Source organism: Pseudomonas sp. TMW22089 (genome assembly GCF_022496645.1).
In the GTDB taxonomy this organism is placed as follows: domain Bacteria; phylum Pseudomonadota; class Gammaproteobacteria; order Pseudomonadales; family Pseudomonadaceae; genus Aquipseudomonas; species Aquipseudomonas paraversuta.
The window spans coordinates 55,692-111,752 of the sequence record NZ_SCFG01000010.1 but is presented as its reverse complement, the minus strand read 5'-3'; the positions used below and the strand labels follow the sequence as shown (position 1 = coordinate 111,752).

Below are 56,061 nucleotides of genomic sequence, written 5' to 3'. Positions count from 1 at the left end.
TCCCAGGTCAAGGCCGCCTACATGGGCGACGATGCCATTGGCAGCGCGCTGAACGCCAAGCAAGCGCCTGTCGCCGGCAAAGACCCGGCCGAGCAAAAACTGCTGGATGACGCGGCCCTGATCGGCCACGCGATGCAACTGGCGTACCTCGGTGAAAAAACCAACAGTCAGGCGCCGCCAGTGTTCCAGGCTTGGATCACTGACCGCGACCTGATCAAGCAAAACATCCCCACCACCGATGTCCGGGTGTTACTGACCAAGTCACAGCTCAGCGATTTGAGCGACGTGATGAAGCAGATTCTGGATGCCGCCAACGAAGGCCTGATTTCGCCGACCGAGATGTTCGATCGCCTGCGTTCCGTCGCCGCGACCATGGGCGCCGATCCCAATCAGCTCAAGCAGAACGGCAACGCCAGGCTGGCGGACATGGGTGTGCTCGGTGAGTACCTCGAAGACCTGCCGTACCAGAGCGAAGTCCTCAACCTGGATGAAGAAACCTGGAAGAGCTGGGATGGTCTGGCCCAGGAGAAATTCATTCGTAACCTGAACACCAAGCTGCGCCACTACCAGCGTTACAACGCTGACGTGGACCGTTGGGTGGCCTTGGCCAAAGACAGCGATGCACGGGACAACGTGTACCCGGTGCCATTGGAAATGATGCCTTAACGGGACGCCCATGCTCGATATTCAGGACATGCTGGTGCGCCGTGGCAGCGGTGCGCAGGCCCATAGCGTGCGGTTGCCGGCCTTGCAGGTAAAGGCCGGCGAAATCCTCGCCATCACCGGCGAAAGCGGTTGTGGCAAAAGTACCCTGCTCGAAGCCATCGGCCTGCTGCTGATGCCCGTCGAGCTGGGGCGCTTCAGCCTTGGTCCGGCGCGTCATGAGCCAGGGGCCAAGGCACTGGATATAGCCCGCATGCTCGCGGCCAATGACCAGCCGGCGTTGTCGGCGGTGCGTTCGCGGCACCTGGGGTTCATCTTGCAAAGTGGCGGCTTGCTGCCGTTTTTGAGCGTGCGCGACAACATCACACTGCCCCGCCGCCTGCTCGGCATGCCGGTCGAGAGTGCGCAGGTCGAGCGTGCCGTGCAGGCGCTGCGGCTGGAGGGCTTGCTGGACAAGTTGCCCCAGGCCTTGTCCATCGGCGAACGCCAGCGCGTGGCGTGCGTGCGGGCTATCGCCCATGAGCCGCAGTTGCTGCTGGCCGATGAGCCCACCGCGGCACTTGATCCCCACAGCGCCAGGCGTTTGTTTGAATTGTTGCTGAGTCTGGTGAATGAGCTGGGCTTGAGCGCACTGGTGGTGTCCCATGACTGGGCGCTGGTGCGCGACTTTGGTTTGCCGCGTCTGGGTGCCATCAGCGGTCAGGGAGAAACACGCTTTGAAGCCATGGATTAGCCGCCTCGGCCTGCTCGGCAAGCTGGCGGTCGAAGACCTCTGGCATGACCGCAAAGTGTCCTTGTGCATCGCCGCGTCGCTGGTGGCGGTGATCGCACCGCTGTTGCTGCTGTTCGGGCTCAAGCATGGCGTAGTCAGCCAGTTGCAGAACGAACTGCTCAGCGACCCGCGCAACCTTGAAGTGAAAATGCTCAGTAGCGGCAATTACGACACCGCCTGGATCGAGGGTTTGCGCCAGCGACCTGAAGTCGGTTTCGCCATCGGCCAGACCCGTTCGCTGAATACGCAGGCCGACCTGCTGGTGGGCCTGCAGCGTTTTGTCGAAAACGCCGAAATTATCCCCAGCGCGGCGGCTGACCCGTTGCTGAACCTGCCCGATATCACGTTGAGTGCCAATCAGGTGATCCTCAGTGCCCGTGCCGCCCAACGTCTGCAAGCCGATGTCGGCGACAGCGTGCGGGTGCGGGTGAGCCGCCGTCTGGACGGCATCAATGAGCGCGGCGAGCTGAATCTGATCGTGGTCGCGGTGCTCGACGCCGCCCGCTTTGGCCGCGCCGCCGGTTTCGTTGCACCGCCTTTATTGCTCGAGCTGGAACGCTTTCGCGATGGCTATCAGGTCCCGGCGTTTGGCCTTGCTACCGGCAAACCGGTCGGCGACTTGCAGCCGCTGTATGCCCGCGCCCGGGTCTATGCCGGTGATATCGATAGCGTGGCGCCGCTGGAACGCTGGCTGAACCAGCAGAACATCGAGACATCGAGCCGCCTGGCCGATATCGACAACGTCAAAGCCATCAACCATGTACTGGGGCTGATCTTTGGCGTGATCGCCGGGGCCGCTCTGATTGGCTGCATCGCCTCGATGATCGGTGCGTTCCTGGCCAATATCGACCGCAAGCGCAAAAGCCTGGCGGTTCTGCGATTACTGGGCTTCAGCAGCCCGGCAGTGGCCGGGTTCGTGATCGCTCAGGCGTTGCTCTTAAGCCTGGCCGGCTATGTCGGCGGGCTGGCGTTTTATGGCGTGGGCAGCCTGCTGTTCGACCATCTGCTGGGCAGCAGTCAGGCCACCGGCACCTTTGTCTGCCACATCACTGTCTGGCACGGGCTGGCAGCCCTGCTGATCGCCCTGTTGGTCGCTGCACTGGTCGCCGTGATCGGCGCCCTGCGGGCCATCAGCATCCAACCTGCGGAGAGTCTGCGTGAGTTATAAATCTGTTGTTGCGCTCGCATTCCTGAGCCTTGGCTACTTGCCCGGCGCCTCGGCGGCGGCCTGGGACGAGAAATTCTACAACCCGGCCGCCGACGCCAGTGACGTCGTATTGCCCATGCCCTGCGACGGCTCGATGGTATTTCGCAAGGTGTTCATTCCCGTTACCGGCCCGCTGGACGACTACCCGATCAATATCGGTCAGGACAGCGCCGAATGGGGGTATGTGGAGCAGAAGCGCCCCGCGTTTATTTCCGGCAGTTTCACCGGCAGCAAAACCGATAAATCCCGTTATTACTTGATGGCCAAGTACGAGATGAGCCAGTTGCAGTATCAGGCTCTGACCGATGAAACCTGCCCGGTGCCGTCGAACAAGCTGCGCTTGCCGCAGGTGGCGATCAGTTGGGTACAAGCCATCGAAGTGGCCGACAAATACAACCTGTGGTTGCGTAAAAACGCTGCCGCCGCGCTGCCCAAGGAAGATGGTGCGCTGGGCTTTTTGCGCCTGCCGACCGAAACCGAATGGGAGTTCGCCGCCCGTGGCGGGCTGGAAGTGGGGGCCGCCGAATTCAGCGATACACGCTACCCGATGCCGGACGGCCTGAACGCTTATGAGTGGTTCGGCGGTGCGCAATCGTCCAACGGCAAGCTGCAACTGGGCGGGTTACAAAAACCCAACCCGCTGGGCCTGCACGACATGCTCGGTAACGCCGATGAAATGATGTTCGAGCCCTTTCGCCTGAATAAACTCGATCGGCAACACGGTCAGGCCGGCGGCTATGTGGTACGCGGCGGCAACTACCTGACGCCCCAGGCGGACGTGCGCACGTCCTTGCGCAAAGAGGAGCCTTACTACAACGCCGACGGCCAGGTTAAGAATAAAACCACCGGCCTGCGGCTGGTTCTGGTGTCGCCGACACTGACCTCGCGCGAGCGTGTGGGCAGCATCGAAAAGAGCTGGCAGAGCCTCGGCACGGGCGCTGTCCAGGGTGACACCGGGAAAGACCGCGGCGCGGTCCAGGAGCTGAACTCGCTGGCCTCCGCGGTGGAAGACAAGGCCCTCAAAGAAAAGCTCCAGGCCCTGGAAAACCAGCTGCGTGCCAGCAATCAGCAGCAGGAAGAAACCCGCGACCAGGCGATTCGCGCGAGCCTCAATCTGGGGGCGTTCCTGTGTACCAAAATGCTCGATGACGGCCAGTACCTGGACTTCCTGCAGAAAAATTACGCCCTCAATTGCGAGTCCGAAGACAAGGACCCGAGCTGCGACATGCGCAAAGGCAAGCTGGACGAACAGAAAGACCGTCTGCACAAACTCAGCCGTTATTACGCCAGCAGCCTGGTGGAGTCGGCGTCCTTGTACGGCCAGTCCCTGCTGGAACCGCAGGTGCCGGTGATGGAAGAAATCATCGGCCAGAACAAACAACTGCAAGAACTCAAACCTTACCTGCGCACTCACTGGGCGAATCAGAAGACCTATCTGCAAAAGCAGAGGATCGACACTGACGCCTGGTTGAAGAGCTGCAAATCGGTCACCCAATAAGCCCAATACCTGCTTCAACAAGGAGAAATACGATGATGCGCAGCCTGTGGTCCTCTTCCCGGTTACTGATCAGTTCTGTACTCACAGGCAGCCTGCTGTTGGGCGGTTGCGCCAGCACGGGCAGCAGCATGGTCGATCCGCGCCTGACCCAGAGCTCGGACGCCCAGTTCTTCAGCAAGTCGGGCTATCAGGCCTGCGCCATGGGGGTCGGTACCGGTGTATTGGCCTGTGTACTGGCCGATAGCGGCAATAAAACCGTGTGCATGATTGCTGCGGGTGTCACCGCATGTGGCGTGGCAATGGGCGCCAACTACTACCTGGATCAGCGTCGCAGCGAATACTCCAACACCAGCGAGCGTTTGCAGAAGTACAACAGCGATGTGCAGCTGGACACCCAAAAAGTAGTGTCGCGTACCGCGACGGCTCAGCAGGTGATCAAGGATGACCAGGCGCAGATCGCGCAGATCAAGCGCGACCTGGCCAGCAAGAAAATCGATCAGGCCCAGGCTAAAAAACAAATCGCCATGGTTGACGGCAACATTGCTCAGTTGCGCCAGGAGCTGGACAACATGCGGGTCAAGGTCAAGGGCTACAACGACGTGGTGCAAGCCGAGCGTGCCCAGGGCAATGCCCCGGAGCTCAAGCAAATCGACGCCAATATCTCGAAGATGAACGAGAAAGTCGCCAGCCTGCAAAAAGAAGTCGATGGCTTGTACAGCCAGCGCTCTGCAATCACTCTGGGTTGAGACGATGAACGCACGATTGATACTGGGTTTCGGTGTTTTGCTGGCGTTGTCCGGTTGCGCCACACAGCCGGGTGAATGTGATGCCGGCAACCGTGACGCCGGGCTGTTCACCAAAATGAACTGCGACGCCGGTGGCGGTTACAGCGAGCAGATTCGTCAAAACGAATTGGCGCTGGCCAAGTCGCAGCAGGAAAATGCGCTGTTCCATCAGGTCTACGAAAACATTGCCGCGCAACAGGCGGTGTCGCGCACCGACCTGCTGGGCCAGCAAAAGTCCCAGGCGGCATTGAACCAGTCGCTGAACCAGTTACTGGGTTCGCTCAAAGCCCGCAGTGGCAACAAGGCGCAGGTACAGCAGCAGATTGCCGGGCTTGAACAGCAGCTCCAGGCCGCCCGTGCCAAGCCGGCCAGCAGCGCTGATCCGGCGCTGGTGGCCGCCAGGCAGCAGGAGCTCAAGACGTTGCAGAAGAAGGTGAACCAGCTGCAATTCAGCCTCGGTTACGAATAACCCTGCATCCCCGTCCAGTCGGCGGCCAAGTGCCGCCGACCCTTTTTCAGGAAGCCACTGCATGCAGCGCATTACCCGGGATGAGCACGCCAGCTCCACAGAGCTGGATGTGCTGGAAGCGAAAATTGCGCTGATCCTCAAGCATTTCCCGCCGTCGGTGGCGAGTGTCTACGCGATCCCGCGCATCGGCAGCGGCAATGTGGTGGAGTGGTGGACGGAGCTGGGCGGCCAGCCTACGCGCTTCCACGAGTTGAACGAAGATCAGCAGGCGGCGTTGCTGGAACGCTATCGCCAGCGCCAGGAAACCCTGGGCTTGCTGGCCGATGAGCTGGTCGCGCGCGGCCAGGCCGAACAGGCCGCCAGCTTGCGTTCACTGATCCGCCCGCCGGACCTGAACAATCTGTACAGCGTCAACGGTGACCCGGTTGTGGTGCGTTGGGGGCTGCAGCCGCGGGCTGCGGTCGTGGCCCCGCCGCCGGCACCCGCGCCAGCCCCGCGTCCGGTGGTGCGCCGGGTAATAGTGTGGCGGGTCTGGCGCGGCTGGTTGTGGCTGCTTGCCGGGTTATTGGGGTTGGGGCTGTTGCTGTGGGCGTTGTGGCAGTGGCGTTTGCCACTGATGAACCTGTGGCCGGGCCAGAGCAGTTATGCCTGTCGGGCCAAGGTACCGGGTGGCGGGGAGCTGCCGCCGGAGTTTGTGGTGATTCTGGACACCTCGGGCTCGATGAACCTGAACATCGCCGCCACCAAGGCTGACGAAGACTGGTATTTCAAGACGCGCCCCCGACCGGCGGCTGACGACCCGCGCACAATCAGGATGTTCAGCCCACAAACCCGGCTGGACGTGGCCAAGGCCTCGTTGTCGGGAATGATCAATAACCTGCACCCGGACATTGATACGCGCTTGATGACCTTCGCCGGCTGTTCGCAACAACCGGATCACGGCGTTTTCAACGCGGCCCGGCGTGGGCAATTAATCGACGGGATTCAGCGTTTGAACGCCGACGACGGTACTCCCCTGGCGTCGAGCCTGAAAAAGGCCGCGCGCACGGTCAACGGCCGTGACCGCGATGCGGTGATTGTGATGTTTGTCGACGGTGACGATGGCTGTAACCAGAACGTGTGCAAGGTGGCACAGACCATTGCCACCGAACAGCCACGTCTGCGGGTCAACGTGGTCAATATTGGCGACAGCTCGCTGTCTGACTGCATCGCTGAAAATACCGGAGGCAGTATTTACTCCAGTCGCAACGCCAGCGATTTGGCCGATGCGTTGAAAGAGGCCACCGGCCCGGTGTCGGAATGTGAATGATCGCGGCGAGTCTGCCCGGCGTTTGACGCGCTGACGACCGGGGCTCGCAACACATTCCGTATCCATTGCGACCCTGCCCCGGGTCGTTGATTCGCGCAGGATGGACGCTTTGTGAACTCAAGGAGTGAGTCATGTCGCTGGCCATCGTTTACAGCCGAGCCAGAGTGGGCGTCGAGGCCCCGGCCGTTACGGTCGAAACGCATCTGGCCAACGGGTTGCCGGCACTGACCCTGGTCGGGCTGCCGGAAACCGCAGTCAAGGAGAGCAAGGACCGGGTACGCAGCGCGATTCTAAACTCCGGGTTTGAGTTTCCGGCCCGGCGTATCACCCTCAATCTGGCGCCTGCCGACCTGCCCAAGGACGGCGGGCGTTTTGACCTGGCCATTGCTCTCGGCATCCTGGCTGCCAGCGGGCAAATCCCCGCTGTATCCCTGGCCCAGGTCGAGTGTCTCGGTGAACTGGCCCTGTCGGGCGCCATCAGGTCGGTGCAGGGCGTATTGCCTGCCGCCCTGGCAGCCCGTGCTGCGGGCCGGGCTTTGCTGGTGCCGCTGGCCAATGCCGAGGAAGCCTGTCTGGCCTCCGGCCTGACGGTCATCGCGGTCGAACACTTGTTGCAGGCAGTGGCGCACTTCGCCGGCCGTACAGTGCTTGAACCTTACGGCGCCAGTGGCTTGCTGCGCGAGAGCATGCCTTATCCGGACTTGAGCGATGTACAGGGCCAGCTCTCGGCCAAGCGGGCGTTAGTGATTGCCGCTGCTGGCAGCCACAATTTGTTGTTCACCGGGCCGCCCGGCACGGGCAAAACCCTGCTGGCCAGCCGTCTACCGGGGTTATTGCCGCCCCTCAACGAGCAAGAGGCGCTGGAGGTGGCGGCCATTCAATCGGTGGCCAGTCATGTGCCCCTCAAGTGCTGGCCGCAGCGTCCGTTTCGCCAGCCGCACCATTCGGCTTCCGGCCCGGCGCTGGTTGGCGGCGGCTCAAAACCCCAGCCGGGCGAGATCACTTTGGCGCACCACGGGGTGTTGTTTCTGGATGAACTGCCCGAATTCGATCGCAAAGTGCTGGAGGTGCTCAGAGAACCGATGGAATCGGGATTTATCGTGATCGCCCGGGCCCGGGATCGAATGCGGTTTCCGGCCCGCTTCCAGCTGGTGGCGGCAATGAACCCCTGCCCCTGTGGCTATCTGGGAGAGCCCACGGGCCGTTGTCGCTGTACCCCGGAGCACATCCAGCGCTACCGCAACAAGCTGTCCGGGCCCTTGCTCGATCGCATCGACCTGCACCTGACCGTGGCCCGCGAAACCACCGCGCTCAACCCCGCTCTTGCCTGCGGCTTGACCACGGCCAGCGCCGCTGCGTCAGTGGCTGGTGCCCGTGAACGGCAGCTGCAGCGCCAGGGCTGTGCCAATGCTTTTCTGGACCTGCCCGGGGTGCGGAGCCAGTGCAGGCTCAGTGCTGTGGATAACACCTGGCTGGAGACGGCCTGCGAGCGCATGGGCCTGTCGCTGCGGGCCGCTCACCGGTTGTTGAAAGTTGCACGAACCCTGGCCGATCTGGAGCAAGTGGACGCTATAGAGCGCAAGCATCTGGCGGAGGCATTGCAGTACCGGCCGGTGAGCGGGTAACGGGCCTGACTCACGCCATGCGCCTGACCACCGGCAGTTCCATCGCGGCCACTTCGTGTTGCAAGAAATCACTCAGACGGCGCAAACGTTCGCCGCCGGGGCGGGTTTTGGGCCACACCAGATAGTAGTTTTCGCCGCTGGCCACGGCGGTTCTAAAGGGCAGGCTCAGACGATCCTGAGCAACGTCTTCGGCCACCATCAGCAGGTCGCCCATTGAGATGCCGTAGCCACGGGCGGCGGCGATCATGCCCAGCTCCAGGGTGTCGAATACCTGCCCGCCCTTGAGGGACACCTGGCCGCTCAGGCCCATGCAGTCGAGCCAGCGCCGCCAGTCGCGACGGTCAGGTGTGGGGTGCAGCAGTTCAGTGGCCGCCAGACGCCTGGCATCCCATGGCTGGTCGTCTTGCAGGTTGGGCGCGCCGACGGGAATCAGCATCTCCGGGAACAGCAATGTGGCCTCCCAGTCGGGCGGGAAGTGACCGTTGCTCAGCAGCACCGCGCAGTCGAAGGGTTCCTGATTGAAGTCCACATGGTCGATATCCATCCAGGCGCTGGTCAGTTGCACTTCATTGCCCGGCTGCAAATGGCGAAAGCGACTGAGGCGGGCCAGTAACCAGCGCATGGTCAGGGTCGAGGGGGCCTTCATGCGCAAGATGTCATCTTCGGCACGCAAGGTGGTACAGGCGCGCTCCAGGGCCGCAAAACCTTCGCGCACGCCCGGCAACAGCAAGCGGGCAGATTCGGTGAGTTGCAAGGTGCGGCCATTGCGCTGGAATAACCGGCAGGCGAAATGCGCTTCCAGGGTTTTGATATGGCGACTGACGGCGCTCTGGGTGATCGACAGCTCTTCGCCCGCCCGGGTAAATGAGCTGTGGCGGGCCGCGGCTTCAAAGGCGCGCAAGGCATAAAGCGGAGGAAGGCTACGTGACATGAGGATTATTCCTGGGCGCAACACTAAACAGTGGAAAATTACGGATCTATATATGAGTTTTAATCATGTCATGGATCGTTTTTATCCCTTTGCTTAAAACACTCAACGCGCCGAGAATCAAGCCCTTCAACGCACCTACAGAAATTTTACTGATGACCCTACAGCATCCCGTTCGTATCGAACTCCGGGCCCTTTTGCGGCTGGCCGGGCCGCTTATTGCCTCGCAGTTGGCTCATATGCTGATGGTGCTTACCGACACCCTGATGATGGCTCGTCTGAGCCCGGAGGCTTTGGCAGGCGGGAGCCTGGGGGCGGCCAGTTACTCATTCGTGTCGATTTTCTGCATCGGTGTGATTGCGGCGGTGGGCACCCTGGTGTCGATTCGTCAGGGGACAGGCGATATCGAAGGCGCGACCCGCCTGACCCAGGCCGGACTGTGGCTGGCCTGGGGCCTGGCCCTGGGCGGCGCGCTGATGCTGTGGAATATCAAACCGCTGCTGCTGTTGTTTGGCCAGACGCCTACCAACGTTGAAGCCGCGGGCCAGTTTTTGCTGCTGCTGCCCTTCGCCCTTCCCGGCTACATGACGTTCATGGCGTTGCGTGGTTTTACCAGCGCCATGGGGCGAGCGACGCCGGTGATGGTGATCAGTCTGATCGGCACCGTGGCCAACTTTCTGCTCAATTATGCGTTGATCACCGGTATGTTCGGCCTGCCCAAGCTGGGCTTGATGGGCATCGGCCTGGTCACGGCAATCGTGGCCACCTGTATGGCCGCAGGCTTGGCCTGGCATATTCATCGGCATCCGGCCTACGACGCGTATCCGATTCGCAATGGCCTGTCGCGGATTAATCTGACGTACCTGCGTGAACTGTGGCGCCTTGGCTTGCCGATTGGCGGCACCTACGCGGTGGAAGTCGGGTTGTTTGCCTTTGCAGCACTGTGCATGGGCACGATGGGCAGCACTCAACTGGCTGCGCATCAGATTGCGCTGCAGATTGTGTCGGCGGCGTTCATGGTTCCGGCCGGTTTGTCCTATGCAATTACCATGCGTATCGGTAAGCACTATGGCGGTGGCGATTTGCTCCGGGCGCGACTGGCCGGTCGGGTCGGGATCGGTTGCGGCGCGCTGATCATGCTTGGTTTTTCAGTGGTGTTCTGGTTCTGGCCGAGCCAGCTGATTGGTCTGTTTCTGGATTACAACGACCCGGCATTCCGCCCGGTGTTCGAGCTGGCTATCAGTTTGCTGGCGGTGGCGGCGTGGTTCGAGCTGTTCGATGGAGTGCAAACCATTGCCATGGGCGCTATCCGCGGGCTCAAGGATGCCCGGACCACGTTCCTGGTGGGGCTGTTCTGCTATTGGGCTATTGGTGCGCCGATGGCCTGGTTGCTGGCGTTCACCCTTGGCTGGGGCCCTACCGGGGTTTGGTGGGGGCTGGCATTGGGCCTGGCTTGCGCGTCGGTAAGCCTGACCCTGGCATTCGAATGGAAGATGCGGCGCATGTTAAAGCGTGAGCTCAAGGCAAGTTGAGTCTGCAGGAGCGAGTTCCTGGCTGGCGTATTGAACAGCTCGCTCCTGCAGGTGACGGCGACGGCTAGATAACCTGCGGTACCTTCTGCTGCTCGCCCAAGGTCAAAAACTCCACCAGGTCTGCCAGCGGCAGCGGTTTGCTGATGAAGTAGCCCTGCACCTGATCGCAGCCAAACCCCCGCAGCAAGGACAATTGCTCAGGGGTTTCGACGCCTTCGGCAACCACTTCCAGTTTCAGGTTGTGGGCCAGGTTGATCATGGCATGCACCAGCTTGCGGTTTTCTTCGCGGTCTTCCATGCCGCCGACGAAACTCTTGTCGATTTTGAGCAGCGCAATCGGCAGGCTGTTGAGATGCACGAACGATGAAAAACCGGTGCCGAAGTCGTCCAGCGAGAAGCGCACCCCCAGCCTTCCCAAGGCATCCATTGTCTGTTTGACCAGGTCACTGCGGCGCATGACAGCCGTTTCGGTCAGCTCGAATTCCAGCCACTGGGCTTCAACTGCGCGCTCGGTGATCAAGCGGCTGAGGGTCGAAAGCAACTGACTGTCCTGGAATTGGCGGAACGACAGGTTGACCGCCATGTGCAGCGCCGGCAGGCCAAGCTCGCGCAGGGTCTGCATATCGCGCAGGGCCCGGGAAATGACCCAGTAACCCAGCGGCACGATCAGCCCGCTCTGCTCGGCCAGTGGCACGAACTCGTTGGGCGCGAGCAAGCCGCGCTCGGCATGGCGCCAGCGTACCAGTGCCTCGAGCCCGACGATCTTGCCCGTGCCCAGATCCAGGCGCGGCTGGTAATGCAGTTCAAGTTCGTCACGGCGCAAGGCCCGGCGCAGCTCGCTTTCAAGGTCGGCCAGGCTTCTGGCATTGCGATTGATGCGTTCGTCGAACACATGAAAGGTGCAGCCCTGGGTGCTTTTGGCCTGCTGCATGGCAATGTGTGCGTGCCACATCAATGGGTCGGCCCCGGCGCTGGCCCGTGCATGGGCAATGCCAAGGCTGCAGCCGATCAGCAGGCTTTCACCGTCGATCCAGTAGGGCTCGGCCATGACTTCGGTGATGCGCTCGGCGATCCATTCGGCGCGCTCGGGGGCACGGCGGGTATCGATCAGCAGGGCGAATTCATCACTGCCCAGCCTGGCAAGCTGATCGCCGGCCTCGAGCTGGCTTTTGAGACGTGCGACTACTTGCAGGATCAGGCGGTCTCCCGCCTGATGCCCGAGGGCGTCGTTGGCGTGACGGAAATTGTCCAGGTCAAGGTGCCCGAGGGCGATGCCACGCCCGTCGCTTTCGGCCAGACGCACGGCCAGCAGGGTCTGGAAGCCCTGGCGGTTGGCAATGCCGGTCAGCGGGTCTTCTTCGGCCAGGCGCTGCAAGGTGTGTTCAAGCACTCCGCGCTCGCGCACATGGCGCAAACAGCGGCGCAGGACATCGGTGTTCAGGCTGGTACTGATTAACCAGTCGCTGACCCCCTGGGGAGGATCCACGGGTTCGCTGTCGAGCAACAGAACCGTGGGCATGCGACAGCGTCCCGGGGCGGGTTGCAGCGCCGGGGTGGTCAGAAGCAGTGCATTTCGATCGTGCTCGAACAGGTAGCTGACAGATTCCCAGTCCGGTGCGCACATCAGTACGACCTTGCTTCCCATGGGCGCCAGGCACTCGCGCACTAACGCTGCCCAAGATGGCTCTTCGGCCAGTAGCAGTAAACGCAAGGGTTCAACATGCTTGGACAAGCTAGCTCCCTAGACTCTGCATAATTCAGGCGATGGGCATTATGACGCGGCAATACTTAATGGTAAATGACACCGATTATCAATTACGCGCGGTCGGTGTATACCAAACGGTAGACTAAAACCCCCCGGTATCCTGCGGCAAACTAACAAAAGCGGCAAATTTAGATAGAGTGCCACGTCACACCGTCGCACGGAGGCAGCAATATCTGCTCAGCCTGTTAAAATGCCTGCCCTTTTTGCACACGACCCCTATTTTCGTCATGTCCCGACTCAATCCCCGGCAGCAAGAAGCCGTGAACTACGTCGGCGGCCCTCTTTTGGTGCTCGCCGGCGCAGGCTCCGGCAAAACCAGCGTGATTACCCGCAAAATCGCGCACCTGATTCAGAACTGCGGCATTCGTGCCCAGTACATCGTCGCCATGACGTTTACCAACAAAGCGGCGCGCGAGATGAAGGAGCGGGTGGGCACCCTGCTCAAGAAGGGCGAGGGTCGTGGCCTGACGGTGTGTACCTTCCACAATCTGGGGCTGAACATCATCCGCAAGGAGCATGCGCGGCTGGGCTACAAGCCCGGGTTCTCGATCTTTGACGAGGCCGACGTCAAAGCGCTGATGACCGATATCATGCAAAAGGAATACTCGGGCGACGACGGGGTCGACGAGATCAAGAATATGATCGGCTCGTGGAAAAACGATCTGATCCTGCCGCCCCAGGCCCTGGAAAACGCGCGCAATCCCAAGGAACAGACGGCGGCCATTGTCTACACCCACTACCAGCGCACGCTTAAAGCCTACAACGCGGTGGACTTTGACGATCTGATTCTGCTGCCGGTGAAGCTCTTCGAAGAGCACACCGACATTCGCGAAAAGTGGCAGAACAAGGTCCGCTACCTGCTGGTGGACGAGTATCAGGACACCAACGCCAGCCAGTATTTGCTGGTGAAATACCTGATCGGTACACGCAATCAGTTCACCGTTGTGGGCGACGATGACCAGTCGATCTATGCCTGGCGCGGTGCCCGCCCGGAAAACCTGATGTTGCTCAAGGACGACTATCCGTCCCTGAAAGTGGTGATGCTGGAGCAAAACTATCGCTCCACCAGCCGCATTCTGCGCTGCGCCAACGTGCTGATCTCCAACAATCCCCACGCGTTCGAGAAGCAACTGTGGAGTGAGATGGGCCATGGCGACGAAGTCCGGGTCATCCGCTGCCGCAACGAAGATGCCGAAGCCGAGCGCGTGGCTGTTGAAATTCTGACCCTGCACTTGCGCACCGATCGGCCTTACAGTGACTTTGCGATCCTGTATCGCGGCAACTATCAGGCAAAGCTGATCGAATTGAAGCTGCAACACCATCAGATCCCGTACCGCTTGTCGGGCGGGAACAGCTTCTTCGGGCGTCAGGAAGTGAAAGATCTGATGGCCTACTTTCGACTGATCGTGAACCCGGACGACGACAACGCCTTCCTGCGGGTGATCAACGTCCCGCGTCGCGAAATCGGTTCTACCACCCTCGAGAAGCTGGGCAACTACGCCACCGAGCGAAAAATCTCGATGTATGCGGCCACTGACGAGATAGGTCTGGGTGAGCATCTGGACCCCCGCTTTACCGACCGTCTGGCGCGGTTCAAGCGCTTTATGGACCGTGTGCGCGAGCAATGTTCGGGCGAAGATCCGATCGCGGCGCTGCGCAGCATGATCATGGACATCGACTACGAGAACTGGCTGCGCACCAACAGTTCCAGCGAAAAAGCTGCTGACTATCGTATGTCCAACGTCTGGTTCCTGGTCGAGGCGTTGAAAAACACCCTCGAAAAAGACGAAGACGGTGCCATGACGATCGAGGAAGCCATCGGCAAGCTGGTGTTGCGCGACATGCTCGAACGCCAGCAAGAAGAGGAAGATGGCGCCGAGGGCGTGCAAATGATGACGTTGCACGCCTCCAAAGGTCTGGAATTTCCCTACGTGTTCATCATGGGCATGGAAGAAGAGATCCTGCCGCACCGCTCCAGTATCGAAGCCGACACCATCGAAGAAGAGCGCCGGCTGGCCTATGTGGGCATTACCCGTGCACGTGAGACCCTGGCATTTACCTTTGCAGCGAAGCGCAAGCAGTACGGCGAAATCATCGATTGCGCACCGAGCCGCTTCCTGGATGAGTTGCCCCCGGACGATCTGGCCTGGGAAGGTAACGATGACACCCCCACCGAAGTGAAAGCGGTTCGCGGAAATACGGCATTGGCCGATATACGCGCCATGCTAAAACGCTAAAATTGACTATTTTTTACTCTACCTTCAGCGCATAAGCGCTATTTGAGGACGTTACGTTGGAAGCACTGCACAAGAAAATTCGCGAAGAAGGCATCGTGCTTTCCGATCAGGTTTTGAAGGTCGACGCCTTTTTGAACCATCAGATTGATCCGTACCTGATGAAGCAGATTGGCGATGAATTCGCGCGTTTGTTCAAGGATGCGGGCATCACCAAGATCGTTACCATCGAAGCATCGGGCATCGCCCCGGCGGTGATGACGGGCCTGAACCTGGGTGTACCGGTGATTTTCGCGCGTAAGCACCAGTCCCTGACCCTGACTGAAAACCTGCTGTCGGCCACGGTGTATTCGTTCACCAAGCAAACCGAAAGCACTGTGGCGATCTCTCCGCGTCACCTGACCAGCACCGATCGCGTGCTGGTGATCGACGATTTCCTGGCCAACGGCAAAGCTTCCCAGGCGCTGATTTCGATTATCAAGCAAGCGGGCGCAACGGTTGCCGGTCTGGGTATCGTGATCGAGAAGTCGTTCCAGGGCGGTCGTGCTGAACTGGACGCGCAGGGTTATCGCGTTGAATCGTTGGCACGGGTTAAATCCCTGGCTGACGGTAAAGTGACCTTTATCGACTGATACCGCTGCCCTCCCTGCAGGAGCACGCTCCTGCAGGTGACAGGTGTCAGATGCCGGTCTTTGCGGTCGCCTGCAAACCTGCCAGCAGCAGGCGCTGATACAGCTCTTCGCGCAGACCTTCGGGCTTTTCAAGCCCCATGCGCGAGAGGTGTTCGGGGAATGCTTGCGCTGCAGGTGCGTCCAGCGTGGCTTTGCCCAGTTCATAGATCTGCGTGAGTTTGAATTTGCTCTTGAGCCAGTTCAACGCCCGCAGCAGGTCTTGCTCCTGGGTGCTGAAATCGCTGCCCAGCGGGTACTCCGGGAATAAATGCGGGTGGCGCGCGGCAATCGATTGCAGGCGCTGCGGACTGTTGTCGGCAAATCGCGGATCGAGGCAAAAGTCCTTGGGCAATTTGCCGATTTGCTGTGCCTGTTCGATCAGTTCGGTCTGGAAGCGTGAATCGGTGATGGACAGCATCGCCTCGATCACATGACGATCGGTCTTGCCGCGCAGATCAGCGATGCCGTATTCGGTTATCACGATGTCGCGCAAATGCCGGGGAATGGTGCAGTGGCCATATTCCCAGACGATGTTGGAACTCACATCGCCTCCCGATTCGCGCCAGCTGCGCAGGATGATCACCGAGCGCGCGTCATGCAGCGCATGGCCCTGGGCCACAAAGTTGTATTGGCCGCCGACCCCGCTGAGTACGCGGCCGTCTTCCAGTTGATCGGCGACGGCGGCCCCGAGCAAGGTGGCGGTGAACGCGCTGTTCACAAAACGCGCATCGCGCCGCTGCAAGCGCTTCAGGTCTTCCTGGCCATACAGTTCGTTGATGTAGCTGATGGCGGTCATGTTGAATTCGCTGCGCCTGCTCAGTGGCAACTCCCTCAGGCGCTGGTAAAAGCTGGCCGGACCAAGGATGAAGCCGCCGTGTACGCTGATGCCATCGCGGTGCAGGCTTTCGTCCAGGGTGCCGGCATTGGCCTGCGTCTGACGCTCGACATCCGGGTACACCTTGCGCCGCACAATACCTGCGTCCGCCAACACCATCAGCCCGTGCACAAACATCTCGCTACAGCCATACAGGCCCCGGGCGAACGGTTCGACCCCGCCTTCGCGTTCAATCAGCGAGCGCCATGGGGTTATATCGATATCGCCGAGCAAGGCCCGGTAGCCGTCATTATCGCCCTGACGCGCGAGCAACGCGGCGCTCAGCGCATCGCCCATCGAACCAATGCCAATCTGTAGCGTGCCGCCATCACGCACCAGAGTGCTGGCGTGCAGGCCGATAAAATGGTCTTGCTGGCTCACCGGCATATTGGGGGTAGAAAACAGCGTGGTGTGCTCATCCTCGTCGATCAGCAGGTCAAAATCTTCGATGTCGAGCTCAGAGTCCCCGGGCATGTAGGGCAAGTCGCTGTGCACGTGGCCCAGTATCAGAATGGTTTCGCCCGCGGCGCGGCGTCTGGCGATCATGGGCAGTAAATCGAGGGTGACATCGGGGTTGCAGCTCAGGCTCAGGCGAGTGGCATCCAGGGGATCACGGGCGACCATCTGCGCCACCAGATTCAAGCCGTTGGCGTTGATATCGCGGGCGGCATGGCTGTAGTTGCTGCTGACGTAATCCTGTTGCGCCGCCGGGCTATTGAGCAGGCTGCCCGGCTGCATAAAGAACTGCTCGACGTGAATGTTGCCCGGCATGCTGTTGCGATGCAGGTCGGCGAGGTAATCCAGTTCGATATAGTCGCCAAACACCCGCTCCACAAAGGGCTCGAGAAAGCGGCGCTGCAAACCGTCACCCAAGGGCGGGCGACCAAGGCTCAAGGCGGTGTAAATCGTCAGCCGGCGCTCGGGCAGCAACTTGATGCGCCGATATAGCGCGTTAACGAACCGGTTGGCCTTGCCCAGACCCAGCGGCAAGCCGAGGTGAATATGCATCGGCAAACGTGCGAGCACATCATCGACTGCGCGCTCGATCGAACAGGACTGCACCATCTGACCCTCCAAGACCATCCGTGTATAGAGATGTGACAGAGAGTGACCGGTCTTGGTTGCAAAGAGCAAGGAGGATCAAGGGCGTGCCGGAGCAAATTTCAGGCACAAAAAAGCCGCCCATCAGCGGCTTTTCTGGTGAAGATCGGCTTACTTCAAGCCGGACATCTTCTCGATGGCGCCTTTCAGTTCTTCATCGGTACAGGTCATGCACGTGCCTTTTGGCGGCATGGCGTTGATCCCGGTGATGGCCTTGGCCAGGATGCCATCGAGGCCGCCCTGGTGATCGGCACGTTCTTTCCAGGCTGCGGTGTCACCGATTTTCGGTGCGCCCAGCAAACCTGTGCCGTGGCACGCGCTGCAATGCTTGGCAATGATGTCGTCCGGGCTTTGAGCACCGCCGCCACCAGCTGAAGCGACGACATCCATGCCTTTACATTCTTCGCCCTGAACACAGACTTTGCCTACAGGCTCGAGACGTTTTGCGATGTCATCGTTTGTTGCCGCTTGAGCGTTGACTGCCCAAAGGGCCAATACAGTTGCTGGTACGGCCAGCATTTTCATAATTAGGTTCACGCGTACACCCTCAATGGTGGCTATTCACGCCCACAACCACGGTTTCGCGGGCGGCAAAAGTATAACGGTTAGCCCGCCACTCTGAAACAACCCTAAAGACAAAGGGGGAATAGAGATGGCGAAATGCAGCTGCGGATGCCTCTGCCCATAAGCAGGGCGCCTCTTTTCTTAGAAATTCGCCGGGGTGGCTGCGCTGATTAGTCGCGCTGCGACATCGAACGGATTGCGAAAACGGTGCGGCTTGGAGCTTTCGAAATAGTAGCTGTCGCCGGCTTCGAGCACGAAGGTCTCAAGACCTACGGTCAACTCCAGACGGCCTTCCACCAGGATTCCGGTTTCTTCGCCTTCGTGGGTCAGCATTTCGTCCCCGGTATCGGCGCCCGGTGGATAGATTTCGTTAAGAAATGCGATGGCCCGACTCGGATGCGCCTTGCCGACCAGTTTCATGGTCACGGCACCATCTGAAATGTCGATCAATTCATTGGCTTTGTAGACAATTTGCGTCGGTTTTTCCTGAAGGATCTCTTCGGAAAAAAATTCGACCATGGACATTGGAATGCCACTCAGCACTTTTCTCAGGGAGCTTATTGAAGGGCTCACGCTGTTTTTTTCGATCATCGAAATAGTGCTGTTAGTGACGCCCGCACGCTTGGCGAGTTCACGCTGTGACAGGCCTTTAAGTTTGCGGATGGATTGCAGTCGTTCACCGACGTCCAATGCGGGAGCCTCCTAGGGGTCAGGTTCAGGTCGAGAAGCCGCCATCATGGCGATAGCGTTCAGTATTTACAACACTTCGACTTCAAACCTGTACACCCATTTTGCTCCGCACATTGGATACAACTCATCAGTTCCCGGAATAGAGGCGCGGGGCTCGTTTCAGGTTGCAAAAAATCTGGTAAGGAATGGTGTCAGCCTTGGCCGCCACCTCACTGGCGAGGATGGTTTTGCCCCACAACTCGACGGGTGAACCGAGGCCGGCTTGCGGCACATCCGTGAGATCAATGCACAGCATGTCCATCGACACCCGCCCCAGCAGCTGGCTGCGTACACCGGCCACCAGTACCGGGGTGCCGGTGGGCGCCTGACGCGGGTAGCCATCGGCATAACCCATGGCCACTACGCCGACGCGCATTGGTCGGGTGGTGATGAATCTGGCGCCGTAGCCCACCGGCTCGCCTGCCGGCAATTCGCGTACGCAAATGACTCTGGATTCCAGGCTCATCACTGGCTGCAGGCGGGAAGCTTGAGCCTGCGGCTCTTCAAACGGGGTTGCCCCGTACAGCATGAGCCCCGGACGGACCCAGTCACTCGGGGTGGTTGGCCAGCCAAGGATCGACGGCGAGTTGCGCAAGCTGACTTCGGCAGACAAGTCCGCACGGGCCGCCTGAAACACCGCCAGCTGTTCTTCACTGCGGCTGCAGTCCAGTTCATCGGCGCGGGCGAAGTGGCTCATGAGTACGATTTTTGCCACTTTGCCGCTGGCCTGCAGGCGTTGGTAGGCGGCTTTGTAATCATGCGGGTGCAAGCCGACGCGGTGCATGCCGCTGTCGAGTTTTAACCACACCTGAATCGGTCTGGCGAGGCGGGCCTGCTCGATCGCGTCGAGCTGCCACAGCGAATGCACCACGCACCAGAAGTCGTGCTCGACGATCAGCGGCAGTTCATCTGCTTCAAAAAAACCTTCAAGCAGCAGAACAGGGGCGCGAATGCCTGCCGCGCGCAGTTCCAGGGCTTCTTCGATACAGGCAACAGCAAAGCCGTCAGCTTCAGCCTCCAGGGCCTGGGCGCAACGAACGGCGCCATGGCCGTAGGCGTCGGCCTTGATCACGGCGAGGGCTTTGGCCCCCGTCACTTCACGGGCCAGTTGGTAGTTATGACGCAGGGCTTGAAGGTCGATCAGGGCACGGGCTGGGCGCATGGCGGCGGGCTTCTAACGGCTGTTGAATAAAAAACCGGCGCCAACCCGTGGCTTGACCACGGTGGCACCGCAAGAGGGACAGTTATGACATCAAGGGTGTTATGGCAGTGCCGCGATAACCGACAGTTCCACCAGAATTTCCGGTTCACACAGCTTGGCTTCGACCGTTGCGCGTGCAGGCTGTACGCCTTTAGGCAGCCACTCGTCCCAGACACTGTTCATGCCGGCAAAGTCGGCATCGATGTTCTTGAGGTAGATGGTGACCGACAGGATGTGGCTTTTGTCGGTGCCCGCCAGGTCCAGCAGGTGCTCGATATTTTTCAGGGTTTCGCGGGTTTGTTGCTCGACCCCGGCATACATGTCATTGCCGACTTGCCCTGACAGGTAAACAGTGCCGTTGTGAGCCACGATCTGGCTCATGCGTTCATTGGTGAGCTGGCGCTGGATTGCCATGTTTTGCAGTCTCCTGGTGGTTTCCGTAACGGGAAATATCAAGGCCTTCGGCGCTGATCTGTGGCGTCTTTTTGGCCATCACGTCAGCGAGGAAGCGACCGGAGCCGCAGGCCATGGTCCAGCCGAGTGTGCCATGACCGGTGTTCAGGAACAGGTTTTTAAATGGCGTCGGGCCCACGATCGGCGTGCCGTCCGGAGTGGTCGGGCGCAGGCCGGTCCAGAAACTTGCCTGGCTCAAATCACCGCCCCGAGGATAAAGATCATTGACGATCATCTCCAGGGTTTCACGCCGGCGTGGATTGAGCGACAGGTCAAAACCGGCTATCTCGGCCATGCCGCCGACACGGATACGGTTGTCGAAACGGGTGATGGCGACTTTGTAGGTCTCATCCAGAATGGTCGAGGTGGGGGCCATGGCCGGATCGGTGATCGGGATGGTCAGCGAGTAGCCTTTGAGCGGGTAAACCGGGGCCTTGATGCCCAGTGGCTTGAGCATTTGCGGTGAGTAGCTGCCCAGGGCCAGTACGTAGCGGTCAGCGGTTTCGAGCTTGCCGTCGATCATTACGCCATTGATGCGATCGCCCGCGAAGTCCAGGTGCTGGATATCCTGACCGAAGCGGAATTCGACACCCAGGTTTTTAGCCATTTCAGCCAGGCGGGTGGTGAACATCTGACAGTCACCTGTCTGGTCATTCGGCAGGCGCAGGGCGCCGGCCAGAATGTCAGTGACACCGGCCAGTGCCGGCTCAACCCGGGCGATACCCGCACGGTCGAGCAGCTCGTAAGGCACCCCGGACTCCTTGAGTACGGCGATATCTTTGGCTGCGCCGTCCAGTTGGGCCTGGGTGCGGAACAATTGAGTGGTACCGAGGTTGCGAGCCTCGTAGGCAATACCGGTTTCGGCGCGCAGTTCATCGAGGCAGTCGCGGCTGTACTCGGACAAACGCACCATGCGCTCCTTGTTCACGGCATAGCGGCTGGCGGTGCAGTTGCGCAGCATCTGCGCCATCCACAGGTACTGGTCGATATTGGTGGTGGCCTTGATCGCCAGGGGCGCGTGGCGCTCGAGCAGCCATTTGATCGCCTTGAGCGGAACGCCCGGCGCGGCCCATGGCGATGCATAGCCCGGGGATACCTGGCCGGCGTTGGCAAAGCTGGTTTCCATCGCAACGGCTGGCTGACGGTCTACGACGACTACATCGAAACCGGCTCGGGCCAGATAATAGGCGCTGGCAGTACCAATAACGCCGCCACCCAATACCATAACTCGCATATTTATTTCCCTCATCGCGGCCAGCCGCAGACGTTTATTGTTCAAAGCGAAGATGAGCGCAGTATAAGAAGCATTTGCCAGTGGATTTCACTGTATAAAAAGCTATATTTGGCGACAATTCTCGGCCAAAACGCTTTTTACAAAGGAGATTCTCCTATGCGTACAAATCATCAGACAAAGCGTGAACTGGACAAGATCGATCGCAACATTTTGCGCATCCTGCAGGCCGATGGCCGGATCTCGTTTACCGAGCTTGGAGAGAAGGTAGGGTTGTCGACCACGCCCTGTACCGAGCGGGTACGCAGGCTGGAACGCGAAGGGATCATCATGGGCTACAACGCCCGGCTCAACCCCCAGCATTTGCAGGGCAGTTTGCTGGTGTTCGTCGAAATCAGCCTCGACTACAAGTCAGGCGATACTTTTGAAGAATTCCGCCGTGCAGTGCTGAAATTGCCCCACGTACTGGAGTGTCATCTGGTGTCGGGTGACTTCGACTATCTGGTCAAGGCGCGGATCAGCGAGATGGCCTCGTACCGCAAACTGCTGGGCGATATCTTGCTCAAACTGCCCCACGTGCGTGAGTCCAAGAGCTATATCGTGATGGAAGAGGTGAAAGAGAGCCTGAATTTGCCGATCCCGGATTGACCCCCGGGGCTCTGCAGGAGCGAGCTTGCTCCTGCAGGGGCAGGAAGGTTCTAGACCAGCACCTGGCGGGTACTGGCGATGTATTCATGCACCAGCTTCTCCGCCGAAGGATGGATCATTTCCACCGGGCGGCGGCCATTAGGGCACGGCAAGGTCGGGGTGGTGCCAAACAGACGGCAGATCAGCGGGCGCTCTTCATACACAGTGCAGCCATTGGGGCCCAGGTGTACGCAGTTCAGCTCGTCCATGGCCGCCTCTTGTTCGGCAGCGGTCTTGCGTGGCAGGCGGGCCATTTCTTCAGATGAGGTGGTCACGGGCCCGCAGCAGTCATGGCAACCCGGAACGCATTCGAACGACGGGATCTGCTGCCTGAGAAAGCGGATTTTATGACTGTTACAGCTCATCTAAGGCTCACCGGATTTGAAAAGGCCGCAGAGTCTGCCCGAAAAGCCTCACTCTAGACAGGGCCGTCCGGCTGTTCTTGCCCCGCAGGAAGGGCCGGGCTTATGCTCCGTCAAATTTTTCTAACATGAATAATCAGGATTAATCACATGAGCGCCCCGGATCCGCGCAGCCAGCACACCGCTTCTTATTACGCCGCCAGCAGTCTGCCGCAGCCCGATCATCCGGTGCTGCAAGGTGAGCATGTGGCTGATGTGTGCGTGGTGGGCGGCGGCTTTTCCGGCCTGAACACGGCGCTGGAGCTGGCCGAGCGCGGCATGAGCGTGATTGTGCTCGAAGCGCACAAGATCGGCTGGGGCGCCAGCGGGCGCAATGGCGGGCAACTGATTCGCGGCGTCGGCCACGGGCTTGAGCAGTTTGAAGGGATCATCGGCAAGGACGGTGTGCGGCAAATGAAGTTGATGGGCCTGGAGGCGGTGGAAATCGTGCGCCAGCGGGTCGAACGCTACAACATTGCCTGCGACCTGACCTGGGGTTATTGCGACCTGGCCAACAAGCCTCGCGACCTGGAAGGTTTTGCCGAAGAGGCCGAAGAATTGCGCGGCTTGGGTTATCGCCACCAGACCCGTTTGCTGCAAGCCAACGAAGTGCACAGTGTGGTGGGTTCGGACCGTTATGTCGGAGGCCTGGTCGACATGGGCTCGGGTCATTTGCACCCGCTTAACCTGGCGCTGGGTGAAGCCGCTGTCGCGACGCAATTGGGCGTGAAGCTGTTCGAAAACAGCGCGGTAACCCGGATCGATTACGGCCCTGAAGTGCGGGTGCATACGGCTCAGGGATCGGTGCGGGCCAGGAGCCTGGTGCTGGGCTGCAATGCCTATCTCAAGGATCTCAACCCGCAACTCAGTGGCAAAGTACTGCCTGCGGGCAGTTACATCATTGCCACCGAGCCGTTGAGTGAAGCCCAGGCTCATGCTTTGTTGCCGCAGAACATGGCGGTATGCGATCAGCGTGTGGCGCTGGATTATTACCGGCTTTCGGCGGACCGGCGTTTGCTGTTCGGTGGTGCCTGCCATTACTCAGGCCGCGACCCGCAGGACATCGGCGCTTACATGCGGCCGAAAATGCTCGAAGTGTTCCCGCACCTGGCCAATGTAAAAATCGATTACCAGTGGGGCGGGATGATTGGTATTGGCGCCAACCGCTTGCCGCAGATCGGTCGTCTGCCGGATCAGCCCAACGTGTATTTCGCCCAGGCGTATTCAGGACATGGGGTGAACGCCACGCACTTGGCCGGCAAGCTGCTGGCCGAGGCCATCAGCGGCCAGCAAAGCCACGGTTTTGACCTGTTCGCCAAAGTCCCGCACATCACCTTTCCGGGCGGCAAGTACCTGCGTTCGCCGTTGCTGGCGCTGGGCATGTTGTGGCATCGGCTCAAAGAGCTGGGTTAACCCGCCCCCCCCTGCAGGCGCTCGCTGCTGCCAGTCAGGTCAAGAGCGCCAGAACGGTTTGCAGCCTTCGCGCAGGGCCAGCTCCGGGCTCAAACCCACGTCCCGCAGCTGCTGTGCATCCAGCTGGAGCAAGGCCCGGCGGGTGCGTGAGCGGTGACAGAACAGGCCCCAGCGGCTTAAAGCGGCAGGTGAACTGACGACCTGAAAAGATTCGTGCTCAGCCTGTAATTGCGGGCCGTGTAACGTCAGACGCACATCGCTTAAACCATTCATTCGCCAGCTCCTTTTGACTCGGTTGCTATGAGTCAGCATGATGGCCTTGCGTCAAAAACCATGACAGATTCAGCAAACTGTTTTTATATGCATACAGATTCGTCTTTTTAGAGCCTGAATCCTCGGTTTATAGCCCATCTGTACCGGTCAATCTTTCGAGAGCACCGCCATGACCCTATACGTCAACCTCGCCGACCTGCTCGGTACGCGCATCGAACAGGGCTTTTATCGCCCCGGCGACCGCTTGCCTTCAGTGCGTGCATTAAGCGCCGAACATGGTGTGAGCCTGAGTACGGTGCAGCAGGCGTATCGGTTGCTGGAGGACAATGGCCTGGCTTCGCCGCGCCCCAAGTCCGGATACTTTGTACCGATGGAGCGCCAGTTGCCGGCCTTGCCGGGCATGGGCAAGCCCGCTCAGCGGCCGGTGGAAATTTCCCAGTGGGAGCAGGTGCTGGAACTGGTGCGCTCGGTGCCGCAAAAGGATGTGATTCAACTGGGGCGCGGCATGCCCGACGTTACTGTGCCGACCATCAAGCCTTTGTTGCGCAGCCTGGCGCAAATCAGTCGCCGCCTGGACTTGCCCGGCCTGTATTACGACAACGTCTACGGGGTGCTGGCCCTGCGCGAGCAACTGGCGCGCCTGCTGCTCGACTCGGGCTGTCAGTTGAGCCCCGACGAGATAGTGATCACCACTGGCTGCCATGAAGCGCTGTCATGCAGTATTCGGGCGGTGTGTGAGCCGGGAGATATTGTGGCGGTCGATTCGCCGAGCTTTCACGGCGCCATGCAAACCCTCAAAGGGTTGGGCATGAAGGCGCTGGAGATACCCACCGACCCGCTGACCGGCATCAGCCTGGATGCGCTGGAGCTGGCGCTGGAGCAGTGGCCGATCAAGGCAATCCAGATCACCCCCAGTTGCAACAATCCGCTGGGCTACATCATGCCCGAGGCGCGCAAACGGGCCTTGGTGACCCTGGCCCAGCGCTTTGACGTGGCCATTATCGAAGACGATGTCTACGGTGAGCTGGCCTACACCTACCCTCGCCCGCGGACCATCAAGTCGTTCGACGATGACGGTCGGGTGCTGCTGTGCAGCTCGTTCTCCAAGACCCTGGCCCCGGGCCTGCGGGTAGGCTGGGTCGCGCCGGGCCGTTATCTGGAGCGGGTGCTGCACATGAAGTACATCTCCACCGGCTCCACCGCGCCGCAGCCGCAGCTGGCGGTTGCCGACTTTTTGAAAAACGGTCATTTCGAGCCGCACCTGCGCAAAATGCGCACCCAATATCAGCGCAATCGCGATTTGATGCTGGGCTGGATCAGCCGCTACTTTCCACCCGGTACCCGCGCCAGCCGGCCTCAGGGCAGTTTTATGCTGTGGCTTGAACTGCCCGAGGGGTTTGATAGCTTGCGCCTCAATCGCGCGCTGCTTGAGCAGGGGGTGCAGGTCGCGGTGGGCAGCATCTTTTCTGCCTCGGGCAAGTACCGTAATTGCTTGCGCATGAACTACGCTGCCAAGCCAACGCTGCAGATTGAAGAGGCCGTGCGCAAGGTCGGTGAAACGGCCAGCAAATTGTGGGCTCAGGCGGCCGGTCACGCGGACAGTTGAACGGGGCACCGTACGTTGAAATCACTCTGCATGTTGTTTTTCGCGCTGTTGCTGGGAGGTTGTAGCACCTTGGATGTACCTCGAGAGTCAAGTCAGGCTACCCCCGCGGTGGATTCATCCTTTGGCCGCTCGATCATGGCTCAGGCGGCGCCCTACCGGGGCCGCTCGGGGTTCCGTTTATTGCCCAACAGCGGCGAAGCCTTCCGGGCCCGGGCAGAGCTGATCCGCAATGCGCAGAGCAGTCTTGATCTGCAGTACTACATCGTCCACGACGGGCTGAGTACGCGGATGCTGGTTGATGAGCTGCTCAAGGCGGCAGATCGCGGGGTGAGGGTACGACTGCTGCTCGACGACACCGCCAGCGATGGCCTGGACGATATTCTGGCCACCCTGGCGGCCCATCCCAATATTCAGGTCCGCCTGTTCAATCCGCTGCAATTGGGACGTGGCACGGGGGTGACCCGGGCGATGGGCCGGCTATTCAATCTTTCGCGCCAGCACCGGCGCATGCACAACAAGCTGTGGCTGGCCGATAACAGTGCGGCGATTGTCGGCGGGCGGAATTTGGGCGATGAGTATTTCGATGCTCAGCCGGATCTGAATTTCACCGACATCGACCTGCTCGGAGTGGGGCCGGTGGCTGAGCAACTGGGGTACAGCTTCGATCAATACTGGAACAGTGCCCTGAGCCAGCCCATTGGTGATTTTGTTTCGGCACGGCTGTCCCGGTCGGAGCTGGCCAGGGCGCGGGAAAAACTCGAGGCGTCGCTCAAACTGGCACAACAACGCAACAACACGCTGTACCAGCAACTGGCTTCGTATGAAACCAGCCCGCAGCTGGATACCTGGCGCAAAGAGCTGATCTGGGCCTGGGGTCAGGCCTTGTGGGATGCACCGAGCAAGGTGCTGGCCAAGGACGAGCCGGATCCGCATTTGTTGCTGACCACGCAACTGGCGCCGGAACTGGCCGGGGTGAACAAAGAGCTGATTCTGGTCTCGGCCTACTTTGTGCCGGGTGAAACCGGGCTGGTGTACCTGACGGGCCGTGCGGATGCCGGGGTCGATGTACGTTTATTGACCAACTCCCTGGAAGCCACGGACGTGCCGGTGGTGCATGGCGGCTATGCCCCCTATCGCAAGGCGTTGCTGGAGCATGGGGTCAAGCTCTTTGAGCTGCGGCGCCAGCCCGGCAGCCACCCGGGCAGCGGTCCGCATCTGTTTAAACACGGGATGAGCAGCGATTCGAGCCTGCACAGCAAGGCGATGATTTTCGACGGGCAAAAATCCTTTATCGGCTCGTTCAATTTCGACCCGCGTTCGGGCTTGTGGAACACCGAGGTCGGGGTGCTGGTGGACAGCCCGCAGCTGGCGGACGAGGCGCGCAAGCTGGCGTTGCAGGGCATGTCGCCGGCCTTGAGCTACGAGCCGACCCTGGAGCAGGGCAAGATCGTCTGGGTAACCGAAGACAATGGCCGGTTACATGCGTTGAGCCACGAGCCGGGCAACTGGTGGCGCCGGCTGAACGCCTGGTTCAGCAAGAGCGTGGGGCTGGAGAAAATGTTATAACCACCCAGGCCCCTCTGCAGGCGCGTGTTTTATGCGGCTGTTTGCTCTGCGCCAAAGGCGCCCTGGCGCAACACCAGGATCACCAGCACCAAGGCTCCGGCGGCCATGAACAGCGGCAAGGCATGGCCGCTGATCCACTGGCTGCCAGCACCTGCGGCCAGCGGCCCGATCAGGCAGCCAATGCCCCATAGCTGTGCAATGTGGGCATTGGCACGTACCAGCGCGTCGTCACGGTAGCGCTCACCGATCAGAATCAACGACAGGGTGAACAGGCCGCCTGCGCTGGCGCCGAAAATCACCCACAGCGGCCAGATCAACAGGGTATTGAGCAACAATGGCACCGCCAGGCTCGACAGCATCAGCAGCACCGCGCAACCGGTGAACAACGAACGCCGGGACAGGCGGTCGGCCAGCGCACCAATCGGCAGTTGCAGCAGGGCATCGCCCACCACCACGGTACTGACCATTGCCAGGGCGATGTCGGCGGTAAAGCCCTGACGCAGGCAATAGACCGGCAGCAGGGTCAGAATCATGGCTTCAAAGGCCGCAAATAACCCTACAGCCCAGGCGATGGCCGGCAAGCCTCGACAGAACTCCAGCAAGTCCTTGAAGGTCACGCTGTACGCTTCGGTGACGGGGGCGCCATCGCGGCCCATCAGCAGCAAGGGGGCCAGCGTCAGCAGAGCTACGCCGATCCAGAATCCGTAGTCCTCTTCAGAGCCAACCAGGCCCAATAGCAGGGGCCCGGAGAGTTGGCTCAAGGCGTAGGCCGAGCCATACAGTGCGACCAGGCGGCCGCGCCATTGTTCGACCACCAGTTGGTTGATCCAGCTTTCACCGAGAATAAAAATGATCGTGAGCACTACCCCGATCAGCAGTCGCAGCACCAGCCACACCGGGTAGCTGGGCAGCAACGCCAACAGCCCGATGGACAGCGCGCCACACCACAAACACAGACGCATCAGGGCTGGCGTACCAAAGCGCGAGGCCAGTTTGCTGGCCAGGCTGGCGCCCACCAGCACGCCGATTGCCGGCATGGCTGCCATCACGCCAATTGCGAACCCGCCGTAACCCCAGCTTTCGAGCCGGAACGACACCAGCGGCATGCTCACGCCCAGCGCCAGGCCGACGCTGAGTACCGAGGCCAGTACGGCGAAGTAAGTCGCCCAACGCATCGCTGTGCTCCTGTGGATAACTGGAAATAAAGGTTTGAAACAAATGTGGGAGCGGCTGCTCGCGATGCTAGCACCGGGGTCCATAGCGCAGACCGGGTGCGATCATCGCGGGCAAGCCCGCTCCCACAGGGTGTTACCAGTGTTGTGTTACAGCTTGATCCAGGTGGATTTCAGCTCGGTGTATTTGTCGAATGCGTGCAGCGACTTGTCACGGCCGTTACCCGACTGTTTGAAGCCGCCAAACGGAGCGGTCATGTCGCCGCCATCGTATTGGTTGACCCATACGCTACCGGCGCGCAGGGCTTTGGCAGTCAGGTGAGCCTTGGAGATATCGGCTGTCCAGACTGCAGCCGCCAGGCCATATGGCGTGTCGTTGGCAATCTGGATCGCTTCTGCGGCGCTGTCGAAGGCGATAACCGACAAGACCGGGCCAAAAATTTCTTCCTGGGCGATTTTCATCGCGTTGCTCACACCGTCGAAAATGGTCGGCTCAACGTAGGTGCCACCGGTTTCCTGCAGGATTCGTTTGCCACCGGCAACCAGTTTGGCGCCTTCGCTGTGGCCGGCTTCGATGTACGACAGCACAGTGTTCATTTGCTGAGTGTCGACCAGGGCGCCCACGGTGGTGGCCGGGTCCAGCGGATTGCCCGGCTTCCAGTCCTTGAGCGCTTCGATCACCAGCGGCAGGAATTTGTCTTTGATGGAGCGCTCGACCAGCAGGCGCGAACCTGCGGTACAGACTTCGCCCTGGTTGAAGGCGATGGCGCTGGCAGCGGATTCGGCAGCGGCTTGCAGGTCGGGAGCATCGGCGAAGACGATGTTCGGGCTCTTGCCGCCGGCTTCGAGCCAGATGCGCTTCATGTTGGATTCGCCGGAATAGATCATCAACTGCTTGGCGATTTTGGTCGAACCGGTAAACACCAGGGTGTCGACGTCCATGTGCAAGGCCAGGGCTTTGCCGACAGTGTGGCCGTAACCTGGCAGGACGTTCAGGACGCCAGCCGGAATGCCGGCTTCAACGGCCAGTGCCGCAATGCGGATGGCTGTCAGTGGCGATTTTTCGGAGGGCTTGAGGATTACCGAGTTACCGGTCGACAGCGCCGGGCCGAGCTTCCAGCAGGCCATCATCAACGGGAAGTTCCACGGCACGATGGCGGCGACTACGCCGACCGCTTCGCGGGTCACCAGACCCAACTGGTCGTGGGGGGTGGCGGCGACCTCGTCGTAAATCTTGTCGATGGCTTCACCGCTCCAGCTCAGCGCACCGGCTGCACCGGGGACGTCGATGTGCAGCGAGTCGCTGATCGGCTTGCCCATGTCCAGGGTTTCAAGCAGGGCCAGTTCTTCGGCGTTTTGCTTGAGCAGATCGGCAAAGCGGATCATGGCGGCTTTGCGCTTGGCCGGTGCCAGGCGCGACCAGACGCCCGACTCAAAGGTTTTGCGTGCCACTTCTACGGCGCGCTGGGCGTCAGCTGCATCGCAGCTGGCAACTTTGCCCAGCAAGCGGCCGTCGACCGGGCTGAGACACTCGAACGTTTCATTGGAGACCGCGTCGGTGTATTCACCGTTGATGTAGGCGCGACCTTCGATTTTCAGCTGTTTGGCCCGTTGTTCCCAATCAGCACGCGTCAGGGTGGTCATTCGAGTGTCCTCCTCTTATTAAGAATTGCAGCGCTCAGGCTTTGGCATGGCGCGTCATGGATGCTGTCCGATTCACTAAAGTGATCAGTACGAGACATCCGCCACCCTAAACCAGTGGCCCTGGAACTTTCAATATATTTGACACATGTGTCGCAAACGGCAAGGCTTGTTCGTTTTAATAAACATCAGCTTTTGTCTTTCTGACCACACACGCAGCAATTTCGGGGGTACAAAAATAATGAGCATTGCCACAATCGTCGACTTCAGCACTGCCAAAACCCAGGCTGACCGATTCAGTCCTGCGCCGGAAAAAGTGCTCAAGGGTAATCCGGAGCAAGTTGTCCACAACCATTACGACAGCCCTTGCGGGCAGATGAGCGCGGGGGTGTGGGAAGGTGCTGTGGGGCACTGGACGGTCAATTACACCGAGCATGAATATTGCGAAATTCTGCAGGGCGTTTCAGTTCTGCGTGACCAGGAAGGTAACGCCAAGACCCTGCGGGCCGGTGACCGTTTTGTCATCCCTGCCGGCTTCAGTGGCACGTGGGAAGTGCTGGAGCCATGTCGCAAAGTTTACGTCGTGTTTGAACACAAACCCTGAGCCGATAGATGGCGGCTGAGGATCGTGGCGCAGGAGGGGCAATGGTGACCATGAAACTGAGTCAGGCCGGGAAATGCAGGGAAGTGCCGGTCTCACGTTGAACCGTCAGCGCTGAGCAACAAAAAAGGCCCGTATCGTGAGATGCGGGCCTTTTTTGTAAGAAGTAAAACCAATTACTTGATTTTGGCTTCTTTGTAGATCACGTGCTTGCGAACCCGCGGATCGAATTTTTTGATTTCGATTTTGTCCGGAGTGGTGCGCTTGTTCTTATCTGTGGTGTAGAAATGGCCTGTACCAGCGCTCGACACCAAACGGATCAATTCACGCATGATTAGCTCCCTTAGATCTTGCCATCGCGGCGGATTTCGGCCAGCACGACAGTGATGCCACGCTTGTCGATGATGCGCATGCCTTTAGCAGATACGCGCAGACGAACAAAACGTTTCTCTTCTTCAACCCAGAAGCGGTGATGCTGCAGGTTCGGCAGGAAACGACGACGGGTTTTGTTATTTGCGTGGGAAATGTTATTCCCAGTCACCGGACCCTTACCGGTAACTTGACAGACTCTCGACATGCCTCAGCCCTCTAAAACCACATGCCCAACCCGGCATGGGTTGGCCGCTTAATCTCTCAGTCATGGCGCCAGGCGCCGCGTTTCTTTAAGGGTCTTACCGGCTACACCTACAAACGAAGGAACCGGGCCCCTAGAAAAGAGCGCTGCTTTATACCAGAAAGACTAAAGAGCAACAACACGAACTGTGGTTTGCTGTAATTAATTAAGTCGGCAGTCTAACGGCATTTCGCGCTAAAGCCTATGCCTGCTTGGGTTTTACCGCTCGTCGCGAGATGAAAGGTTTCAGTGCGAAAATTGCGCTTTATTGCAGTCGGCGACGGCCGCGACAAGGGCGGACGGGTCTTGATATGGCCGAAAACACCCCCGTTTCGAGCTCTGCAGGCGCCTTCGGCAGCCACTACAGGGAACGGATCGTATTAAAAAGTAGTCATTTGTCCATCAGGTCACTAGGGTTAGTCTTTTCCAGACTGCACCTGCAGATGGGCCACATCGACTTGCAAAGGAAACAGATCATGCGCCTCGCTGCCGCCCCCTTATTGCTTACCTTTTGCCTGAGTCCGCTGGTTCAGGCGGCCACCTTGAGTGTTTGCACCGAGGCCAGCCCCGAAGGGTTCGATGTGGTGCAGTACAACTCGCTCACGACCACCAATGCCTCGGCAGACGTGCTGATGAATCGTCTGGTGGATTTTGATGCCCGGGCTGCCAGGCTGGTGCCGAGTCTGGCGCAAAGCTGGTCAGTGTCCCCTGACGGTCTTGTGTACGACTTCAAATTACGCCCCGGGGTCAAGTTTCACAGCACGCCTTATTTCACCCCGAGCCGTGAACTGAATGCCGATGACGTGCGCTTCAGCTTCGAGCGCATGCTTGATCCGGACAATCCGTGGCACAAGGTGGCGCAAAGCGGTTTCCCCCATGCGCAGTCCTTGCAACTGCCGCAGCTGGTGAAAAAGATCGAAACCCCGGACCCGTTGACCGTGCGCTTTACCCTCAGCCATCCGGATTCAACGTTCCTGCCGGCGCTGAGTATGGGCTTTGCATCGATCTATTCGGCCGAATATGCCGACAAACTGCTCAAGGCCGGAACGCCGGAGCTGATGAACAGCCAGCCGATCGGTACCGGGCCTTTTGTGTTCTCGCGCTTCCAGAAAGACGCGGTGGTGCGTTACAAGGCCAACCCGGACTATTTCGCGGGCAAGCCGGCCATTGACGGGCTGATTTTTGCCATCACCCCGGACGCCAACGTGCGTCTGCAGAAATTGCGCCGCAATGAGTGCCAGATTGCCCTCTCGCCCAAACCGCTGGATGTGGATGCCGCCACCAAGGACCCGGCGTTGAGCGTTGCGCAAACCCCGGCCTTCATGACTGCTTTTGTGGCCATCAATAGTCAGCATCCGCCACTGGACAAGCCCCAGGTGCGGCAGGCGATCAATCTGGCCTTCGATAAAGACACTTACCTCAAGGCGGTGTTCGAGAACGGTGCACAGACCGCCAATGGCATCTATCCGGCCACGACCTGGAGCTATGCCAAAGATTTGCCGGGCTATGCCCATGATCCGCAAAAAGCCAAAGAGCTGCTGGCCAGTGCAGGCTTCAAGGACGGCTTTAAAACCACCATCTGGACCCGGCCGACCGGTAGCGTGCTGAACCCGAACCCAAGCCTTGGGGCGCAGTTGCTGCAGGCGGACCTGGGCAAGGTGGGCATCAAGGCGGACATCCGGGTGATTGAATGGGGCGAATTGATCCGTCGCGCCAAAGCGGGTGAGCACGACCTGTTGTTCATGGGCTGGGCCGGTGATAACGGCGACCCGGACAACTTCCTGACTCCGCAGTTTTCATGCGCCGCGGTGAAGTCCGGGACCAACTTTGCGCGTTATTGCGACAAGACCCTGGACAGCCTGATCAGTGAGGGCAAAACCCTCACCGACCAGGACAAGCGCAGCGCGCTGTATCAAAAGGCCCAGGCCCTGATTCAGCAGCAGGCGCTGTGGCTGCCGCTGGCACACCCAACGGCCTACGCGCTTACCCGTAAAGACGTACAGGGTTATCAGGTGAGTCCGTTCGGGCGTCAGGACTTTTCGACGGTCAGCATCAAGCCCTGAGTGTCACATCCAGCCATGTTCGACCATTGAGAGCGGCTCACCGTCGCCAACGATAAAGTGATCCAGAACCCGCACTTCGATCAGGTCCAGCGCATCGCTCAGGCGCTTGGTCAGGGTGCGGTCGGCCTGGCTGGGCTCGGTGACACCCGAGGGGTGGTTGTGGCAAAAAATCACCGCTGCGGCGTTATGTGCGAGGGCGCGCTTGACCACCTGGCGCGGGTACACGCTGGCACTGTCGATGGAGCCCCTGAACAGTACTTCAAAGGACAGCATCCGGTGTTTGGAGTCCATAAACAGGCAGCCAAACACTTCGTGGAGTTCGTGACGCAGTAACGACTTGAGATAGTCACGAACGGCCTGCGGGCTCTCTAGCGCCGAGTCCCGGCGCAGGCGCTCGGCCAGGTGCCGGCGGCTCATCTCCAGTACCGCCTGCAACTGGCTGAACTTGGCCAGCCCGAGCCCCAGCTGGCGACAGAACCCGGCGAGGTCGGCTTCGAGCAAGGCCCTCAGGCTGCCGAATTCAGCGAGTAAATGCCGTGCCAGGTCGACCGCGCTTTTGCCCGAGACCCCGGTGCGCAGGAAGATTGCCAGCAGTTCGGCGTCGGAAAGACTGGATGCTCCGTGTTCTAAAAGCTTCTCGCGCGGCCGCTCTGCTGCCGGCCAATCCCTGATGCTCATAACACCTCCATGTATGTGGGCGCCGCTGTTCCCTGGCAGGCGCTGTGTTATCTTAGCCCATCATTTTTGCGTGGCATTTGGCCATTTTCCGCGCAGTCATCATCGAACTAGAAGGCAGGCCTATGCAGCGGCTGTATCGAAAACGCATTGTTTTGGGCGTCGGCGGCGGCATCGCGGCTTACAAGAGTGCAGAGCTGGTTCGCCGTTTGCTGGATCAAGGCGCCGAAGTGCGGGTTGTCATGACCCGTGGCGGTAGCGAGTTCATCACTCCGCTGACCATGCAGGCCCTGTCCGGGCACCCGGTTCACCTGGACTTGCTGGACCCGGCGGCTGAAGCCGCGATGGGCCATATCGAGCTGGCCAAGTGGGCTGACCTGGTACTGATCGCGCCAGCCACGGCTGACCTGATCGCCCGTCTTGCCCAGGGCCTGGCCAATGATCTGCTGACCACCCTGGTGCTGGCCACTGACGCGACGGTCGCCATTGCGCCGGCGATGAATCAGGCCATGTGGCGTGATCCGGCCACCCAGGCCAACACCCGATTGCTTGAAACCCGCGGCCTGCGCGTGTTTGGTCCGGCTTCCGGAAGCCAGGCCTGCGGTGACGTGGGCTTTGGCCGCATGCTTGAGGCCGATGATCTGGTGCACTGCGCCGCCGAGTGTTTTCAGCGTCAGGTATTGACCGGCAAGCATGTACTGATTACGGCCGGCCCGACCCAGGAAAACATCGACCCGGTGCGCTATATCACCAACCACAGCTCCGGAAAAATGGGCTTTGCCCTGGCTGAAGCGGCGGTTGAGGCCGGTGCCCGGGTAACCTTGATTACCGGGCCGGTGCACTTGCCGACCCCGGACCGGGTGAGCCGGATCGATGTGGTCAGTGCCCGCGATATGCTCGCGGCCTGTGAAGCGGCGATCCCCTGTGACGTGTTTATTGCGTCCGCTGCAGTCGCGGATTACCGCCCGGAAGTCGTTGCCCCGCAGAAACTCAAGAAAGACCCTACCAAGGGTGACGGCCTGTTGCTGCAGATGGTGCGCAATCCAGACATTCTGGCCACCATCGCTTCGCGCCCTGACCGCCCTTTTAGTGTCGGCTTTGCCGCAGAGACCGAGCACTTGCTCGATTACGCCGCGCGCAAGCTCAAAGACAAAAACCTCGACCTGATTGTGGCCAACGATGTGGCTAACCCCAGCATCGGCTTCAACAGCGAAGAAAACGCCTGCAGCGTGATTGACCGTCAACTGCATGCCACTGTGTTTGCCCAGACCAGCAAGGGCAAAATTGCCCGCCAGCTGATCACTTTTATCGCCGAACGTCTGAACCAGGTTTAACTCGTATGCACGCTTTGCAAGCCAAAATCCTCGATCCACGCATTGGTAGCGAATTTCCGCTGCCGCAGTACGCCACGCCCGGCTCCGCCGGTCTTGATCTGCGCGCCATGCTTAAACAAGACACCGTTCTGGAACCGGGCCAGACCCTGTTGATCCCGACCGGTCTGTCGGTATACATCGGTGATCCGGGCCTGGCGGCGCTGATCCTGCCGCGCTCCGGCCTGGGTCATAAGCACGGCATCGTGCTGGGTAACCTGGTCGGCCTGATCGACTCCGATTATCAGGGCGAACTGATGGTTTCGTGCTGGAACCGTGGTCAAACCGCCTTCAACATCACCATCGGTGAGCGTATTGCTCAGCTGGTGCTGGTGCCGGTGGTGCAGGCGCACTTTGAGCTGGTCGAAGAATTCGACGAAAGCCAGCGTGGCGCTGGCGGCTTCGGTCATTCCGGCAGCCTCTGATCGTACTCAGGTCAGGCGCCCTGCCTGACCTGACTCGTTAGCGTGGTAATTCAGGATGAAGCTCGCGCCAATGCAGTCACTCTGTTTATTGCCAAAATCGATGGCAGCCTTGTGCCATACGCCCCGTAATGCCAACTGGCCTCACGAACTCTCGCGTCAAAACGCCGTCCAAAGCCACAGCTTATGCTCGACCGCTCCCCGTCAACCGGTGAATGCTCGCCGTAGGGCAAGGTCGACGTTCGTGTGCCTGGCAGTTTCAGTGCACACCCCGAATTCTCAGAAAATGGAGCATCCTTTTTAATGAGCAGCCAAGCTTCGGTCGCGCCGCAATTCCCTGACAGCATCTTCCGCGCCTATGACATTCGCGGTGTGGTGCCTGAAACCTTGACCGCTGAAACTGCCTACTGGATTGGCCGTGCCATTGGCGCCGAAAGCCTGGCCCAGGGTGAGCCCCATGTATCGGTGGGGCGTGACGGGCGGTTGTCGGGTCCGGAACTGGTGGAGCGTTTGATTCAGGGTGTGGCCGACAGCGGTTGCCATGTCAGCGATGTAGGCCTGGTACCGACGCCGGCGCTGTATTACGCGGCCAGCGTGCTGAGGGGCAAGTCGGGGGTGATGCTCACGGGCAGCCATAACCCGTCCAACTACAACGGCTTCAAGATCGTGATCGCTGGCGACACCCTGGCCAACGAGCAAATACAGGCGCTGCATACCCGCCTCAAGAGCAATGATCTGACTTGGGGGGAAGGCAGCATCACCCGGGTTGAGATTTTGCCGCGCTACTTCGATGAAATTACCGGGGACATCAAGCTGGCCCGGCGTCTTAAAGTGGTGGTCGACTGTGGTAACGGTGCGGCAGGCGTGATTGCCCCGCAACTGATCGAAGCCCTGAATTGCGAAGTGATCCCGTTGTTCTGCGAGGTGGACGGTAATTTCCCCAACCACCACCCGGACCCGGGCAAGCCCGAGAATCTGCTGGACCTGATCGCCAAGGTTAAAGAAACCAATGCCGACCTTGGCCTGGCCTTTGATGGCGACGGCGACCGTGTCGGTGTCGTGACCAATACCGGCACCATGGTGTTCCCGGATCGCTTGCTGATGCTGTTCGCTCAGGATGTGCTGGTGCGCAACCCGGCTGCCGAGATCATTTTTGATGTGAAATGCAGCCGTCGTCTGGCGCCCTGGATCGAAGAATGTGGCGGTCGGCCACTTATGTGGAAGACCGGTCATTCGTTAATCAAAAAGAAGATGAAGGAAACCAGTGCCTTGCTGGCCGGAGAAATGAGCGGGCATATCTTTTTCAAAGAGCGCTGGTTCGGTTTTGATGACGGTATTTACAGTGCTGCGCGCCTGCTGGAGATCCTCAGCAAGCGCCAGGCGACAGCCGAAGAGCTGTTTGAGACCTTCCCCAACGATATTTCTACGCCAGAGATCAATATCGATGTGACGGATGAGAGCAAATTCAGCATCATTGACGCCCTGCACGATGCCCAATGGGGTGAAGCCGCCGAGCTGACCACCATTGATGGTGTTAGGGTCGACTATCCACACGGCTGGGGCCTGGTTCGCGCCTCCAACACCACTCCGGTGCTGGTGCTGCGATTCGAGGCAGAGACCGAGGCCGAACTGCAACGTATCAAGGATGTCTTTCACGCCCAATTGAAGCGTGTGGCGCCTGATCTCCAACTACCGTTTTGATCGATTTGTTCTACCGGAGCCCTGAATGACCCTCGAACGTGATGCCGCCTCCAACGTCGCCAAGGTTTTGTCCGAAGCGCTGCCCTATATTCGCCGTTACGTCGGTAAGACGCTGGTGATCAAGTACGGCGGCAACGCTATGGAAAACGATGAGCTGAAAACCGGGTTTGCCCGCGACATCGTGTTGATGAAGGCCGTGGGTATCAATCCGGTCGTGGTCCATGGTGGCGGTCCGCAAATCGGTGATTTGCTCAAGCGCCTGTCCATCGAGAGCCATTTCATCGACGGTATGCGGGTCACAGACTCGCAAACCATGGATGTGGTTGAAATGGTGCTCGGCGGCCATGTGAACAAAGAGATCGTCAACCTGATCAACCGCCATGGCGGTAGCGCCATAGGCCTGACCGGTAAAGACGCCACGCTGATCCGGGCCAAGAAAATGGTGGTTACCCGCCAGACACCGGAAATGACCAGCCCGGAAATCATCGATTTCGGGCATGTGGGCGAAGTGGTCGGGATCAACACGGACCTGCTGAACATGCTGACCAAGGGTGATTTCATCCCGGTAATTGCGCCGATTGGCGTGGGTGAAAACGGCGAGTCCTACAACATCAACGCGGATCTGGTGGCGGGTAAGGTCGCCGAAGCGCTGAAAGCTGAAAAGCTTATGTTGCTGACCAATATCGCGGGCCTGATGGACAAGCAGGGCAAGGTGCTGACCGGGCTGACCACTGCCCAGGTGGATGACCTGATTGCCGATGGCACCATCTACGGTGGCATGCTGCCCAAGATCCGCTGCGCGCTGGAAGCCGTGCAAGGTGGCGTGACCACTGCGCACATCGTCGACGGTCGTGTACCGAACGCGGTGCTGCTGGAAATCTTCACCGATACCGGTGTCGGTACCCTGATTACCAACAGCAAGACGGTTTAAGCAAAACCAGAAAAGCCCCGTCCGGCGATTGCCGGGCGGGGCTTTTTTTTGGCTGTGCGGACTAGATCCCGTACTGCGCCCGATAGGCTTCAACGGCTGGCAGGTATTGCTTGAGCGTTTCGTCTTCGGCCAGGTACTGCAGCACCTGGTTCAAGGAAACGATGCTGACCACAGGAATACCAAAGTCACGCTCGACTTCCTGAATGGCTGACAGCTCGCCATTGCCACGCTCCTGACGGTTCAGGGCAATCAGCACGCCTGCGGCTTTGGCGCCCTGGGCCTGGATGATCTGCATGACTTCACGGATGGCGGTGCCGGCGGTGATCACGTCGTCGATGATCAGGATATTGCCTTCGAGCGGCGAGCCGACCAGGCTGCCACCTTCGCCGTGGGCTTTGGCTTCTTTGCGGTTGAAGCACCATGGCAGGTCGCGGTCATGGTGTTCTGCCAGGGCCACTGCGGTGGTTGCCGCCAGTGGAATGCCTTTGTAGGCCGGGCCAAACAGGACGTCGAAGGAGATACCGCTGTCAACGATGGCGGCAGCGTAGAAACGCCCCAGTTGAGCCAGTGCGGAGCCGGTGTTGAACAGGCCGGCATTGAAGAAGTAAGGACTGGTGCGCCCGGACTTCAGGGTGAACTCACCGAAGCGCAAAACGCCGCGATCGATGGCAAAACGGATGAAGTCGCGCTGATACGCTTGCATGTAAAGGCCCCAGATGCCACGGATTTAGCTAATTGGTTAGACGGCGTGTATCATACACGCACGTGATTTTTGGGGCCATTTATGCGGATCATCAGTGTGAACGTCAATGGTATTCAGACGGCAGTCGAGCGCGGTTTGCTCAGTTGGCTGCAAGCTCAGAATGCCGACGTTATCTGCCTGCAGGACACCCGCGCCTCCGCCTTTGAACTGGACGATCCAGCCTACCAGCTGGATGGCTACTTTCTTTATGCCTGCGAAGCTGAAGTCCCTGCCCAAGGCGGTGTGGCTTTGTATTCGCGCTTGCAACCGAAAGCAGTCATCACTGGGCTTGGCTTCGAGACGGCCGATCGCTACGGGCGCTACCTGCAAGCCGATTTCGATAAGGTCAGCATCGCGACCTTGCTGCTCCCTTCGGGGCAGAACGGCGATGAAGACTTGAATCAAAAATTCAAGCTAATGGACGACTTTGCACGCTATCTGGATAAGCAGCGTCGCAAGCGTCGTGAGTACATCTACTGCGGCTCGCTGTATGTGGCGCAGCAGAAACTCGACATTAAAAACTGGCGTGACAGCCAGCAATCTCCTGGTTTCCTGGCGCCTGAGCGGGCCTGGATGGACGAGATTGTCGGCAATATGGGCTATGTCGATGCCCTGCGTGAAGTTAGTCGTGAAGGCGATCAGTACAGCTGGTGGCCGGATAACGAACAGGCCGAGATGCTTAATCTGGGCTGGCGTTTCGACTACCAGTTGTTGACACCGGGTCTGCGCCGCTTCGTACGAAGCGCTCGCCTGCCGCGTCAGCCACGCTTCTCGCAACATGCGCCATTGATCGTGGACTACGACTGGACACTGACTATCTAGGTGTTTTTTCGAAGCCACAAAAAAGCCGACATCGCTGTCGGCTTTTTTGTGGGTGCTGGTTTACTTGATCGGGCGCCAGGTGAAGGGGTAGCGGTATACCACTCCGTCATTGGCCTTGACGCCGGCAATCACCACCAGCACCACTGCGCCGATCAGGACCAGGCCGAGCAGGGCGAAACCGATCAGAACAAACATCAGCACGTAGCAAATGGCCGAAGCAATCGCCACGGTGATCTGAAAGTTCAGGGCTTCCTTGCCCTGGTCATCGATGAACGGATCGCTTTCACGCTTTACCTGCCACAGGATCAGCGGGCCGATCAGGCTGCCAAACGGAAACCACATCCCGAGGAACGCCGAAAAGTGACAAAACATGGCCCATTTACGAGCATCGCGGCTCGGCTCGGGTTTTGAAAGGTCCAGCTCGCTCATGGCGTTCTCCAGATGGTTACAGACGGCTTCGGCATACAGCTCGGCGATGTTAGTCGGCCAGTGCAGCTTGTTGCAGGGCGAAAATTTCGGTCATGCCCTTTTGCGCCAGTGCCAGCATGGCGTTCAGCTCTTCAGGCTGGAATGGCGCGCCTTCGGCAGTGCCCTGAACTTCGATGAAGCCACCGGTGCTGGTCATTACGACGTTCAGGTCGGTTTCGGCTGCCGAATCTTCAGGATAGTCGAGGTCGAGCACTGGCTCGCCCTGATACATGCCCACCGAGACCGCTGCAATCATCTGCTTGAGAGGGTCGCCGCCCTTGAGGCCGCCACGTTTCTTGATCAGCTTCAAAGCGTCGACCAGGGCAACCATGGCGCCGGTGATCGAGGCCGTGCGAGTGCCGCCGTCGGCCTGGATCACGTCGCAGTCGACGTACAGGGTGATGTCGCCCAGCTTGGACATGTCCAGTGCGGCGCGTAGCGAGCGGCCGATCAGGCGCTGGATTTCCAGGGTACGTCCGCCTTGCTTGCCGCGGCTGGCTTCACGCTGGTTGCGGTCGCCGGTGGCGCGGGGCAGCATGCCGTATTCGGCAGTCAGCCAGCCCTGGCCCTGGCCTTTAAGGAAGCGTGGCACGCCGTTTTCGACGCTGACGGTGCAGATGACTTTGGTGTCACCGAACTCGACCAGTACAGAACCCTCTGCGTGTTTGGTGTAGTTGCGGGTGATGCGGATCGGACGGAGCTGATCGGCAACGCGACCACTTGGACGTTTCATGTGGGATACCTGTACGGGACGGAAAACTGCCGAGCATTATAAAGGCCATGGCCCGACAGGACACGCCTAATAATTGCATGCCCGGCTCGCCGCCCCCTTGGGAGCGCCATGACACCGGGTACTTTTACGACAGACGTCATTTGGGGCCGTCCCCTGCACTGCGTTACAATCCTTCGCCTCAATGGCCGTCAGGCTAAATTCATCGAATCGCGAGGTACCTCCATGGTGCATAGCATGACCGCCTTTGCCCGCGTCGAAAGTGCCGGCACTCAGGGCACCCTGAGCTGGGAGCTGCGCTCGGTCAATAGCCGCTACCTGGAGCCGCACCTGCGCCTGCCCGAGTCTTTGCGTGACCTCGAAGGTGCGGTGCGTGAAGCGCTGCGTCAGGGGATCTCACGTGGCAAGCTGGAATGCACGCTGCGTTTCACCGAAGAAACCACGGGTAAGCCGCTGCAGGTTGACCGTGAGCGTGCGGCGCAACTGGTGGCCGCCGCCGAATCCATCGCCAGCCTGATCAAGCAGCCGGCTGCGCTGGATCCGCTGAAAGTGCTGGCCTGGCCAGGCGTATTGGTGGCGGATGCAAGCGACCCTCAAGCCCTGAACAATCAGGCGCTGGTGCTGTTCAAGCAGGCGCTGCAGGAACTGAAAAACGGCCGCGAGCGCGAAGGCGCCGAACTGGCGCGCCTGATCAGCGAGCGACTGACCGCGATCGAGGCTGATGTCGAGACTTTGCGTGAACTCGTGCCACAGATGCTGGCCACCCAGCGGCAAAAGGTGCTCGATCGCTTTGCTGACATGAAGGCCGAGCTTGATCCCCAGCGCCTTGAGCAAGAAATGGTCCTGCTGGCGCAAAAAAGCGACGTCGCCGAAGAGCTTGACCGCCTGAGTACCCACATCCTTGAGGTGCGGCGCGTGCTCAAGTCCGGTGGAGCCGCCGGCCGGCGCCTCGACTTCCTGATGCAAGAACTCAACCGGGAGGCCAACACCCTCGGTTCCAAGGCATTCGATCCGCGCAGTACCCAGGCGGCGGTCAACCTCAAGGTGTTGATCGAGCAGATGCGCGAACAAGTACAGAATATTGAGTAAGGCTCTCCCTGACATGACCCATAGCACCGGCACCCTTTATATCGTTTCTGCCCCTTCGGGCGCAGGCAAGACCAGTCTGGTCAAGGCATTGATCGACCTCGAACCGCAGATTCGCGTCTCGGTTTCGCACACCACCCGCGCCATGCGCCCGGGTGAGGTCAACGGCGTGAACTATCATTTCGTCGAGCGCGAAGAGTTCGTGAAAATGATCGAACACGGTGATTTCCTGGAGCGCGCCGAGGTGTTCGGCAACCTTTACGGTACTTCGCAGAGCCATTTGCAGCAGACCCTGGATGAAGGTCACGACCTGATTCTGGAAATCGACTGGCAAGGCGCCGAGCAGGTTCGCCAGCTGATGCCGCAGGCGCGTTCGATCTTCATCCTGCCGCCGAGCCAGCAAGCCTTGCGTGAGCGTCTGGACAATCGCGGGCAGGACAGCGACGAAATCATTGACGGGCGCATGCGTGAAGCCGTGAGTGAAATGAGCCACTACGTCGACTATGACTACCTGATCATCAATGATGATTTTGCGCTGGCACTGGAGGACCTGAAGGCAATTTTTCACGCCAATCGCCTCCAGCAAAAACGTCAGCAGCAGCGTTTTGGCAAATTACTGGCTGAATTGCTGGGTTAAAGGGCTCTTCCCAAAACCCCTGTAAGGGCTTTACATTGGCGCTTACAGCGGGTTTCGGGGGGCGCTTGAAAAATCAGCGCTTCCCTAATGGCTGGTGATTTTTTAAACTGTTGAGTCCGCTCGCCCATCCGGGCAGCGCGCATATTGCATTTGCTACGAGGAAGACCATGGCCCGCGTAACCGTTGAAGACTGTCTAGAACACGTGGATAACCGCTTTGAGCTGGTCATGCTCTCTACCAAGCGTGCCCGTCAACTGGCCACCGGCGGTAAAGAGCCTTTGGTTGAGTGGGAAAATGACAAGCCTACCGTTGTTGCCTTGCGTGAAATCGCTGCAGGCCTGATGAGCTACGAGTTTATCGCCAACGCTGAAATCGTCGAAGACGAACCGCTGTTCGCAGCGTTCGAGGACGAGTCCAACGAGGCGAACTAAGCCTATGCCCGGTCGACGTAGCACGGCGAAGGGTAAAAAGTTTTGGCAGGAGGTTTCCTCTTGCCGAGCATAGACGCCCTCGCCGATCGCTTGTCGACTTACCTCAGTGCGGACCAGGTCAATCTGGTCCGACGAGCGTACTTCTACGCCGAACAAGCCCACGACGGCCAACGCCGACGTAGCGGCGAGCCTTATGTCACGCATCCGCTGGCAGTGGCGAACATTCTTGCCGACATGCATATGGACCATCAAAGCCTGATGGCTGCCATGCTGCATGACGTGATCGAAGACACCGGTATTGCCAAGGAAGCGCTTGTCGCGCAGTTCGGCGAAACCGTGGCCGAACTGGTCGATGGCGTCAGCAAGCTGACCCAGATGAACTTCGAGACCAAGGCCGAAGCCCAGGCTGAAAACTTCCAGAAAATGGCCATGGCCATGGCGCGGGATATTCGCGTGATTCTGGTCAAGCTGGCTGACCGTCTGCACAACATGCGTACCCTCGAAGTGCTGTCCGGCGAAAAACGCCGGCGGATTGCCAAGGAAACCCTGGAAATCTACGCGCCCATTGCCAACCGGCTGGGCATGCACAGCATTCGTATCGAATTCGAAGATCTCGGTTTCAAGGCGATGTACCCGATGCGCTCCGCGCGCATCTATCAGGCGGTCAAGCGCGCCCGGGGCAATCGCAAGGAAATCGTCAACAAAATTGAAGAGTCGCTCAGCCACTGTTTAGCCGTAGACGGCATTCAGGGCGAAGTCAGCGGCCGTCAAAAGCATATTTACGGCATTTATAAAAAAATGCGCGGCAAGCGCCGGGCCTTCAACGAGATCATGGACGTTTACGCGTTCCGGATCATCGTCGACAAGGTCGACACCTGCTACCGGGTTCTGGGTGCTGTACATAATTTGTACAAACCACTGCCGGGACGGTTTAAAGACTACATCGCGATTCCCAAAGCCAACGGCTATCAGTCGCTGCATACCACGCTGTTTGGCATGCATGGCGTACCGATCGAAATTCAGATCCGTACCCGTGAAATGGAAGAAATGGCCAACAACGGTATTGCCGCCCACTGGTTGTACAAGTCCAGTGGCGACGAGCAGCACACGGGGACCCATGCCCGGGCGCGGCAATGGGTCAAGGGCGTGCTGGAGATGCAGCAGCGCGCCGGCAACTCCCTCGAATTTATCGAAAGCGTGAAGATCGACCTGTTTCCGGACGAGGTCTACGTGTTCACGCCCAAAGGCCGGATCATGGAGCTGCCCAAAGGCTCCACCGCAGTCGATTTTGCCTACGCGGTGCACACCGACGTCGGCAACAGCTGTATTGCATGCCGTATCAACCGGCGTCTCGCACCGCTGTCCGAGCCGCTGCAAAGTGGTTCCACGGTCGAGATCGTCAGCGCCCCCGGTGCCCGCCCCAACCCGGCGTGGCTCAACTTTGTGGTTACCGGCAAGGCGCGTACGCATATCCGTCACGCCCTGAAATTGCAGCGCCGTTCCGAGTCCGTGAACCTTGGCGAACGCTTGCTGAACAAGGTGCTCAACGGCTTCAACAGCGCGCTGGACAAGATCCCGGCCGAGCGCATTCAGGCCATGCTTCAGGAGTATCGTCTGGAGCAGGTCGAAGACCTGCTGGAAGACATCGGCCTGGGCAATCGCATGGCTTACGTCGTTGCCCGGCGTCTGATGGGTGAAGGCGAACAGCTGCCGAGCCCGGAAGGTCCACTGGCGATTCGCGGTACCGAAGGTCTGGTACTCAGTTATGCCAAATGTTGTACGCCGATCCCGGGAGACCCGATCGTGGGTCACCTGTCCGCGGGCAAAGGCATGGTTGTGCACCTGGATAACTGCCGCAATATCAGTGAAATTCGACACAACCCCGAAAAATGTGTCCAGCTTTCGTGGGCCAAGGATGTCACCGGTGAATTCAACGTCGAGTTGCGTGTCGAACTGGAGCACCAGCGTGGCCTGATTGCGCTGCTTGCAAGCAGCGTCAACGCAGCCGACGGCAACATCGAAAAAATCAGCATGGACGAACGCGATGGTCGTATCAGCGTTGTCCAACTGGTGGTCAGCGTGCACGACCGTGTGCATCTGGCCCGCGTGATCAAAAAACTGCGCGCCCTTAACGGGGTTATCCGCATCACTCGTATGCGTGCGTAGCCATCTAATTACAAGGAGTCACCCATGACCAAGACTGTAATCACCAGCGATAAGGCACCTGCTGCTATCGGTACTTACTCTCAGGCGATCAAAGCTGGCAATACTGTCTACATGTCCGGTCAGATCCCGCTGGACCCAAAAACCATGGAACTGGTTGAAGGTTTTGAAGCCCAGACCATTCAGGTATTCGAAAACCTGAAATCCGTGGCTGAAGCAGCAGGCGGTTCGTTCAAGGACATCGTCAAACTGAATATTTTCCTGACTGACCTCAGCCACTTCGCCAAGGTCAACGAAATCATGGGCAAATACTTCGAACAGCCATACCCGGCTCGTGCCGCTATCGGCGTTGCGGCCCTGCCAAAGGGTTCTCAGGTTGAGATGGACGCTATTCTGGTCATTGAGTAACACCCCTCGGCGCAGCGCCTTCATGCTGCGCCAACCCCCCGCTTGCCCCGCTTTAAAAGGATTCCGCCATGCGCAAAGCGCTCGCTTTCTCGCTGCTCACCATTTTCCTGGGTGGCTGTGCCAGCGGCCCCGCCCATCGCGATATCAGTGGCGTCTGGATCAACCAGGCCGCGATCAATGAAGCTGCCAAAGGCGGCAATTTGCGTGAAGCCCTGCTGGCCAACGGGCCAAATCTTGAATGGCAAATTGATTCCAGACAGGCCAAAGCCAACTACACCAATGGTTTTGAGTGGGTTGAAGGCAAGCTGATGCCTGAAAAAAAAGGGGTTTGGCAGGTCAATATTTATGGCAGCGCGGCCACCGACTTGAGCCTCAATGGCGACGAGCTGGTACAGGCTGCGGGTGAGTCAGATCCGCAACAATCCTTTGTTCGTTCCCCCATCAACCTGACAAGCGACGCGCCTTTGGGCACCAATTTCGAGCACGCGCTCAAGACTGCCTATCTGGGCGGTCAGTGGCGTGTGGTCAGCGGTAAAGGGCAAGGCAATCAAGTGACCTTTTTTGCCGATGGCCGGATTACCGGTTTACCTGAAGCCAATGCTTACGCCCTGTGCCTGGCGGGCGACTGCGCATCAATGAGCGGCGAGTACGACAGTCTCTGGCTGGAACAGGACGAGACAGGTGCGGCGCACATTTTTGTGCGCAATGGTCGCCAGCTGGAGATCTTCCAGGCGCTGGATTCTGCCAAGCCTGACGAAATGCCCCAGCTATACCCGGGCAAGCGTGAATGGGTACTGGAAAAGCAGCTTTAAGCCTGACCTGCTGCAAGAGCTTGCTGGCGATGGTATCGCCGGCAAGCTCTCTCCCGCAGAGAGAGTCAATCCGCTAGCATCGCGCTGTAGCCTTCGCGATAACTCGGATAGCGCGGTTCCCAGCCCAGGGCCTTGGCCCGTGCGTTGCTGCAGCGTTTGCTGCCGGCCCGGCGCACGCTGGCTTCGGCAGCCCATTCGGTAATACCCAGACGTTCACGCAGCCAGCCCACGACTTCAGCCAAAGGTACCGGCGCGTTATCCACGCCGATATAGCAATCCTCCAGGGTTTTGCCCTGCAGGTCGGCCTGGAGCAGGAATGCCAGAAGGCCGCCTGCGTCATCGGCATGGATGCGGTTGCCATACAGCGGCGGATCGACTGCCACGCGATAGCCCTGGCGCACTTGCCCCAACATCCATTCGCGACCGGGTCCGTAAATCCCGGTGAGGCGCACCACGCTGGCAGCAATACCGCTGTTCAATGCGATCTGCTCGGCTTCACGCATGATTCGCCCCGAGTAGCTTGTGGCTTCGGCAGGCGAGGTTTCATCGACCCATTCGCCTTCCGTCTGGCTATACACCCCGCTGCTGGAGACAAACAGCAAGCGCTTTGGCTGCTGGCCTTTTTGCTTGAGCCAGCCCAGCGTGTGCTTCAAACCTTCTATATAAGCGGCCTGATAGCCGGCCTCGTCGTGGTCGGTGGCGGCGGCGCTGTACACCAGATAGTCAATGTTGCCTTCAGGCCATTGCCCGGGGCACTGGTCGCTGAACAGGTCCCCCGCCACGCCTGTGACGCCTGCAGGTAACCGCTCAATGGAGCGTCGCAGCCCATAGACCTGCCAGTTATTGGCCGGCAGTTGAGCCGCCAGACGACTTCCGACATCACCGCATCCGGCGATCAGAACCGAGGCTTTGGGCATCTCAAAACTCCTAATTTAAAGTTACAAAAGTACATGTTCAGGCACGACCAAGGTCGTGACTTTTGAAAAAAACAGATGCTATTGCTTTTGTTAACAAGAATTACTTGCAATAATAACTCATCATTTGCCCCGGGTCTCAAGACGCGTTGCAGGGCATAACCTTCTTACTTTTCTCAGGTCCGGCTAGCATGACACGCAATCATTCCACCGCTTCGCCAACCCAGTTTTTGAGTCCGGCACGCCTCTGGCGCGGGCTTGCTGCGCTGATGTTCAGCCTTTTGCTGGCCCCGGGCGCAGTCTTTGCCGATGAGCCCGCGGCTCCGGCTGCTCCGGCTGCGCAACCGGCTATTGAGGCTGCGGCCCCAGTTGCTGCGCCGGGTGCAACCGACCCTGTGCTGGCTGAAGGCGCTGTTGCCCCGGCCGATGACGCTCCGCAAGTTCTTGAAGAAGACAACACGCTGGGCATGGCCCATGACCTGTCTCCTTGGGGCATGTACAAAAACGCGGACATCATCGTCAAGATCGTTATGATCGGCCTGGCTATCGCCTCGATCATCACCTGGACCATCTGGATTGCCAAAGGCTTTGAAGTCCTGGGCGCCAAGCGTCGTCTGCGGGTTGAAATCGCCAACCTGAAAAAAGCCCGCACCCTCAAGGAAGCCAGCGAATCTGCAACCAAAGAAGGCACGCTGGCGCACCTGCTGGTGCAGGACGCACTGGAAGAAATGCGCCTGTCGGCCAATAGCCGCGAAAAAGAAGGCATCAAGGAGCGCGTCAGCTTCCGCCTTGAGCGTCTGGTTGCCGCCTGTGGCCGCAACATGAGCAGCGGCACCGGCATCCTCGCCACCATCGGTTCCACCGCACCGTTCGTCGGTCTGTTCGGTACCGTTTGGGGGATCATGAACAGCTTCATCGGTATCGCCAAAACCCAGACCACCAACCTGGCCGTTGTGGCACCGGGTATTGCCGAGGCCCTGCTGGCCACTGCACTGGGCCTGGTTGCTGCGATCCCTGCGGTAGTGATTTACAACGTCTTCGCCCGCTCTATCACTGGCTACAAGGCTCAAGTGGCAGACGCATCGGCAGAAGTGTTGCTGTTGGTTAGCCGTGACCTCGATCACCTGCCGCCCGAGCGCAGCTCGCAACCGCACATGGTGAAAGTGGGGTAATCGGCCATGGGCCTGCATTTAAAAGAAGGCGATGACGATCTCGCCGAGAACCATGAAATCAACGTCACGCCTTTTATTGACGTGATGCTGGTACTGCTGATCATCTTCATGGTGGCAGCACCGCTGGCCACTGTGGATATCAAGGTTGACCTGCCAGCTTCCACCGCCAAACCGGCGCCTCGTCCCGAGAAGCCGGTGTTCCTCAGCGTCAAGGCTGACCAGCGCCTGTACCTGGGTGAAGAGCCGGTCAGTGTTGAAGCCCTGGGTGCGACCCTGGATGCCAGGACTCACAACAAGAAAGACACGACGATCTTCTTCCAGGCCGATAAAGGCGTGGACTACGGTGACTTGATGGGCGTGATGGATGCATTGCGCGCAGCCGGTTACTTGAAGGTGGGTCTGGTCGGACTAGAGACGGCAGCCAAGAAATGACCATAGCGCGCCAAAAGATGACGCGTTACGCAATCAGCCTGGTCGCGGTGTTGGCTATCCATGCAGTGGCAGTCATTCTTGCCATGCAATGGTCCAGCCCGCGGGCCGTCGAACTTCCACCGCAAGCGATGATGGTTGATCTGGCACCGCTGCCAGCACCGCCACCGCCTGCGCCGCCGAAAGTGGTGACACCGCCACAGCCGCCGGCCCCTGTGGAAGAGCTGCCGATACCCAAGCTGGCCGAAGCGCCCAAGCCGAAAATAGCTGTCCCGAAACCGGTCAAGCCCAAGCAGAAGCCACAACCGCCCAAGCCTGTGGAAAAAACCGAGCCGGTTAAAGAGAAGCCTTCAGAAGAGAAACCTAGCGACGCCACACCGACCAAGGCGCCGAGCGAGAAGTCTGCCGCCCCGGCTCCTAGCCCGTCGGCACAACAACTGGCGGCTAAAGCCAGTTGGGAAGGCACATTGCTGGCTCACCTGGGCAAGTACAAGAAGTACCCGGCTTCTGCTCAGTCGCGAGGCAAGGAAGGTCTGAACCGGCTGCGCTTCGTGGTAGACGGTGAAGGCAAGGTGTTGTCCTATGAGTTGGTAGGTCGTTCAGGCAATGCGGATCTGGACCGGGCCACCCTGGAAATGATTCGCCGGGCACAGCCGTTGCCCAAGCCGCCGGCCGAAATGCTGACCAATGGCACCATCGAGATCGTGGCACCCTTCGTTTATTCCATCGATAAACGTCGGCGATAAAGCCTCGGCCCGGATAAAAGTCCTGTAGGCGCTGGCTTGCCAGCGCTGGCAACAGTGCAGTCGCCCGCAACACAGGGGCGGCTGCATCGCTGCTAAACCAGTTTGTACAGTATTAAACCTCCCTTGCATTGATTAGCGACTGTAGCTCCGGGGCTAATGTCTGATAACGTGCGTCTATCGATTGCAGCCGCTATGCTTGGCTCGCAGCCACAGGGACGCCCGCTATGACGCTTACAGAATTACGCTACATCGTTACGCTCGCCCAAGAACAACACTTCGGCCACGCGGCTGAACGTTGCCACGTCAGCCAGCCGACCTTGTCGGTGGGTGTGAAAAAACTGGAAGACGAACTCGGTGTGCTGATTTTCGAGCGCAGCAAAAGTGCCGTGCGCCTTACCCCGGTGGGCGAAGGTATCGTTGCCCAGGCGCAAAAGGTACTGGAGCAGGCCCAGGGCATTCGTGAACTGGCCCAGGCCGGCAAGAACCAGCTGACCGCTCCGCTCAAGGTAGGCGCCATTTACACCGTAGGCCCGTACCTGTTTCCGCACCTGATTCCGCAGCTGCACCGGGTCGCCCCGCAAATGCCGTTGTACATCGAAGAAAACTTCACCCATGTACTGCGGGACAAGCTGCGCAACGGCGAACTGGACGCGATTATCATCGCTCTGCCCTTCAATGAAGCCGATGTGCTGACTTTGCCGCTCTACGACGAGCCGTTCTACGTGTTGATGCCGAGCGAGCATCCATGGACGCAGAAAGAGACTATCGATGCCAGTCTGCTCAACGACAAGAGCCTGCTCTTGCTGGGCGAAGGACACTGCTTCCGCGACCAGGTGCTTGAAGCCTGTCCGACCCTGGCCAAAGGCAAGGACGGCTCGCAGCACACCACGGTCGAGTCCAGCTCGCTGGAAACCATTCGGCACATGGTTGCTTCAGGGCTGGGCATTTCGATCCTGCCATTGTCGGCTGTCGACAGTCACCACTATGCCCCGGGCATATTGGCTGTGCGTCCGCTGACTCCGCCGGTACCTTTTCGTACAGTCGCCATCGCCTGGCGTGCCAGCTTTCCGCGGCCCAAGGCGATTGAAATCCTCGCCGACTCGATCCGCCTGTGTTCGGTGGCCAAGCCGCCTGCCGCGAAGTAAGCCTGCCGATGACCGAGTTGTCGAAAGTGGCGGTCACCGCGCTCAAGGGCGTAGGCGAGGCCATGGCAGAAAAATTGGCCAAGGTGGGCCTGGAAAACCTGCAGGATGTGCTCTTCCATTTACCGTTGCGCTATCAGGACCGGACTCGCGTGGTACCCATCGGCGCCCTGCGCCCCGGTCAGGATGCGGTGGTCGAAGGCCGGGTGATCGGCGCTGATGTGGTCATGGGCAAGCGTCGCAGCTTGCTGGTAAGGATCAATGATGGCACCGGGGGCCTGAGCCTGCGGTTCTACCATTTCAGCAATGCACAAAAAGAAAGTCTCAAGCGTGGCACCGAAGTGCGCTGCTATGGCGAGGCCCGCCCCGGCGCATCGGGGCTGGAGATCTACCATCCGGAATACCGTGCCATCACCGGCGATGAGCCGCCTCCGGTCGATACCACGCTGACACCGATTTATCCTACAACCGAAGGTCTGACCCAGCAGCGTCTGCGTCAGCTCAGCCAGCAAAGCCTCGCCCTGCTCGGCCCGCGCAGCTTGCCTGACTGGCTGCCGGCGGAGTTGGCCAAGGAGCACCAGCTTGCCCCGCTGGATCAAGCCATTCGCTATCTGCATCAGCCCCCGGCCGACGCCGATGTCGAAGAGCTCGCGTTGGGCCATCACTGGGCGCAACACCGCCTGGCGTTTGAGGAACTGCTGACCCATCAACTCTCGCAGCAGCGATTGCGCGAGAGCCTGCGCTCCCAGCAGGCGCCCGCTTTGCCCAAAGCCGAAAAACTGCCCGCGCAGTTTCTGGCCAACCTGGGGTTCCCGCCCACCGGTGCCCAGGTGCGAGTCGGCAACGAAGTGGCCTACGACCTCAGTCAGCCTGAACCCATGCTGCGCCTGATTCAGGGCGATGTGGGGGCAGGCAAGACAGTGGTCGCTGCGATGGCCGCCTTGCAGGCGCTGGAAGCCGGCTACCAGGTGGCGCTGATGGCGCCGACGGAAATCCTCGCCGAGCAGCACTACATCAACTTCAAGCGCTGGCTGGAGCCGCTGGGTCTTGAAGTTGCATGGCTGGCCGGCAAGCTCAAAGGCAAGGCCCGGGCCAGTGCGATGGAGCAAATTGCCAATGGCGCGCCCATGGTCGTTGGCACCCATGCCTTGTTTCAGGATCAGGTGCAGTTCAAGAACCTGGCTCTGGTGATCATCGATGAGCAACACCGGTTTGGCGTCCAGCAACGTCTGGCCCTGCGCAACAAAGGGGTGGGCGGTGTGATGTGTCCGCACCAGTTGATCATGACGGCCACGCCGATTCCGCGGACGCTGGCCATGAGCGCATACGCCGACCTCGACACTTCGATTCTCGATGAGCTGCCACCCGGGCGAACCCCGGTCAATACCGTGCTGGTGGTCGACACGCGGCGCATCGAAGTGATCGAGCGGGTACGTGCAGCCTGTGCCGAAGGCCGCCAGGCCTACTGGGTATGCACCCTGATTGAAGAGTCTGAAGAGATGACCTGTCAGGCCGCCGAGACCACCTTTGAAGACCTCTCCAGTGCCTTGGGCGAGTTGCGCGTGGGCCTGATTCACGGGCGCATGAAGGCTGCAGAAAAGGCCGCAGTCATGGCGCAGTTCAAGGCTGGCGAATTGCAGTTGCTGGTCGCCACCACGGTAATCGAAGTAGGCGTTGACGTGCCCAATGCCAGTTTGATGATCATCGAAAACCCCGAGCGTCTGGGCCTGTCCCAGCTTCACCAGTTGCGTGGCCGGGTAGGCCGGGGCAGCGCCGCCAGTCATTGCGTGCTGCTGTACCACCCGCCGCTGTCGCAAATCGGGCGCCAGCGTCTGGGCATCATGCGTGAGACCAACGATGGTTTTGTGATCGCCGAAAAAGACCTCGAGCTGCGCGGTCCCGGCGAAATGCTCGGCACCCGGCAAACCGGCCTGCTGCAATTCAAAGTGGCTGACCTGATGCGTGATGCCGACCTGTTACCCGCCGTGCGCGACGCCGCCCTGACCCTGATTGAACGCTGGCCGAGCCATGTCAGTCCACTGCTGGACCGCTGGCTCAGGCATGGCCAGCAATATGGCCAGGTATGAAATTTCGTTCAGTAATCAGATTTGCGGCCGATCAAGTGACGCTTACCAAATTTGAGTTGCAGGAATCGAATGCAGATCTTCACTGAAGTCGTCGGCGCTCCAGCCTTTTCAAGCACACCGCCGGTCATCCGGCGGCTGCTTGCTGATCTGGGCATTACCTGTCGAGAAGTCCGCGACCACCCCGGGCTCAACCCGGGCTGCAAGGTCCAGGCTGTGTTGCTCGAGGACTCGGTGGGCGTGCTGATGGTGCTGTTCGCGCAGAGCCACTTGCTCGACCTCAATCGTCTGGCTGATTTAACCGGCCGGCGCATGACGGCTATCGCACCTGAGCGGCTTGAGCAGATGCTCGGCAGACACAACCTGAGCCTGTTGCCGGGCGTGCCGGCACTCATCGGCTCGCCATGTCTGTATGAAGAGCAATTGCTGCAGCAGCCTCTGTTGCTGGTCGGCGGGGGGGAGCCCGGTTTGTGGCTGGAGATGACCCGGGAAGACTTCAAGCTTCTGCTGAGCAATGCCAGCGGCGGTCGTTTTGGCGAGTCCGTGAGTGCCATCACGCTTAACCCTGATCATGCCGACGATGATGGCGCGGCGATCTGCCGGGCGGTCCAGGCATTCACCGCGCGACGAATCCAGCAACGGCTGGAAGACACCATCGAGTTGCCGCCCCTGGCCGAGAGCGTGCGCAAAATCATGCGGTTGCGGGTCGACCCGAACGTGACCATTGATGAAATTACCAGTGTTGTCGAAACCGACCCGGCGCTGGCGGCACAGGTCATGAGCTGGGCATCGTCGTCGTACTACGCCTCACAAAGTAAAATCCGTTCGGTTGAAGACGCCATCATGCGGGTGCTGGGGGTCGATCTGGTGATCAACCTTGCGCTGAGTCTGGCGCTGGGAAAAAGCCTGGGTGTGCCCAAGGATCATCCGCAATCAAGCGTCCCCTACTGGCAGCAGTCGATCTACACGGCAGCGGTCATCGAAGGGCTGACCCGGGCCATGCCCCGGGCCCAGCGTCCGGAAGTCGGCCTCACCTACCTGGCCGGGCTGTTGCACAACTTCGGCTATTTGCTCCTGGCCCATGTGTTTCCGCCGCACTTCTCATTGATTTGCCGTCACCTTGAAGTCAACCCGCACGTCAGCCATGGCGTCATCGAACAGCATTTGCTGGGCATCAGCCGCGAGCAAATGGGCGCCTGGGTGATGCGGTACTGGGGCATGCCGCCAGAATTGGCGACGGCGTTGCGTTTTCAACACGATCCGCACTTCAGTGGCGCTGATGCACACTTCCCGAACCTGGTCTGCGTGGCACTGGGGTTGTTGCGTAGCCGGGCAATCGGCACCGGATCCTGTGCGCCACTTCCCGACGCCGTGTTCGAACGACTGGGCGTCCCCCGCGAAAAGGCTGAAGACGTTGTCAGCAAAGTGTTGGAGGCGGAGGTGCTGTTTCGCGAAATGGCAGCGCAATTTGGCCGGGCTTAGCCCGCCGTTACCTGTAGGAGCGAGCTCTTCCAAGCGTAAACAGCTCGCGAGGTAAGCTCGCTCCTACGGTTGAAGTATCAGGCCTTGGGCTTTTTGCGCGGTTTGAGGTACTTGGTCAGGCCCTGGAACCAGATGACCAGCGCCGGGTTGCCTTTGATCTGAATCGATTTGTCCTGAATCCCGGTCATGAATGCCAGCTGCTTGTTCTTCGCCTGCAGCGTGGCGAAGCCGTAGGCTGCATCTTTAAAGCTGATGGAAAATGCAGGTTCGGGGTACGTGCCCGAATGGCTGGTGATGCGCTGATCTTTGACTTTGAAGTGACGGGCCACTGTGCCATCGAGGGTTTGCAGCTGGAAAACCAGGTCCTTATCGACCAGTTGCTGCTGAAAAGCAGGGTTTTTACGGCTGGCTTTGCCCATCAAAAAGCCCAGCATCCAGAGCAGAAAACGAAATTTCATGTACGCGGCCTCGGGGAAAAATTAAATAGCCGGCGCAGTGTAACGATTTGAACGAGGAACGCCATATATCTGCATGGATTGGCGTAGATGGTGGGGGTTTTGCCACTTATGGCCGCACGATTGAGTGGGAAGATATCAAGAATGGGCCGCTAGCCGAGCCAGCTTGCCCATTCTTCAAGGCCGTTACGAGCAGCGGCCACTCAGTGCTTTATGGATTGACGCTGTCTTTCAGGAACTTGCCCGGCTTGAAAGCGACGGTGTTGCTGGCCTTGATTTTTACCGGCTCACCGGTTTGCGGGTTCTGTCCGGTGCGAGCGCCACGATGGCGCTGAATAAAGGTGCCGAAACCGACCAGCGTCACGCTGTCTTTGCGATGCAGGGCCTGGGTGATTTCTTCAAGCACTGCGTTGAGTACGCGGTTGGCTTGCTCTTTGGTGAGGTCAGCCTTTTCGGCGATAGCGTTGGCGAGATCTGGTTTACGCATGATGAAGCCTCTTTGACGGTTTTTTGTTGTTATGTCCGTGCTGCTCTCTATGGAGCAGCGCCAAGGCGCCGCAGGCTCTACTCTGCGGCAGACCGGTGTGAGAAT

The 56,061-nt window shown here is 59.5% G+C and carries 54 protein-coding genes and 1 pseudogene (1 of these 55 cut by a window edge); 34 read left to right on the top strand and 21 right to left on the bottom strand.

Going from position 1 to position 56,061, the window contains the following annotated elements; translation table 11 throughout:
- The 8 genes from EQV90_RS12255 to EQV90_RS12220 form a co-directional block, all read left to right on the top strand.
- Positions 1–666, top strand: partial view of a VWA domain-containing protein gene (locus tag EQV90_RS12255; protein ID WP_240878149.1) — the end only. 1,320 nt of this gene lie to the left of the window's left edge; the window shows 666 of its 1,986 coding nt (coding positions 1,321–1,986); the start codon falls outside the window, past its left edge; its stop codon occupies positions 664–666.
- Between the two features lie 10 nt (positions 667–676).
- Positions 677–1,396, top strand: coding sequence for an ABC transporter ATP-binding protein (locus tag EQV90_RS12250; RefSeq protein WP_003437878.1), 720 nt, complete (start codon positions 677–679; stop codon positions 1,394–1,396).
- Positions 1,380–2,603, top strand: a complete 1,224-nt coding sequence (locus EQV90_RS12245) for an FtsX-like permease family protein (protein WP_240878148.1) — start codon at positions 1,380–1,382, stop codon at positions 2,601–2,603. Before EQV90_RS12250 ends, EQV90_RS12245 begins: the two co-directional genes overlap by 17 nt.
- Positions 2,593–4,140 (top strand): SUMF1/EgtB/PvdO family nonheme iron enzyme, encoded by a 1,548-nt coding sequence (locus tag EQV90_RS12240; protein WP_127196636.1) that lies wholly within the window; start codon positions 2,593–2,595, stop codon positions 4,138–4,140. The genes EQV90_RS12245 and EQV90_RS12240 overlap by 11 nt, the downstream gene beginning before the upstream one ends.
- A gap of 32 nt (positions 4,141–4,172) precedes the next feature.
- On the top strand, positions 4,173–4,886 hold the full coding sequence (locus tag EQV90_RS12235; protein ID WP_202210164.1) for a hypothetical protein: 714 nt from the start codon (positions 4,173–4,175) through the stop codon (positions 4,884–4,886).
- Between the two features lie 4 nt (positions 4,887–4,890).
- Positions 4,891–5,394, top strand: a complete 504-nt coding sequence (locus tag EQV90_RS12230) for a hypothetical protein (protein ID WP_003437868.1) — start codon at positions 4,891–4,893, stop codon at positions 5,392–5,394.
- A 61-nt stretch (positions 5,395–5,455) separates the two neighbouring features.
- Positions 5,456–6,703: a VWA domain-containing protein gene (locus EQV90_RS12225; RefSeq protein ID WP_003437866.1), complete on the top strand. Its 1,248-nt coding sequence runs from the start codon at positions 5,456–5,458 to the stop codon at positions 6,701–6,703.
- 131 nt (positions 6,704–6,834) lie between these two features.
- Positions 6,835–8,328, top strand: a complete 1,494-nt coding sequence (locus tag EQV90_RS12220) for a YifB family Mg chelatase-like AAA ATPase (protein ID WP_160626488.1) — start codon at positions 6,835–6,837, stop codon at positions 8,326–8,328.
- A gap of 10 nt (positions 8,329–8,338) precedes the next feature.
- Here EQV90_RS12220 and EQV90_RS12215 read toward each other — a convergent pair whose 3' ends face one another.
- The gene (locus EQV90_RS12215) at positions 8,339–9,259 is read right to left on the bottom strand and encodes a LysR substrate-binding domain-containing protein (protein WP_003437862.1); all 921 of its coding nucleotides are present in this window, start codon (positions 9,257–9,259) and stop codon (positions 8,339–8,341) included.
- Between the two features lie 152 nt (positions 9,260–9,411).
- On the opposite strand from EQV90_RS12215, the gene EQV90_RS12210 reads away from it, so the two are divergent.
- Positions 9,412–10,788 carry a NorM family multidrug efflux MATE transporter gene (locus EQV90_RS12210; RefSeq protein ID WP_240878147.1) on the top strand — a complete coding sequence of 459 codons (1,377 nt, stop codon included), beginning with the start codon at positions 9,412–9,414 and terminating at the stop codon, positions 10,786–10,788.
- Between the two features lie 64 nt (positions 10,789–10,852).
- Here EQV90_RS12210 and EQV90_RS12205 read toward each other — a convergent pair whose 3' ends face one another.
- Positions 10,853–12,520, bottom strand: a complete 1,668-nt coding sequence (locus EQV90_RS12205) for a bifunctional diguanylate cyclase/phosphodiesterase (protein ID WP_003437857.1) — start codon at positions 12,518–12,520, stop codon at positions 10,853–10,855.
- A 260-nt stretch (positions 12,521–12,780) separates the two neighbouring features.
- Here EQV90_RS12205 and rep point away from each other — a divergent pair, with 260 nt between their 5' ends.
- Together rep and EQV90_RS12195 are read left to right on the top strand one after the other, a co-directional pair.
- Positions 12,781–14,790, top strand: a complete 2,010-nt coding sequence (gene rep, locus EQV90_RS12200; RefSeq protein WP_127196640.1) for a DNA helicase Rep — start codon at positions 12,781–12,783, stop codon at positions 14,788–14,790.
- Between the two features lie 56 nt (positions 14,791–14,846).
- Positions 14,847–15,419, top strand: coding sequence for a xanthine phosphoribosyltransferase (locus EQV90_RS12195; protein ID WP_003437854.1), 573 nt, complete (start codon positions 14,847–14,849; stop codon positions 15,417–15,419).
- Positions 15,420–15,465: 46 nt separating this feature from the next.
- Here the strand turns inward: EQV90_RS12195 and EQV90_RS12190 are convergent, their stop codons facing one another.
- From EQV90_RS12190 to dadA, 6 genes are all read right to left on the bottom strand, one after another.
- Entirely contained in the window at positions 15,466–17,397 is a 1,932-nt protein-coding gene (locus EQV90_RS12190; protein ID WP_003437852.1) for an acetyl-CoA hydrolase/transferase C-terminal domain-containing protein, read from the bottom strand.
- A 147-nt stretch (positions 17,398–17,544) separates the two neighbouring features.
- Positions 17,545–17,958 carry a c-type cytochrome gene (locus EQV90_RS12185; RefSeq protein ID WP_003437850.1) on the bottom strand — a complete coding sequence of 138 codons (414 nt, stop codon included), beginning with the start codon at positions 17,956–17,958 and terminating at the stop codon, positions 17,545–17,547.
- Between the two features lie 180 nt (positions 17,959–18,138).
- The gene (locus tag EQV90_RS12180) at positions 18,139–18,687 is read right to left on the bottom strand and encodes a cupin domain-containing protein (RefSeq protein WP_003437848.1); all 549 of its coding nucleotides are present in this window, start codon (positions 18,685–18,687) and stop codon (positions 18,139–18,141) included.
- A gap of 127 nt (positions 18,688–18,814) precedes the next feature.
- The gene (gene alr / locus EQV90_RS12175; RefSeq protein WP_240878146.1) at positions 18,815–19,888 is read right to left on the bottom strand and encodes an alanine racemase; all 1,074 of its coding nucleotides are present in this window, start codon (positions 19,886–19,888) and stop codon (positions 18,815–18,817) included.
- Between the two features lie 99 nt (positions 19,889–19,987).
- Entirely contained in the window at positions 19,988–20,341 is a 354-nt protein-coding gene (locus EQV90_RS12170; RefSeq protein ID WP_003437845.1) for a RidA family protein, read from the bottom strand.
- Positions 20,313–21,614, bottom strand: coding sequence for a D-amino acid dehydrogenase (gene dadA, locus EQV90_RS12165; RefSeq protein ID WP_003437843.1), 1,302 nt, complete (start codon positions 21,612–21,614; stop codon positions 20,313–20,315). Before dadA ends, EQV90_RS12170 begins: the two co-directional genes overlap by 29 nt.
- Positions 21,615–21,770: 156 nt before the next feature.
- On the opposite strand from dadA, the gene EQV90_RS12160 reads away from it, so the two are divergent.
- Complete coding sequence (locus tag EQV90_RS12160) at positions 21,771–22,259, top strand: Lrp/AsnC ligand binding domain-containing protein (RefSeq protein WP_003437842.1); 489 nt, start codon at positions 21,771–21,773, stop codon at positions 22,257–22,259.
- Between the two features lie 50 nt (positions 22,260–22,309).
- Here the strand turns inward: EQV90_RS12160 and EQV90_RS12155 are convergent, their stop codons facing one another.
- A complete protein-coding gene (locus EQV90_RS12155; protein ID WP_003437837.1) occupies positions 22,310–22,663 on the bottom strand; it encodes a YkgJ family cysteine cluster protein in 354 nt (117 codons plus the stop codon).
- Between the two features lie 147 nt (positions 22,664–22,810).
- On the opposite strand from EQV90_RS12155, the gene EQV90_RS12150 reads away from it, so the two are divergent.
- On the top strand, positions 22,811–24,112 hold the full coding sequence (locus tag EQV90_RS12150; RefSeq protein WP_240878145.1) for an FAD-binding oxidoreductase: 1,302 nt from the start codon (positions 22,811–22,813) through the stop codon (positions 24,110–24,112).
- Positions 24,113–24,151: 39 nt separating this feature from the next.
- Here EQV90_RS12150 and EQV90_RS12145 read toward each other — a convergent pair whose 3' ends face one another.
- Positions 24,152–24,385, bottom strand: a complete 234-nt coding sequence (locus tag EQV90_RS12145) for a DUF1127 domain-containing protein (RefSeq protein WP_003437832.1) — start codon at positions 24,383–24,385, stop codon at positions 24,152–24,154.
- A gap of 169 nt (positions 24,386–24,554) precedes the next feature.
- Between EQV90_RS12145 and EQV90_RS12140 the strand changes: the two genes are divergently transcribed.
- Both EQV90_RS12140 and EQV90_RS12135 read left to right on the top strand, forming a co-directional pair.
- Entirely contained in the window at positions 24,555–25,991 is a 1,437-nt protein-coding gene (locus EQV90_RS12140) for a PLP-dependent aminotransferase family protein (protein ID WP_003437829.1), read from the top strand.
- A gap of 30 nt (positions 25,992–26,021) precedes the next feature.
- Positions 26,022–27,557 (top strand): phospholipase D family protein, encoded by a 1,536-nt coding sequence (locus tag EQV90_RS12135; protein WP_029612719.1) that lies wholly within the window; start codon positions 26,022–26,024, stop codon positions 27,555–27,557.
- Between the two features lie 29 nt (positions 27,558–27,586).
- Here the strand turns inward: EQV90_RS12135 and EQV90_RS12130 are convergent, their stop codons facing one another.
- The gene (locus EQV90_RS12130) at positions 27,587–28,732 is read right to left on the bottom strand and encodes an MFS transporter (protein WP_240878144.1); all 1,146 of its coding nucleotides are present in this window, start codon (positions 28,730–28,732) and stop codon (positions 27,587–27,589) included.
- A 147-nt stretch (positions 28,733–28,879) separates the two neighbouring features.
- On the bottom strand, positions 28,880–30,373 hold the full coding sequence (locus EQV90_RS12125) for an aldehyde dehydrogenase (RefSeq protein ID WP_003437826.1): 1,494 nt from the start codon (positions 30,371–30,373) through the stop codon (positions 28,880–28,882).
- 238 nt (positions 30,374–30,611) lie between these two features.
- On the opposite strand from EQV90_RS12125, the gene EQV90_RS12120 reads away from it, so the two are divergent.
- Positions 30,612–30,974 (top strand): cupin domain-containing protein, encoded by a 363-nt coding sequence (locus EQV90_RS12120; protein ID WP_003437825.1) that lies wholly within the window; start codon positions 30,612–30,614, stop codon positions 30,972–30,974.
- A 173-nt stretch (positions 30,975–31,147) separates the two neighbouring features.
- Here the strand turns inward: EQV90_RS12120 and rpmG are convergent, their stop codons facing one another.
- Together rpmG and rpmB are read right to left on the bottom strand one after the other, a co-directional pair.
- Positions 31,148–31,303 (bottom strand): 50S ribosomal protein L33, encoded by a 156-nt coding sequence (gene rpmG / locus EQV90_RS12115; RefSeq protein WP_003437824.1) that lies wholly within the window; start codon positions 31,301–31,303, stop codon positions 31,148–31,150.
- Between the two features lie 11 nt (positions 31,304–31,314).
- Positions 31,315–31,548, bottom strand: coding sequence for a 50S ribosomal protein L28 (gene rpmB, locus EQV90_RS12110; RefSeq protein ID WP_003437823.1), 234 nt, complete (start codon positions 31,546–31,548; stop codon positions 31,315–31,317).
- Between the two features lie 512 nt (positions 31,549–32,060).
- On the opposite strand from rpmB, the gene EQV90_RS12105 reads away from it, so the two are divergent.
- The gene (locus EQV90_RS12105) at positions 32,061–33,647 is read left to right on the top strand and encodes an ABC transporter substrate-binding protein (protein ID WP_010656756.1); all 1,587 of its coding nucleotides are present in this window, start codon (positions 32,061–32,063) and stop codon (positions 33,645–33,647) included.
- A 3-nt stretch (positions 33,648–33,650) separates the two neighbouring features.
- Here the strand turns inward: EQV90_RS12105 and radC are convergent, their stop codons facing one another.
- Positions 33,651–34,325, bottom strand: a complete 675-nt coding sequence (gene radC / locus EQV90_RS12100) for a DNA repair protein RadC (RefSeq protein ID WP_240878143.1) — start codon at positions 34,323–34,325, stop codon at positions 33,651–33,653.
- A 122-nt stretch (positions 34,326–34,447) separates the two neighbouring features.
- On the opposite strand from radC, the gene coaBC reads away from it, so the two are divergent.
- The 4 genes and pseudogenes from coaBC (at position 34,448) to argB (ending at position 38,746) form a co-directional block, all read left to right on the top strand.
- A complete protein-coding gene (gene coaBC, locus EQV90_RS12095; RefSeq protein WP_003437818.1) occupies positions 34,448–35,656 on the top strand; it encodes a bifunctional phosphopantothenoylcysteine decarboxylase/phosphopantothenate--cysteine ligase CoaBC in 1,209 nt (402 codons plus the stop codon).
- Between the two features lie 5 nt (positions 35,657–35,661).
- Positions 35,662–36,117 carry a dUTP diphosphatase gene (dut, locus tag EQV90_RS12090; protein WP_003437816.1) on the top strand — a complete coding sequence of 152 codons (456 nt, stop codon included), beginning with the start codon at positions 35,662–35,664 and terminating at the stop codon, positions 36,115–36,117.
- A gap of 291 nt (positions 36,118–36,408) precedes the next feature.
- A pseudogene (locus EQV90_RS12085) lies at positions 36,409–37,815 on the top strand (phosphomannomutase/phosphoglucomutase); the annotation flags it as partial.
- A 25-nt stretch (positions 37,816–37,840) separates the two neighbouring features.
- Positions 37,841–38,746 carry an acetylglutamate kinase gene (gene argB, locus EQV90_RS12080; protein WP_003437812.1) on the top strand — a complete coding sequence of 302 codons (906 nt, stop codon included), beginning with the start codon at positions 37,841–37,843 and terminating at the stop codon, positions 38,744–38,746.
- A gap of 61 nt (positions 38,747–38,807) precedes the next feature.
- On the opposite strand, the gene pyrE is transcribed toward argB, so the two are convergent.
- Complete coding sequence (gene pyrE / locus EQV90_RS12075) at positions 38,808–39,449, bottom strand: orotate phosphoribosyltransferase (RefSeq protein WP_003437809.1); 642 nt, start codon at positions 39,447–39,449, stop codon at positions 38,808–38,810.
- 81 nt (positions 39,450–39,530) lie between these two features.
- On the opposite strand from pyrE, the gene EQV90_RS12070 reads away from it, so the two are divergent.
- Complete coding sequence (locus EQV90_RS12070) at positions 39,531–40,310, top strand: exodeoxyribonuclease III (protein WP_003437806.1); 780 nt, start codon at positions 39,531–39,533, stop codon at positions 40,308–40,310.
- Between the two features lie 60 nt (positions 40,311–40,370).
- Here the strand turns inward: EQV90_RS12070 and EQV90_RS12065 are convergent, their stop codons facing one another.
- Complete coding sequence (locus EQV90_RS12065; protein WP_003437794.1) at positions 40,371–40,739, bottom strand: DUF4870 domain-containing protein; 369 nt, start codon at positions 40,737–40,739, stop codon at positions 40,371–40,373.
- A gap of 49 nt (positions 40,740–40,788) precedes the next feature.
- The gene (rph, locus tag EQV90_RS12060; protein ID WP_003437790.1) at positions 40,789–41,511 is read right to left on the bottom strand and encodes a ribonuclease PH; all 723 of its coding nucleotides are present in this window, start codon (positions 41,509–41,511) and stop codon (positions 40,789–40,791) included.
- Positions 41,512–41,733: 222 nt separating this feature from the next.
- Between rph and EQV90_RS12055 the strand changes: the two genes are divergently transcribed.
- The 6 genes from EQV90_RS12055 to EQV90_RS12030 all read left to right on the top strand — a co-directional run bounded on the left by EQV90_RS12055 (position 41,734) and on the right by EQV90_RS12030 (position 47,045).
- Positions 41,734–42,597, top strand: coding sequence for a YicC/YloC family endoribonuclease (locus EQV90_RS12055; protein WP_003437788.1), 864 nt, complete (start codon positions 41,734–41,736; stop codon positions 42,595–42,597).
- A 13-nt stretch (positions 42,598–42,610) separates the two neighbouring features.
- Positions 42,611–43,231: a guanylate kinase gene (gene gmk, locus EQV90_RS12050; protein WP_003437785.1), complete on the top strand. Its 621-nt coding sequence runs from the start codon at positions 42,611–42,613 to the stop codon at positions 43,229–43,231.
- A gap of 167 nt (positions 43,232–43,398) precedes the next feature.
- Positions 43,399–43,662, top strand: coding sequence for a DNA-directed RNA polymerase subunit omega (gene rpoZ, locus EQV90_RS12045; protein WP_003437783.1), 264 nt, complete (start codon positions 43,399–43,401; stop codon positions 43,660–43,662).
- Between the two features lie 60 nt (positions 43,663–43,722).
- On the top strand, positions 43,723–45,828 hold the full coding sequence (gene spoT, locus EQV90_RS12040; protein ID WP_003437781.1) for a bifunctional GTP diphosphokinase/guanosine-3',5'-bis pyrophosphate 3'-pyrophosphohydrolase: 2,106 nt from the start codon (positions 43,723–43,725) through the stop codon (positions 45,826–45,828).
- A gap of 24 nt (positions 45,829–45,852) precedes the next feature.
- Positions 45,853–46,233, top strand: coding sequence for a RidA family protein (locus tag EQV90_RS12035; RefSeq protein ID WP_003437778.1), 381 nt, complete (start codon positions 45,853–45,855; stop codon positions 46,231–46,233).
- Positions 46,234–46,301: 68 nt separating this feature from the next.
- Positions 46,302–47,045, top strand: coding sequence for a hypothetical protein (locus EQV90_RS12030; RefSeq protein WP_240878141.1), 744 nt, complete (start codon positions 46,302–46,304; stop codon positions 47,043–47,045).
- 65 nt (positions 47,046–47,110) lie between these two features.
- Here EQV90_RS12030 and EQV90_RS12025 read toward each other — a convergent pair whose 3' ends face one another.
- Positions 47,111–47,962: an SDR family oxidoreductase gene (locus EQV90_RS12025; protein ID WP_240878140.1), complete on the bottom strand. Its 852-nt coding sequence runs from the start codon at positions 47,960–47,962 to the stop codon at positions 47,111–47,113.
- A gap of 188 nt (positions 47,963–48,150) precedes the next feature.
- Here EQV90_RS12025 and exbB point away from each other — a divergent pair, with 188 nt between their 5' ends.
- From exbB to EQV90_RS11995, 6 genes are all read left to right on the top strand, one after another.
- Entirely contained in the window at positions 48,151–49,131 is a 981-nt protein-coding gene (exbB, locus tag EQV90_RS12020) for a tonB-system energizer ExbB (RefSeq protein WP_003437770.1), read from the top strand.
- A gap of 6 nt (positions 49,132–49,137) precedes the next feature.
- The gene (gene exbD, locus EQV90_RS12015) at positions 49,138–49,563 is read left to right on the top strand and encodes a TonB system transport protein ExbD (protein ID WP_003437768.1); all 426 of its coding nucleotides are present in this window, start codon (positions 49,138–49,140) and stop codon (positions 49,561–49,563) included.
- Positions 49,560–50,306, top strand: coding sequence for an energy transducer TonB (locus EQV90_RS12010; RefSeq protein WP_160626494.1), 747 nt, complete (start codon positions 49,560–49,562; stop codon positions 50,304–50,306). Before exbD ends, EQV90_RS12010 begins: the two co-directional genes overlap by 4 nt.
- A gap of 224 nt (positions 50,307–50,530) precedes the next feature.
- A complete protein-coding gene (locus EQV90_RS12005) occupies positions 50,531–51,451 on the top strand; it encodes a hydrogen peroxide-inducible genes activator (RefSeq protein ID WP_003437762.1) in 921 nt (306 codons plus the stop codon).
- Positions 51,452–51,459: 8 nt separating this feature from the next.
- Positions 51,460–53,535, top strand: a complete 2,076-nt coding sequence (gene recG, locus EQV90_RS12000; protein WP_003437759.1) for an ATP-dependent DNA helicase RecG — start codon at positions 51,460–51,462, stop codon at positions 53,533–53,535.
- A 69-nt stretch (positions 53,536–53,604) separates the two neighbouring features.
- A complete protein-coding gene (locus EQV90_RS11995; protein WP_240878139.1) occupies positions 53,605–55,014 on the top strand; it encodes an HDOD domain-containing protein in 1,410 nt (469 codons plus the stop codon).
- Between the two features lie 77 nt (positions 55,015–55,091).
- On the opposite strand, the gene EQV90_RS11990 is transcribed toward EQV90_RS11995, so the two are convergent.
- Positions 55,092–55,472 carry a helicase gene (locus tag EQV90_RS11990; protein WP_240878138.1) on the bottom strand — a complete coding sequence of 127 codons (381 nt, stop codon included), beginning with the start codon at positions 55,470–55,472 and terminating at the stop codon, positions 55,092–55,094.
- A gap of 208 nt (positions 55,473–55,680) precedes the next feature.
- Positions 55,681–55,956 (bottom strand): HU family DNA-binding protein, encoded by a 276-nt coding sequence (locus tag EQV90_RS11985; protein WP_003437750.1) that lies wholly within the window; start codon positions 55,954–55,956, stop codon positions 55,681–55,683.
- Positions 55,957–56,061: the final 105 nt, after the last annotated feature.

Bases quoted from the DNA above. Each gene is read 5' to 3' on its own strand.
- EQV90_RS12030 (WP_240878141.1), top strand. From the start codon at position 46,302: ATGCGCAAAGCGCTCGCTTTCTCGCTGCTCACCATTTTCCTGGGTGGC.
- EQV90_RS12150 (WP_240878145.1), top strand. From the start codon at position 22,811: ATGAGCGCCCCGGATCCGCGCAGCCAGCACACCGCTTCTTATTACGCC.
- EQV90_RS12025 (WP_240878140.1), bottom strand. From the start codon at position 47,962: ATGCCCAAAGCCTCGGTTCTGATCGCCGGATGCGGTGATGTCGGAAGT.
- EQV90_RS12065 (WP_003437794.1), bottom strand. From the start codon at position 40,739: ATGAGCGAGCTGGACCTTTCAAAACCCGAGCCGAGCCGCGATGCTCGT.
- EQV90_RS11990 (WP_240878138.1), bottom strand. From the start codon at position 55,472: ATGAAATTTCGTTTTCTGCTCTGGATGCTGGGCTTTTTGATGGGCAAA.
- EQV90_RS12250 (WP_003437878.1), top strand. From the start codon at position 677: ATGCTCGATATTCAGGACATGCTGGTGCGCCGTGGCAGCGGTGCGCAG.
- EQV90_RS12155 (WP_003437837.1), bottom strand. From the start codon at position 22,663: ATGAGCTGTAACAGTCATAAAATCCGCTTTCTCAGGCAGCAGATCCCG.
- EQV90_RS12055 (WP_003437788.1), top strand. From the start codon at position 41,734: ATGGTGCATAGCATGACCGCCTTTGCCCGCGTCGAAAGTGCCGGCACT.
- EQV90_RS11985 (WP_003437750.1), bottom strand. From the start codon at position 55,956: ATGCGTAAACCAGATCTCGCCAACGCTATCGCCGAAAAGGCTGACCTC.
- EQV90_RS12135 (WP_029612719.1), top strand. From the start codon at position 26,022: ATGTTGTTTTTCGCGCTGTTGCTGGGAGGTTGTAGCACCTTGGATGTA.
- rep (WP_127196640.1), top strand. From the start codon at position 12,781: ATGTCCCGACTCAATCCCCGGCAGCAAGAAGCCGTGAACTACGTCGGC.
- rpoZ (WP_003437783.1), top strand. From the start codon at position 43,399: ATGGCCCGCGTAACCGTTGAAGACTGTCTAGAACACGTGGATAACCGC.
- radC (WP_240878143.1), bottom strand. From the start codon at position 34,325: ATGAGCATCAGGGATTGGCCGGCAGCAGAGCGGCCGCGCGAGAAGCTT.
- EQV90_RS12170 (WP_003437845.1), bottom strand. From the start codon at position 20,341: ATGGCAATCCAGCGCCAGCTCACCAATGAACGCATGAGCCAGATCGTG.
- EQV90_RS11995 (WP_240878139.1), top strand. From the start codon at position 53,605: ATGCAGATCTTCACTGAAGTCGTCGGCGCTCCAGCCTTTTCAAGCACA.
- pyrE (WP_003437809.1), bottom strand. From the start codon at position 39,449: ATGCAAGCGTATCAGCGCGACTTCATCCGTTTTGCCATCGATCGCGGC.
- EQV90_RS12185 (WP_003437850.1), bottom strand. From the start codon at position 17,958: ATGAAAATGCTGGCCGTACCAGCAACTGTATTGGCCCTTTGGGCAGTC.
- EQV90_RS12035 (WP_003437778.1), top strand. From the start codon at position 45,853: ATGACCAAGACTGTAATCACCAGCGATAAGGCACCTGCTGCTATCGGT.
- EQV90_RS12125 (WP_003437826.1), bottom strand. From the start codon at position 30,373: ATGACCACCCTGACGCGTGCTGATTGGGAACAACGGGCCAAACAGCTG.
- alr (WP_240878146.1), bottom strand. From the start codon at position 19,888: ATGCGCCCAGCCCGTGCCCTGATCGACCTTCAAGCCCTGCGTCATAAC.
- EQV90_RS12105 (WP_010656756.1), top strand. From the start codon at position 32,061: ATGCGCCTCGCTGCCGCCCCCTTATTGCTTACCTTTTGCCTGAGTCCG.
- EQV90_RS12220 (WP_160626488.1), top strand. From the start codon at position 6,835: ATGTCGCTGGCCATCGTTTACAGCCGAGCCAGAGTGGGCGTCGAGGCC.
- EQV90_RS12230 (WP_003437868.1), top strand. From the start codon at position 4,891: ATGAACGCACGATTGATACTGGGTTTCGGTGTTTTGCTGGCGTTGTCC.
- EQV90_RS12005 (WP_003437762.1), top strand. From the start codon at position 50,531: ATGACGCTTACAGAATTACGCTACATCGTTACGCTCGCCCAAGAACAA.
- exbD (WP_003437768.1), top strand. From the start codon at position 49,138: ATGGGCCTGCATTTAAAAGAAGGCGATGACGATCTCGCCGAGAACCAT.
- EQV90_RS12070 (WP_003437806.1), top strand. From the start codon at position 39,531: ATGCGGATCATCAGTGTGAACGTCAATGGTATTCAGACGGCAGTCGAG.
- EQV90_RS12215 (WP_003437862.1), bottom strand. From the start codon at position 9,259: ATGTCACGTAGCCTTCCTCCGCTTTATGCCTTGCGCGCCTTTGAAGCC.
- EQV90_RS12010 (WP_160626494.1), top strand. From the start codon at position 49,560: ATGACCATAGCGCGCCAAAAGATGACGCGTTACGCAATCAGCCTGGTC.
- EQV90_RS12120 (WP_003437825.1), top strand. From the start codon at position 30,612: ATGAGCATTGCCACAATCGTCGACTTCAGCACTGCCAAAACCCAGGCT.
- EQV90_RS12130 (WP_240878144.1), bottom strand. From the start codon at position 28,732: ATGCGTTGGGCGACTTACTTCGCCGTACTGGCCTCGGTACTCAGCGTC.
- coaBC (WP_003437818.1), top strand. From the start codon at position 34,448: ATGCAGCGGCTGTATCGAAAACGCATTGTTTTGGGCGTCGGCGGCGGC.
- EQV90_RS12140 (WP_003437829.1), top strand. From the start codon at position 24,555: ATGACCCTATACGTCAACCTCGCCGACCTGCTCGGTACGCGCATCGAA.
- EQV90_RS12225 (WP_003437866.1), top strand. From the start codon at position 5,456: ATGCAGCGCATTACCCGGGATGAGCACGCCAGCTCCACAGAGCTGGAT.
- argB (WP_003437812.1), top strand. From the start codon at position 37,841: ATGACCCTCGAACGTGATGCCGCCTCCAACGTCGCCAAGGTTTTGTCC.
- EQV90_RS12235 (WP_202210164.1), top strand. From the start codon at position 4,173: ATGATGCGCAGCCTGTGGTCCTCTTCCCGGTTACTGATCAGTTCTGTA.
- EQV90_RS12160 (WP_003437842.1), top strand. From the start codon at position 21,771: ATGCGTACAAATCATCAGACAAAGCGTGAACTGGACAAGATCGATCGC.
- rpmB (WP_003437823.1), bottom strand. From the start codon at position 31,548: ATGTCGAGAGTCTGTCAAGTTACCGGTAAGGGTCCGGTGACTGGGAAT.
- recG (WP_003437759.1), top strand. From the start codon at position 51,460: ATGACCGAGTTGTCGAAAGTGGCGGTCACCGCGCTCAAGGGCGTAGGC.
- exbB (WP_003437770.1), top strand. From the start codon at position 48,151: ATGACACGCAATCATTCCACCGCTTCGCCAACCCAGTTTTTGAGTCCG.
- rpmG (WP_003437824.1), bottom strand. From the start codon at position 31,303: ATGCGTGAATTGATCCGTTTGGTGTCGAGCGCTGGTACAGGCCATTTC.
- rph (WP_003437790.1), bottom strand. From the start codon at position 41,511: ATGAAACGTCCAAGTGGTCGCGTTGCCGATCAGCTCCGTCCGATCCGC.
- dadA (WP_003437843.1), bottom strand. From the start codon at position 21,614: ATGCGAGTTATGGTATTGGGTGGCGGCGTTATTGGTACTGCCAGCGCC.
- gmk (WP_003437785.1), top strand. From the start codon at position 42,611: ATGACCCATAGCACCGGCACCCTTTATATCGTTTCTGCCCCTTCGGGC.
- EQV90_RS12145 (WP_003437832.1), bottom strand. From the start codon at position 24,385: ATGAATGGTTTAAGCGATGTGCGTCTGACGTTACACGGCCCGCAATTA.
- EQV90_RS12210 (WP_240878147.1), top strand. From the start codon at position 9,412: ATGACCCTACAGCATCCCGTTCGTATCGAACTCCGGGCCCTTTTGCGG.
- dut (WP_003437816.1), top strand. From the start codon at position 35,662: ATGCACGCTTTGCAAGCCAAAATCCTCGATCCACGCATTGGTAGCGAA.
- EQV90_RS12190 (WP_003437852.1), bottom strand. From the start codon at position 17,397: ATGGTGCAGTCCTGTTCGATCGAGCGCGCAGTCGATGATGTGCTCGCA.